Raw genomic sequence first — 57,671 nt, forward strand, 5'->3', positions numbered from 1 at the left:
ATGGCAGAAATGGTGCCGGTTGAATTTTGGAGCTACCTTAACTCGGCAATAAAAATGACTAATAAAGGCGCTTTTTTATTGGCTGAAATATATAACCCAAAACAGTATCGAAACTATATTCAGCTAGGAAAAATGGATTACCTCTACGACAAGGTCGACTTTTATGATCGCACTAAAGATATTATGCAAGGTAAAGGTAACACCGGTGACTTAGCAAATATTCAACAACGTTACAGTGATATTGAACAGCATTTATTGCACTTCTTGGAGAATCATGACGAGCAGCGTATTGCCAGTAATGACTTTGCTGGAAGTGCTGAAAAAGCTAAACCGGCCATGGTGGTTTCAACGTTGATCAGCCGCTCACCAACCATGATTTATTTTGGCCAAGAAGTGGGTGAAGATGGCAGTGAAGAAACTGGTTTTGGCGACCCAACACGTACTAGTATTTTTGACTATGCCGGTGTACCGGCCCACCAACGCTGGATGAATAACGGTAAGTTCGACGGCGGTCAGTTATCAAGTACCGAGAAAAACTTGCGTGATTTTTATCAGCGCTTATTAAATATTTCCGCCAAAAACCCTGCTATGCAAGGGCAATACTTAAGTTTGCATAACGATAATCGCCAGGCGTTAACTGAGTATAACCAGCTTCAATTTGCTTTTTCTCGCTGGTCAGAACATGAGAAATTAATTGTTGTCAGTAACTTTGATAGTGAGCAAAGCTACCAATATCAGCTGCATATTCCGGCCAGTTTAATTAAGCAATGGCAGCTGTCAGCAGGACAATATCAAGTAGAAGATTTATTGTATGGAACGACGAATTCTTTAACGGTACATTCGGATAAATCCGCGACTATTGCAGTAAATATGACGCCACTTAGTTCATTCGTTTTTCAAATTAAGGTGAATAAGTAATGATAAATTTTACTATCACACTCAATAAAAATGAACGTAAACCCCGTTCAGTTTCACTTGTTTTTAGTACGCTATGTGCTTTTTTGCTTGCCGTTTTTAACGGGCAACTATTTGCTAGTGATTATGTAAGTCATCAATTACGAGATAATCAGCTGTTAGTTACTACAACTGACGGAACGTTAGCATTAACGGCACTTAACGTGGCGGCATTTGAAGTACATTACCAAGCAAAAGGAGTAAAGCAGCTTCCATCGTTTGCCATCGATAAACAGGCACTAACGCATAATGCCAAACTAGAATTAGTGTTAGAAGAGTCACCATCGCAGCTAATAATTGCAAACAATAACCTTGTTGCATATATCAATAAGTCGCCGTTAAGAGTTAGTTATAAAAATGCCTCAGGGGAATTAATAGCCGCTGAAGAACGGGGCTATTTCAATAAACAAGACGACATAGAAAAAGCCAGTGATAATAACTTTACATTAGGCTTTCGTTTTAAGTTACAGCCGCAAGAAAAAATACTCGGTGGTGGCCAACGGGTTTTAGGTATGGATCGCCGCGGCCAAAAAATGCCGCTATACAATCGCGCGCACTATGGTTATGAAACGCAATCAAATCAAATGTATTATGGCTTATCGGCGATTATGTCCAGTAATAAGTACATCATTGTTTTTGACAACTCCGCCAGTGGCGAACTTGATATTGGCCATAGTGAAAAAGATATATTGCAATTTAGTGCCGTAGCTGGCCGTAGCTCTTATTTGATCATGACAGGTGAAACTTACCCTAATTTAATTGAAAACTTAGCCAGTGTTACCGGTAAACAACCACTTCCACCACGTTGGAGTTTAGGTAATATTGCCAGTCGCTTTGGCTACCATAGCGAACAAGAAGCACGTGCAGTGGTGAAAAAATACTTGGATGAAGACTTTCCACTAGATGCTATTGTTTTTGATTTATATTGGTTTGGTGCCGATATTAAAGGCCATATGGGCAACCTAAATTGGGATAGAAAAGCCTTTCCAAGCCCAGTTGAAATGATCAAAGATTTCAAGGCCGAAGGGGTTAATACAGTCATGATCACTGAACCATTTATATTAACCTCATCTAGTCAATGGCAAAGCGCCGTTGAAAACAGTGCCTTAATGAAAAACAAATTAGGTACACCCGAAAAATTTGATTTCTACTTTGGTAATACCGGGTTAGTAGATGTTTTTGATAGCAAAGCACAAGATTGGTTTTGGCAATATTATCAAAAACTAGCTGAGCAAGGTGTTGCTGGCTGGTGGGGAGATTTAGGTGAGCCAGAAGTACATCCAGCCAATGGTTTACATAACTTTGATGGTGTTAAAGTTACTGGTGATGAAGTGCACAATGCTTATGGGCACCAATGGGCCGAAATGTTGTATCAGCGTTTACGTAAGTTTCAACCACAAACAAGACCATTTATTTTAATGCGCTCTGGCTTTGTTGGCTCACAACGCTATGGCATGGTGCCTTGGACGGGGGATGTGAATCGCAGCTGGGGCGGTTTTAAACCACAAGTAGAATTGGCGCTACAAATGAGTTTGTTGGGATTAAGTTACACTCATTCTGACTTAGGTGGTTTTGCCGGTGATGGTCCAATTGATAAAGAGCTTTACATTCGTTGGTTACAATATGGTGTTTTTCAACCAGTTTTTCGTCCTCATGCACAAGAGCAAGCTAAGCCTGAGCCGATTTTTCACGACACCGAAACTAAAGATATTTTGCGTGAATATGTGAAATTGCGTTATCGTTTAATGCCTTATATTTATTCGTTAAGTATTGAAAATAGCCTAACGGGTATGCCAATAATGAGACCAATGTTTTTTGAAGATGAAACTAACCTAACTTTAATTGATGAAAAAGACAGTTACTTTTATGGCGATTCATTACTTGTTGCACCTGTTACTGAGCAAGGTGCACGCAGCGTTGACATAAATTTACCTAGTGGCGTATGGTTTAACTTTTGGCACGGGCAGCGATACCAAGGTGGGCAAAAAACAACAATAACGGCTCCGTTAACGCAAACACCAGTATTGGTTCGTGCCGGAGCATTTATCCCTATGGTTGATGCTGTGCAATCAACTAAAGATTATGATACTAGCCACTTAACGTTACATTATTACGCGGATGCTTCGGTTCAATCATCTTCAGCAACCATGTATAACGATGACGGTAAAGACCCGACATCACTAGCAAGTGGCAATTATGAGACGTTGCGTTTTAATGCGACGCAAAACAAAGCGCAATTAGCAGTGGAATTAAGCCAACAAGGGCAGTTTGTTAACATGCCTGAGCAGCGTCAGGCGGTGCTTGCGGTTCATAATTGGTTAGAGAGCCCCAAGCAAATTACCTATAACGGTAATGCTATTAAAGTATTGTCGGACGAACAAGAATATTTAAAAAGTGAGCAATCAGCCTGGTACGATGAAGAAAAGCAGCAATTGTCGATTAAATTTAGCTGGCAAAAGAACGGCTTGATTAATATTAACTAGCAAAGCTGTTAGCTTATTTTGATTGATATATTTACCACGCATGATGAATATTAAGTAAATTACTATTGTCAGTTTAATCTTCGAATGTAATGATGTGTTAGCACTATTTCGCAAGTAAGGAGGTGAGATTTGCAAGCACAACATGGTGAGTTTGAAATTGATATAGATAACAATGTTATCAAAGTTACCGTGCAAGGCGCCTTCAATGATGTTGGCGCAAAAGCGTTAGTAACACAATTAAAATCGTTGCTTATTTCGTTGGATAAGCAACCATTTGCTATCTTGGCCAATTTATTGGCTTTTGATGGCGGCACGCCTGAAGTTTTTATTATGTCTGATGAGTTTAATGCTTGGTTAAATGATAAAAATATGGTGGCGAAGGCATTGGTATTTACCTCGCCTGCATTAATTGCCATAGAGCAAGCTTTAGTCAAATCAAAAACCACGCAAAATATTCGTTATTTTGAAGATGAAAATACCGCTTTAGCGTGGTTAAATAACCAGTTACGAAGCGCTGAAGCTAAATCAGCTTAGGTGTTAGCCATAATTTAAATTGTTAAAAATTGTAGCAGTGCTTAGTTAATGCGATATTAACCTAAGCTGTTGTTAAGTAGTGTTTTTACTGTTTTATTTTAGTTGGTTTTTTAGTTGTTATCGTAAAAAGCGCCTTACATTAGTTCATCTTCTCTCTCAAACAGACTAGATCACTTGTGGCAATAACGTAATTCATTTACACTTTCGCTAAGTTTATTAAGTGGAAGTATCTGTGTTTAATCGCCTGTTAATTATAATGTTTGCTGTAATGTTTGCGAGTCAAACAATTGCCGCTGCGTTTGATTCTCATGGTGCTCACCAAGAAGTTGATGCTGGCCAAAACTTATCTCACCGTAGCTTAGATGAATCTCACAAATGGCATCAGGAAGGCACATTAATAGTTGCGAATAGTGATGTTGATGAAAGCTCTAATAGCCCAGAGCAAAATCAATTTGACTGCCACCATTGTTGTCATTGCCATTCACCGTCCGGTGTTTATATTGTTTGTTATCATGAGTCTACTTTATTGCGTAAAGATAATAGTAGTGTCTTAACCACTAAAACTGCCTTACTGTCACTTTGGATATCTCCAGAACACCGCCCTCCAATCGTTTAATTTTCATTAATTACTTTATTCCCAATTAGTTAAATAACTTAACTGTTGGCATTAACATATTGTAAATCTGTCGAATTTTAAATGCTTACTTAAAGTGTTTCGCACCATCATATTTGTTGTTTATACACAATGCACTCTCTGAAAGTGATTGCGTTAGATAGCAAGGGTAAATATTAATGCGACTTTATGTGAGCTTATTCGCTCGATTTATGATCTCAAATGAAAATAAGAGATTTCGAAAATGACCAAAATCAATATAAAAGAACTTAAAAGCCAGCTTTTAATTGGCTGTTTTAAAATAAAAAATTCAATTCATTATAGACACTTAGGGCTAACTTTTTTGCTCGCCATAATGTTTGCTACACCTGCCATGGCGTTAGAGAATGTTGCTCAACTGAGAGATAAAGAGCGCGAAAATCATGGTCATTCACATGAAGAAAATGCTGAACAACAAGCCACTAGCAGCGCCTTTGCAACGCAATCACAACCTGAAGAAGAGCATCAATCAGCGATAAATTTTAGTGCTGAAAAAATGCAATTAGCAGGCATTGAAGTGTCTGCGATTGCTCCTAAGGTGTTGATGAGTCATTTATATGCGCCGGGAGAAATTAAAGCTAATGGCTATAAAAGCTATGTTGTTTCGCCGCGAACTGAGTCAGTCGTGGTTTCTCGACATGTAACCTTAGGTCAACATGTTGAAAAAGGTGAAGCTTTGGTCACCTTATTTAGTGAGTCGGTCGCTGAAGCGCAAGCAAAATATCGAGTTGCCTACAATGATTGGCAACGTAATAAAAAACTAGGTAAAACAACGGTCAGTGAAAGTCAGTTATTGAACTCGCAAACCGATTATGTTTCAGCATATAGTCGACTAAAAGCCTTTGGTTTAACTGAAGCTGCCATTGCTGAAGTTGCTCAAGACCATTTAGCAACGCCTCATTTAGGTGAGTTAGGTGAATATACGTTAATTGCTCAGCGAGCAGGTGCCGTGTTGAATGATAATTTTTCGCAAGGGCAACGTGTCTCGGCTGGCGATGCAATAATGGTTCTCGCTGATGAAAGTGAGCTTTGGGTTGAAGCGAGAGTGTCGCCAAATAAACAGATAAATTTACCTAAAGGCACGCAAGCGATTATTGAAATGGCTGATCAGTCTTTTGTTGCTACGGTTATTCAAGAAGCTCACACGATAGATCCGAAAACTCGTACACGTATTGTTCGACTAGCGGTTAAGAATAGTCAAGATCGTTTGCACCCAGGTATGTTTGTTAATGTAAATTTCAATTTCTCCACCAATAAGCCAGTAATGGCAGTTCCTGAGTCGGCTTTAATGCGTTCAAGTGATGGTGACTGGATGGTTTTTGTTGAAGACCACCCAGGCGAGTTTATGGCAAAGGAAGTTGAACTAGGGCGATCGTTAGGGCAATTTCGTCAAATTTCAGGTTTAGCACCACAAACGCGAATTGTAACTAAGGGGGCATTTTTTGTTGCTTCGGAAATTGCTAAAGGCGGATTTGATCCGCATAACCATTAATTTGGCTTTAAGCGATGGCACTAGCAAATATAGGAACAAAACATGTTTAATAAAATTATAGATTTTTCTATCAATAATCGCTTGTTAGTGATGTTGATGTTAGTAACTAGCTTAGTAGGCTCTGTGTTTATTATTCCTCAATTAAACTTAGACGCTTTCCCCGATGTTACTAATGTACAAGTAGCGGTAAACACCGAAGCGCCGGGGTTAGCCGCAGAGGAAGTTGAGCAACTCATTACCTATCCAATTGAAGCCGTTATGTATGCGATGCCTGACGTTGAGCAAGTGCGCTCAATTTCAAAAACGGGTTTGTCTGGCGTTACTGTAGTGTTTAAAGAGGGCACAGATATTTACTTTGCTCGCCAATTAGTTTTTGAACGTTTACAAGCGGCAAAAGAGCTTATTCCTGCAGGAGTTGGTACACCGGAAATGGGACCTAATACTTCAGGTTTGGGGCAAGTGTTTCAGTATCTACTGATAGCGGATACGGATTCTGGTTATAACGCTATGGAGCTGCGTAGTCTCAATGACTGGATTGTGAAGTTATTAGTGATGCCTGTTGACGGTGTGACTGATGTATTGTCGTTTGGTGGTAATGTTCGCCAGTATCAGGTCAATATTGAGCCGAGTAAATTGCTGTCCTATCAATTGACGCAAAAAGATATAGTGAATGCTTTGGAAAATAACAATAGCAATGTTGGCGGTTGGTACATGAATCGTGGGCAAGAGCAACTTGTTATTCGTGGTACTGGTTGGTTCAATGGCGGTGAAGCTGGTATTGTCGATATCCAACAAGTACCCGTAAAAACAGTTGATGGTACAGTTATTACCGTTGCTGATATTGCAACTGTTGAATTAGGTAGTGAAATTCGACAAGGTGCAGTTACCATGACCCGTCGCACTGACAGTGGTGCGGTAGAAAACCTAGGTGAAGTGGTTTCGGGTATTGTCCTTAAACGTATGGGCGCAAACACTAAGTCCACCATAGATGGCATTAATGCTCGTTTACCGTTAATTGAACAAGCATTACCAACGGGGGTGCGTTTTGAACCTTTCTATGATCAATCAGATTTAATTGTTAAAGCAGTTAATACCGTGGTTGATTCACTCATTCTAGCTTTTATCTTTATATCGGTAGTACTGGCACTATTTTTGATGAACTTGCGTGCAACCTTTCTTGTACTTGTTTCTATTCCTATTGCGATAGCAATGACGCTGATGATTATGTCGTATTTCGGTTTATCAGCAAATTTGATGTCATTGGGTGGAATTGTGGTTGCCATCGGTATGTTGGTAGATGGCTCAGTAGTTATGGTAGAGAACATGTTTAAACATCTTAATAAATCTGCAAACGCCTATAACTCCACGAGACTGGAAAATAGTAGCTCAGTTGATGAGCAAGCGTCAGAAAGTTTTGAACATGCACATATTGCGCAACGCTTAAAACAAGCCGGAAAAGAAGTCGCGCGCCCGGTTTTCTTTGCGGCATCTATTATTTTAGTGGTATTTATGCCGTTATTTAGCTTTGAAGGCGTTGAAGCTAAGCTATTTCAGCCAATGGCAATAAGTATCATTTTGGCGGTTATTTCAGCCATTTTTGTTGCGCTAATTATTGTACCTGCAATGGCCACTTATATGTTTAGTAAAGGTGTAAAAGAGCGCGATAGTATCATTTTACGGCCGCTTAATGTTTGGTATCGCAAAGGTTTAATTGTCGCAATGAAACACACAAAAGTAGTGCTTGTGTCTGCAGCTATATTATTGGTGAGTGCGATTGCGCTAATACCACAAATTGGTACGGAGTTTGTACCTGAGCTTGAAGAGGGCACCATTAATTTGCGGGTGACATTAGCGCCATCATCAAGCTTGGAAACGGCACTACAAGTTGCACCAATTTTAGAACAGAAACTAATGAAATTTCCTGAGGTTGAATATACATTAAGCCGCATGGGGCGAGCTGAAATTGGCGGTGATCCTGAGCCCGTGAACAATATTGAAATATATATTGGTTTAAAGCCTGTAGCCGAATGGACTAGCGCAAAAGGCCGCTATGAATTACAACGCTTAATGGCGATAGAATTAGAACAATTCCCTGGCCTGCTACTAAACTTCTCACAGCCAATAGCAACTCGAGTGGATGAGTTACTTTCAGGGGTAAAAGCGCAGCTTGCCATTAAGTTATTTGGTCCAGATTTAACCGTGTTAGCAAGCAAAGGACAAGAGATTGAAGCGGCAATTAAAACAGTTGAAGGGGCCCGTGACGTTGCTATTGAACAAATTATAGGTGAAGCACAATTGGTAATAAAACCTAATAGGCAGCAACTTTCTCGTTTCGGTTTTTCTGTTGGCGATGTTATGGAAGTTGTTAAAGATGGTATTGGTGGTACGACAGCGGGTCAGGTCATTAATGGTAATGAGCGTTACGATATTTATGTGCGATTACAGGAAAAAAATCGCAGTAATCGTGAAGAAATTGCCGAATTACGGTTGCAATCTCCTACCGGTGCTTGGGTTCGATTAGGTGATATAGCTGAAATATCGTTAGAGTCTGGGCCTCCACAAGTTCGACGTGATGATGTACAGCGCCGAGTGGTTATTCAAGCTAATGTGCAAGATAGAGATATGGGCAGTGTTGTGGCAGATATTAATCGAGTTATTGCTAAAACCGTTGACTTACCTGCCGGTTACTCTGTTGCGATTGGCGGCCAGTTTGAAAGTCAACAACGAGCACAAGCAAGGTTAGCAATTGTATTGCCTATCTCGTTATCTCTTATTGCTTTGCTTTTGTATTTTGCTTTTGCCTCTGTGGGGCAAGCTATGTTGATTTTGCTGAATGTACCCTTGGCGGTAATTGGCGGTGTTTTCTCATTGTATATTTCTGGTCAGTATTTGTCGGTCGCTAGCTCTGTTGGCTTTATAACTTTATTTGGTGTTGCTGTACTAAACGGTGTCGTGATGGTGGAGAGTATTAATCAACGGATAAAAGATGGCTTAGAGGTATCAAAAGCGGTGTTTGAAGGGGCAACATCACGTTTACGGCCAGTGCTGATGACAGCTATAACATCGGCATTAGGCTTGATTCCAATGTTGATGTCTAGTGGGGTTGGGGCAGAAATTCAGCGCCCGTTAGCTAGTGTTATTGTAGGTGGTTTAGTCACCGCAACCTTGCTAACTCTGTTTGTATTACCTGTGCTGTTTCGTTGGTTTTCAAAAGCAAAACTTGCACAATTAACGCGCTAGGTTTGCATTAGCGTTATTTTACTATAGGGTAGAACAAGCTGATATTTGAGGCTTTACCGGTTTCGGTTAAGCCTCTTTTGTCTTTGAAATAGAAATTATCACTCATTAAGGACGGCCCATGAATGTTGAACAAGCAATTGCCAGTGTAAATAATATTTTATGGGGAGAAGGGCAAGTTCTTATTTATGTGCTGATATTTGCTGGTTTTTGGTTTACGTATAAATTGAAATTTGTGCAAATATTGAATTTTCGCCATATGTTTGCAGTCATGAAAACCAGCACCAAGGGTAGCAAAGATCAAGGTGGTGGCTCAGGTATTAGTTCATTACAGGCACTCTTTATTGGGCTGTCAGCGCGGGTGGGTACCGGAAACTTAGCTGGGGTTGCCGTGGCAATTTCGTTAGGTGGCAGTGGGGCGATATTTTGGATGTGGGTTATTGCCTTATTAGGTATGGCCACTGGCTTTGCAGAAAGTGTTCTTGGCCAACTTTATAAAGTGAATGATGATCATAAGGAATATCGAGGCGGGCCAGCTTATTATATTCAAAAAGGCTTAAACCAACGCTGGCTGGCAATTTTATTTTCTCTATGCTTATTTCTTGGTTATGGTTTTAGTTTTAGCGCCATGCAAGCCAATACGATTGCCGACTCATTAAACCATGCCTTTAATATGCCAAGTATTTATACGGGAGCTATTGTTACCTTGCTTGCTGGGGCTATCGTTTTGGGCGGGTTAAAGCGTATTGCAAAGTTTGCAGAGCTTGTTGTGCCATTTATGGGACTTGCTTTTATTCTAGTGGCGGTAATCATCACCTTAACGAATATTAGCGCAGTTCCGGCGATGCTTTATGATATTTTTCTATCGGCTTTTGGGTTGCAAGAAGCAGGGGCTGGTATGCTGGGTGCTGCGATCAAAAATGGTATTCAACGAGGCTTGTACTCCAATGAAGCAGGGGCTGGAAGCGTGCCGCACGCTGCGGCTAGCGCAAGGCCTGTGCCTAATCATCCGGTAACTCAAGGGTATGTGCAAATGCTTGGGGTATTTTTAGATACCATGGTGCTATGTACTTGTACTGCGGTGATTATTTTATTGGCGGATATTAACATTAGCGGTGAAATGGAAGGCATTCGCCTTACTCAAGATGCAATAACTTATCACTTAGGTGACATGGGGGTGTATTTTGTTTCTGCGGCAATTAGTTTATTTGCTTTTACCTCTGTTGTTGCAAATTATGCTTATGCGGAAAGTAACTTACATTTTTTTAAATTAGATAACAAAATTGGCCGGGCTGTATACACAATTATGTATCTAACTATGGTTTTTTGGGGAGCCAGTGCCTCTTTAAAACAAGTGTGGAGTATGGCTGATGTTGCCTTAGGCTTGATGACATTAGTTAACGTTATTGCCATAGTACAATTAACACCGACTATTGTGGCATTAATGAAAGACTATAATGCTAAACGTAATTTAAATAATTCTACCGAGGCCAATATGGCTTTTCGTGCAACTGACATACAGTTTCAAGGGCGTCTTCATAAGGGGATTTGGGACAAATAATTTAATATAATTAGAGAGATGTTTAGATATGTATATCTCTCTGATTACAATTCGGTAACCTTGAGTCACAAGATTACCATACTTTCTCCGTTATAAATTTGTTAATTTTGAAAAACAGCAACTAGACTAATTGCTTATAGAAAGCGTAAAAACACTTTCTATAATAATGATTACTATTAAGATTTTGGTTTTTCAGGACATAATTGATTTGCATCATGAATCAAACCATAGGGGATATGGTAGCATTTACTCAGTCTAACGATTAAGTAACCATGCCATTCGCCACACTTTGATTTGTGCACGCAGTGATATTTATTTCCGAAACAAGTATAAATTACTCTTATAAAAAGGATAAGTAGTGAAGTTTTCTGATATCTCATTTAAAAATAAAGTATTTATATTACTGGCACTGCCATTAATTGGTTTTTTGTGGTTAAGCATTTTAACGCTAAAACAAAATTATTATGTAAGTAGTGAGGTAGAAAAGTTATCTCAACTAACACAAATGTCGATTATTTATAGTGAACTTGTACACGAATTACAAAAAGAGCGTGGTGCAACTGCGGGTTTTCTAGGCTCAAAGGGTGAAAAATTTAGTAATGAGTTACAAAAGCAACGTACTGACACCGATGCTAAAAAACAAAGCCGAGCCGCTTTCTTGGCAAGTAATGATTTTGAACAAGCAGCTATTAAGCAGCTCAATCAAGAAATTGCTAAAGATTTAGAGGGTTTATCGCAAATACGTTCGCAAGTTAATAGTTTTGATATTGCTACCAAGCAAGCTATTAGTTATTACACAAGTTTAAATGCCAAGCTTTTGTCAGTATCTAGCTTAATTGCTGAGTTAAGTACTAATGCTAATATTGCCAAACAAACTATTGCTTATTATAACTTTTTGCAAGGAAAAGAGCGTGCCGGTATTGAACGTGCGGTTATGAGCAATACCTTTGCAGCAGACACTTATGCTGAAGGTATGTTTGCTAAGTTTATTGCTTTAGTGACTGAGCAGAATACCTATATGGCTAATTTTCTAACTTTTGCAACGCCTGATAATATTTCTTATTACCAAGAGCAAATTAACCACCCAGCAGTGCAAGAAGTGAAAAATCTGCGGGCGATTGCTAAAAGTAAACAATCCAATTTTGACGTTGACGCTGTATATTGGTTCCAGCAGGCGACTTTACGTATCGGACAATTGAAAAAAGTTGAAAATCAAGTTGCAAATCACTTGTTAAAATTTGCAAAAAATGAAGCTGACAATGCATTTAGTACTTTAGTTATTGATTTAGTGGTAACTATTGTTTTACTTGTGGCTGTAACCCTTATTAGTGTGCTATCGATTAAAGACCTTTCGGCACGAGTTATTGAATTAACTTATGTGATGGCAAAGGTTCGAGATGAAAATGACTTGACCGTTCGCACCACCTTACAGGGACAGAGCGAGTTAGGGCAAATATCCCAAGCGCTAAATTTGACCCTAGCGCAGTTTTCGAAAACGGTTAATGAAATATCTGCGTCAAGTCAGACCCTTTCAGCTGCAGCTGAGGAAACGTCAACCACCTGCGAATACAATGCTTCAACAATGACTGAGCAACAGCAAGGTATTGCAACTATAGCGGCGGCAGTTGAAGAGTTATCGGCAACGGTAAAAGAAGTAGCAAGTAATACACAACTAACGGCCGACTCTGCCAAGGAGGCGAACGAGCAAGCAAATAATGGCTTAGAAGTGGTGCAATTGTCCTATAGTTCAATTGAGGTTTTATCACAAGAGATAGACAGTTTAGCTAAGCAAATTAATAGCCTGCATGAAAGTAGTAGCAATATAACGAAAGTGGTTGATGTGATCAAATCTGTTGCAGAGCAAACTAACTTATTGGCCTTAAATGCCGCTATTGAAGCAGCACGAGCTGGCGAACAAGGTCGCGGCTTTGCGGTTGTTGCCGATGAAGTTCGAACTTTGGCACAAAGAACACAAGAATCAACCTTAGAAATTGAGTCATTTATTGGTTCGTTACAAGCCGACGCCAATGCCGCACACCAAGTTATTGAGGCGAGTCAAGAAAAAGCCAGCATTGCAGTTGAAAACTCAAAAAATGTTGAGCACTCACTCGAAGGGATAACTCAGGCTGTTGGACAAATATTTTCTATGTCTGAACAAGTTGCAACGGCTATTGAAGAGCAGTCTGTTGTTACCCAAGATGTTGCACAAAACATTGTTAACATTGAGCAAATGTCGGAAGAAACAACAACAGGAGCAACGCAAATAGCAACCACAGCAAGAGAGCAAGCTCAATTGGCCGTGTCGATGCAAGACTTAGCTAAACGCTTTCAAGTATAGGAGTACTAATTTATTGGCAGAGCCAATTATTTAGTCGTTAAAGAATATGGAAATAGACTTGGATGTTTACCAGCAATAAAAATAAATTAGTGCTTAGTTTTATTGCTATGCTGCTAATGGGGCTTTTAGCGTCAACTTTTGTTGCGTATTTGCATGTGAAAAGCCGTATTGAAATGGCAATTCAAACCGAAATAAAGCTTAAAGCAAGCTTTGTTGTTAGTGAAATTAATCATTGGACTGATGATATTGTTGAGCAAGTAAATAGCTTTGCCTTGTATTTACAAGAGCATGATTTAAATGTTGAACAGCATCATAGTTTTGAAGAGTTTCTAAGATGGCGGCCATATGAACATGGCTTACAGCACTTAGGATATGTATCAGACAGCGATGGCACATACAGTGTTGATCGTTGGCAGGTACCTAAAGGTTATGATGCGCGAAAAAGGTCTTGGTATATTGAAGGTAAGGCAGCGGGAAAGGCTGTATTTAGCAAACCTTATATCAGTATAGAAAACACTAAAGAAGCATGGATGGCTGTTACCTCACCGATTAGCTCGCAAGGTAAATTTATTGGTCTAGCGTCCGCCCATGTTAATTTTGATTATATGCTGACGGTATTACGCAATATTGATATGGATATGGCTGGTAATGTTTTTTTAGTTGATAGTAACGGCAATGTTATTTTATCGGAACATCAAAGTCCCAATAATATTTGGTCGCAACAAATGCAGTTGCTATTTCGAGCAAATACCGTTGAAGGCATTATTCCAATATCAGAGTCTTCACCTTATACTTTTTATGCCACAAAAGCCCTAGCAGGGCTAAATAGCCATATCATTTTTGCAATTCCTAATAGCATTATTGCGAAAGAAATCTACCAAGGAACATTAACATTATTAGCTAAGTTTTTAGTGATATTTATTCTTGTGATGATTGCTTTGTATTTTTCCAATAGGCACTTACTAGCACCACTTTTTGACTACCTTGAATTAGACAGTGTGACGTTACTGCCAAGTAAAAAGCACTTTAAGCAACAAGTTGAAAAGCAGTTTCTTGTGCCAGAAAAGCAAGGTCGTTTATTGATCATCAACATGGAAAACTTTAACCGTATTACCGCTTCTTACCCGGCAGCATATGTCAGTTTATTGCAAAACCAAATAAAAGAGCGGATACAAAAACAATTACCCTTGTCGTCGTTATTAGGTAATTTTTCTGAAAGTCGCTACATTGCATATTATCAAATAAATGAAGATACCTGTGAAGCGTTGCTAGAGCAGCTAACGTCGGCATTAGCTGAGCACTATGAAATAGCGACGGGGGAAATTTATTGTAATTTTAGAATTGGAGCCAGTGATTTTCCAGCGCATGGAAGAAATATTGAAACCTTAATTGATAATGCTTTTTCTGCACTTGGTAGTGTGAGTCGTCAACATAGTAACGCTTACAGTATTTTTACTGCGAAAATTAATCAACAATTTAGTGACGCTCAGCAAATTCATAATGCCATGAAAAAAGGTTTGAGCACCTCGAACTCTGAATTTACGATGGTTTATCAACCTCAAATTGATGCTAAAACTGGAACTTTATTTGCTGTTGAGTCTCTTGTGCGTTGGTATTCTAAATCATTAAATCGGACAGTTTCTCCTGGTGAGTTTATTCCCGTTGCCGAGAGTAATGGCTTAATGGTGTCACTAGGTGACAATATTATGCGGCAAGTATTTCGACAAGTGTCAATGTGGAATAAAACACAAATTAATGTTCCCTTAGTGAGTGTTAATATTTCTCCGCAGCAGTTGTTGGCGGCTAATTTTTATCATAACTTGATGGTTAATGTTGAATATTTCGATATATTGCCGAGTCAAATTGAGCTTGAAATTACCGAAACTTGCTTACTTGATAACCCTAAAGAAACAATTTCCTTATTATATAAAATAAGCCAACAAGGGTTTGCAATTGCAATTGATGACTTTGGTACGGGTTATTCTTCATTGCAATACTTAAATTCTATGCCGTTACATAAACTAAAAATAGATCGGACATTTATTGTCGACTTAGACAAAAAAGAGAAAAGTGCCGTGTTAGTGAAAACCATAGTCGCTATGGCTAAAAACTTAAATTTAGCGGTACTGGCAGAAGGCGTTGAAACCGATGAAGAAGTGACAACACTATTGTCACTAGGTTGTAACAACATTCAAGGCTATTTTTTTTCAAAGCCATTAACCGCTGGTGATTTAGAACAGTATATTTTAGAAAAAGAAAATAAATAGCTGATGAAGCTGTTGTTACCTATCGATTTATATACTCATTTTTTAACTAGTTAAAACACCTTAAACCCAATCAAAATCTTCGTTGCGCTTAGTTTTAAGCTTTTTTATTCTGTTCAATGAGACGACGTTTTTCTATTGCCATAGGTGTTATACCGTCATTAAGCTTCTTTTCAAATCCTAAGGCAAAATAAATCTCCGCCATCAAAAATAATGGTCCAATAATTAGTCCCATAATATCGTCAAAAAATGCTGGCTTAGCTTTTTCATAAATATGTCCGATAAACTGAATTATCCAGCCGATAACAAATGCAATGATGGCAAGCCAAAACGCATTTGGTGCTGTTGATATTAAGCTAGCTAGATAAATATTTAATACAACATAAACCGTCATCCCGAGGGCTAACTTAGCATGCAATTTAAAGTAATAAAGCAAAGTAATGGCGAAAAGCACCATAGCAGGTGTTAAATTTATAGATGAACTGGAAAATGGGATAGTGTAGGTATGTAAACTGAGTAATACCGTAATAGCCCAAACAATTAAAGGGATACCGACAAAGTGGGTTTTAATATTTTTTTTATTAAAGTGAACACTTTTATAGTTAGCTAGCTGTTCTTCGACTGTTTTCATGACAGTTCCTCATTATTATTCTGCGGTTATAATGGCAACTAATGCTATTGAAGTAAAGAGAGCAGACCAGATGATAATATTGAAAACCACGCACTTATAGAAACATTTATTCTTAGTTGAGAGATTGCAGTCGTTTTCTCTAGCTCATACAATAGCGAAATTTCGTATTATAAAAAGTTGTTGTTATGTCCTCAGATAGATTTGGTACCAGTGCTAATTATAAACGCCAAGAGCAAGGTTATCGCGATCGTGCTTTGAAATTATACCCGTGGGTGTGTGGCCGTTGTGCGCGTGCTTTTGAATATTCCAATATTAAAGAATTAACCGTTCATCATATCGATCATGATCACACTAATAATCCTAATGACGGTAGTAATTGGGAGTTGTTATGTATTTATTGTCATGACAATGAACATGCAAAATATACTGATCATGCTAATTATCAAACGGAAGTTAAAGCAGGTGATAGCAACCAAGACACTGCCACCTATAATCCATTTGCTGATTTAAAATCTATGTTGAAAAAATAGCAGTAAACTGCGGGCACGTAAAAAGGAGTTATTTGTGGCAGGTTCAAGTTTGTTAACTTTAATCGATGATATCGCAGCAATTTTAGATGATGTTGCAATACTATCAAAGGTGGCTGCTAAAAAAACAGCAGGGGTTTTAGGGGATGATTTAGCATTAAATGCTGAACAGGTTTCTGGTGTAAAAGCAGACCGGGAATTACCTGTGGTGTGGGCTGTCGCCAAGGGCTCGTTTTTTAATAAATTAATTTTGGTACCTGCTGCGTTGTTGATCAGCGCCTTTGCGCCACCACTTATTACCATACTTATGGTTATTGGCGGCCTATTTCTTTGCTTTGAAGGTTTTGAAAAGGTGTTTCATAAACTGTTGCATAGCAAAGATGAACTAGCCAAACAGCGACAAGAGTTACTAAATGCCGTATCTGATGATGAAATAGATATCGTTGCACTAGAAAAAGAGAAAATAAAAGGCGCCATTCGTACCGATTTTATATTATCCGCCGAAATTATTGTGATCGTACTTGGCTCAGTTAAGGAAGCTGCATTTGAAACGCAAGTTTTGGTGGTATCTTCTTTAGCAATTGCCATTACGGTAGGTGTCTATGGCTTAGTTGCGGCAATCGTTAAGCTTGATGACCTAGGGCTTTATTTATTACGTAAATCAGTTTCTGGTAACTTTAATGCACTGCAACGTGCTTTGGGCAGAGGCTTACTTATTTTCGCGCCGTTTTTAATGAAGTTACTTACCATTGTTGGCACTATTGCGATGTTTTTAGTTGGTGGCGGTATTATTGTTCACAGTGTGCCGTGGCTGGCAGATAAGTTTCATCAGCTTGAGCACTGGGCAAGCCAATATATTGCAAGTTTGGCCGACACTGTCTTGCCGATTCTACTTGATGGCGTCACAGGGATTATTGCTGGCGGCATAGTATTAGTTATCGTTAGCGCGTTATCTCGCTTAAAAAATAAGCAAAGTGCCAAAAGCTAAACTATTCGTAAATTGATTTAAAACAATATCTTCAATAACTAATGAAATAATTACAAATTAACCTCATTTCGCTATTGTTTTTTGTTGTCTTCGCCCTGAATATATAATTGAAGACAACAAAAAAGGTAACAATATGAAAATAATCATTTCTGGACATCACGTTGAAATCACCGAAGGTATTAGCCAGTCAGTTGAAAATAAATTTGCTAAGGTTGCTAAACATTTCCCAAGCCTAATGACATTAGATGTTATTATTACCGTTGAACCGAATGAACAAAAACTTGAAGTTTCCACTACCTATGAAGGGGCAAGCGTTTCTGTTAATGCCGCCGATAAAGAGCTGTATGCAGCTATAGCCAGTGCAGCAAGTAAGTTAGAGTCAGCATTATCGCATCGCAAAGGTATTTTATCTGCTAAGCAAAAGAAAAAGTATGAAGTTGAGCAATCTAACGCTTTTGAAAGTGCATAATTAAAGTGCTTATTTATCTTAAGAAAAAGACCGTTTTACGGTCTTTTTTACTTTGTAGAGCAAGTTAACAATAATAATTTTAAAGTCATGAATTAATGGCTATTAAGGGGATGTTCTCGTAAAATAGACAGCGACTATTATTTAAGGCCATAGCCTTAAGCGCATAGTCGCTTAATATTACTTTTAATAGCCAAGGAATCCCATGAGAAAAACATTCGAGTTAACACACCCTAAAATTAAAATGGCCAGAATGGTTGAAGCGGTGAAACACGAAGTTAAAAAATACCTAAAACGTGAACGTAATAAATCGTTACCTGAGGGTGCAGACTATTGGGACTTTGACTGTAAAATTGGCACATCAGAGCAAACTGCTGACGTTATCCACGTTGCCAGTATCAATAAAGAAATTGACGTTATGGAAGCTAATGCTGTGACAGCATTTTATTTAGAAATATTAGCTAAGCCTGCGACGCGACAATTTGAAGAAAGATAAACGCTACTAGCTGCGTTTAAAATAAAAAGAAAAGGCGAGTTAATATTACCTAACTCGCTGCTAATATAGTAAATTTAGTAGCCAATTAAACCATTAATATGTGCCACGGCGCTTCGGCCAAGAGCACTTAAAGCATATCCCCCTTCAAGAACAGACACAATTCTGCCATTGGCATGCTTATCGGCAATATCTTTTATTTGGTCTGTTACCCAGCGGTAATCTTCATCGACTAAACTGACTTGTGACATATCGTCTTCAATATGAGCATCGAAACCTGCAGAAATAAAAATAATTTGCGGTTTAAATTTATTCAGTGCCGGCAGCCAAGTATCAAGAATTGCTTGGCGAAAGTCAGCACTTTTCGCTGAGGCATCAAGTGGAGTGTTAATTATGGGGGCTTTTTTACTTTCTTGAATTTCAAAAGGATAAAACGGATATTGGTAGGTTGAACAAAATAAATAGCCTTTTTTATTTTTAACGATATCTTCAGTACCATTACCATGGTGGACATCAAAATCAACAATAGCGATGCGTTTCATTTTATATTGCTGCTTAGCATAAGCGGCGGCAACAGCAACGTTATTGAAGAAACAAAAGCCCATGCCTTTATCATACTCTGCGTGATGCCCTGGTGGACGTGTTGCACAAAACGCCGCCGTAAGCTGTTCTGACATTACCAAATCAACAGCATCTTTTGCAGCGCCTGCAGATAACAAGGCAGCATTGAGGGTGTTTGGGTTCATTACGGTATCGTCATCGACTCGATAGGTGCCTTGACTTGGTGCGTTGGCAAAAATTGAGTCTATGTATGCTTTATCATGCGCAAGATAAAGCAGTGATTTGTCAATTGGTTTGGCGTTAAACTGCCTAACGACGTAATCTAAGCCACTTCGAATAAGTTGGTCTTGAATGGCTGCCATACGCTCAGGCGCTTCTGGGTGGTGCTCTCCCATTTCGTGGGTTAAACATTGGTGGTGACTTATAACGCCAACAGTCATAATTATTTCCTTTAAATATACTTAATTTGGTAGCAGTTTCGATTAAGTAAATGAATATTTTTATTATCGCTTTTTATAGTGTAAAGGCTAGGCTAACTTCATCGTAATCATCAGAAGGTTTACGTAAAAAACCTGCATTTTCAAATACCTTGAGCATAGGTGCATTGTCTCGTCTGACACAGGCTACAAGTTGCTCTAAACCGCGTATTCTTGCGATTGCAATTAACTCGGAAAGTAATGCTTTTGCCATGCCTTTACCACGTTTACTTTCTTTAATGACAAAGGCTACTTCTGCACTATTATTGCTAGGTAAATAGTAGTAACGAGCCACCGCTTGAATAGACTCCCCCAAATGATCACGTTCAGTTAAACATAAGGCTAAATCAACATGTTGGTTAACACTGACCAAGTTACAGGACTTTTCTCTAGTCATTTGAGTTGCGTGGTGATTGTAGCGCATCATTAAGGTTTCTTTATTGTGCGAATAAAAGAACTCTTGTAGTTTACGCTCGTCAGCGGGCGCCAGCGGACGTAAAAAGTATTCGCTTTCACCAAATGTAAAACGCTTAATTTCAATTTTACCTAACTCTGGTACTGAGGTTGGGGTGTTTTCTTGATATTCAGGCACCCAATAATGTTTGCGCACTTCTTTTAATAATTGTGCGCGAAATTTTGGGTGGGCAATGCGAATGAGTTCGAGTGAACGTTCGCGAATACTTTTACCTTGCAAAGAGGCGATGCCATATTCAGTGACTACATAAGAGACATGGCCACGAGATGTGACCACGCCGCCACCTTCAGTTATATGCGGCACAATACGGGAAATTTTGCCATCTTTGGTGGTTGATGGCAGGGCAATAATAGGTTTGCCACCTTTGCTAAGTGCTGAGCCGCGAATAAAATCGACTTGGCCACCAATGCCACTATAAAAGTGGTAACCGATGGAGTCGGAAACCACTTGTCCTGTTAAATCAACCTCAATGGCGCTGTTAATAGAAACCATTTTCTCGTTTCGAGCGATATTTACCGGCGAATTAATATGTTCACTTGGATAAAACTCAACATGAGGGTTACCATCAACAAACTTGTAAAGTCGCCTAGTGCCGACACAAAAACTGACCACAGTTTTACCTTTATGGAAGGTTTTTTTGCGGTTATTAATGACGCCAGAAAGCATTAAATCAATAATGCCATCGGAAATCATTTCGCTATGTACCCCTAAGTCTTTATGGTTGGCTAAATATTGCAGTACCGCCGATGGTATATTGCCAATGCCAATTTGAATGGTTGCACCATCTTCCACTAACATGGCAACGTACTGACCAATTTGCTCGGTTGCTTGGTCCACTTCAGGCTCAGGTACTTCAGGTAAGTATTGCTTCATGGTCATGTGTGCATCAATTTGATTAATATGCACAAAACCATGGCCGTTAGTGCGTGGCATTTTGGGGTTTATTTGGGCGATAACATATTTTGCTTTTTTGATGGCGGCTGAAACTATATCAACACTAACACCGAGTGAGCAGTAACCGTACTCGTCTGGCGGACTAACCATAATAAGCGCAACATCTAAAGGCAGAATATTTTCATTAAATAACTTTGGAATTTCTGATAGAAACGACGGTGTGTAATCTGCACGACCTTCACTTATCGCTTTTCTAATTTTTTCACCGCCAATAAAAAAAGCGTTGACTTTAAATAAGTCGCGATGCTGCTCTTCCGCCCATACATTGTCAGATAAGGTGAGAATATGTACCGCTTCTATATCATGTAAACCGGCACTGTTGGAGATTAAATCGTCTATCAAGGCATTCGGCACTGCAGCATTAGAGCCAATAAATATGCGATTGCCAGACTTTAAGTATTGTGACCAGTCGATAACTGATTTTTCTTTTTTCTTTATCGGCATAGGCGTCTCTGATTACACTGTAATAACTTGAGTATGAATCAATCAATAAGTTATTTTTTGATCCGAGTCAAATTTAATGTGGTATTAGACTAAAGGTGTAGTTTAATAGATTGAAAAATAAATGTATTTCTTGCATTGTAAAATGAGTTCACTGACTAGATTTTACTATTAATTTTTCACTAAAGCCTTTATCTTGCATACATGTGAAATGTTGTTTTAGTTTAACAACAAATAAGATAAGGAACCGAGTTAATGTCGCAGTTAAATAGTGCTTTTTTTGGCAGTTTATTGAGCTTAGTTATAATGTTTATGCTAGTAGCGCCAACATTTGCTAATAGTAAACTAGCAAGGGAAGAACCACGTTGGGAGGCGGGTGCCTTGTTAGCAACTTTTCATAGCCCTTTGTACCCAGCTGCGTCGGAAACCCAAGAAAATGTATTACCTGTGCCTTTTTTAATTTATCGAGGCGAACGTTTACGCGTTGGGGAGAACGGTGTTATTAAAGCCATGGCAATTGAAAAGCCCCGTTTTAAGGTCGATTTATCATTAGGTGCGGCATTTAGTGCGAGCTCTAAAGATTCTAAGGCGCGAACGGGGATGCCCGATTTAGATTTTATTTTTGAAGTTGGGCCAGAAGTCAGCTTTATGCTCGCGGACAATAATAGCAGTGAAACTTGGCTTAATTTACACTTTCGTAAGGTGTTTTCTAGCGACTTTTCTAGTATTGAAGATAGAGGCTACATTTTTCAGCCAGAGTTGGCTTTTCAAGGGGAAAACTTTTTTAGTAAAAATAGTGCGTATAAATTTACATTTTCACCATTATTTGCCAGCAAGAAAACTCATCAGTACTTTTATCAGGTGGATGAAAAATTTAGTACCATTGAACGACCAGCTTACCAAGCAAGTGGTGGTTATTTAGGCACCGAAATGTCATTGGTTAATCGTTTTAAGATCCGCAATGACTTATTAATTTTTATAAGTACTAAATTGGCCTATTACAAAGGTGCGAGTAATGAAGATAGTCCATTGTATAAAAAAGATTTTAATTATTCGCTTGGCCTAGGCTTAAAATGGACACTATTTGCTGGTGACAAATTAACTATATTTTAGAGAAGAGTATGTCAGAAATAGCGCAAATACGTTTAATGAAAATATTCATTGTTATTGGCCTTTCCCTATTTGCCTTAGGGCATTACTTGATTTCTTATGCTGATTTGCCAACCACTATGGGCGTAAAAGGAATTATTATTTGTGCAGCTTGCATTGCTTTTGGTTTAATATTTTCTTTACCAACAAAAATGTATTTAACCTTTTTATTAGTAAAGCGTGAGCAAGCAAATAACTCTTTTAAAAAACCGGAAAAATCATAAGAAAAAAGCCCAACAATGTTGGGCTTTCTAGTATCTCGCTTTAGTGTCGATATTGATTGTTTTGACTAACCAAAAATATTACGCATTAAGGTGATGGCTTGCTCGACAGTTTTACCATCTTTAACACTGTTAACTATAGTACTACGCATATTTAAAATATATTCTGGAATATCGTCGGCTTCAAAAGCTTTATCAACAAGCGCTTCAGCAGACTCTTTACTGCGCTTAACTGCTTTTGCGACACCAATTTTAATTTTTTTCGGTTTATCGCGCATACGAATATAATTTGAGTTTGTTGCCAGCGATGTATCAGCAAATAAAAATAGGTCAATTAAAATTGCGCGATGCTTCCAAAGCTGTTGTTCTACTTTGTCCTCTGGCATGTCACTGCGCCACCATTGCGTATTGCGAATACTTGCTATCATTTCGTGCCAGTAATCATCAAAACTTTGATTGTTTAATTTAACTAAGCCTAAACCTTGTGAAAGAATGTCTAACTTATTGCTGGTTAGTGCGACAAATTGATCTGGGCGGCGCATTGCCAGTAAGCGAGTGGCAGCTGTTAATGGTGCTTTTTCGCCATCACTATGTTCAGCAAAAATAGCTTTATAGGCATGTACGAAGTTTTGATAATGATCTAAGTGTACTTCACCTTCTAACGGAATATGCGCTAGTGCCTTATCGAATGATTGTGGTGTTGCTTTTAATAGTTGCTGAAAGGTTTTAGCGCCACGTGTACTTGCAAACCATTCAACGTCAAACATGTAAACACTGATATCATGCTGTGCGGTATGTTTTCCTGCCAAGGCTAAGCGATCTTCTTCAATTAAATCGGCTAAGTTTTGGTCACGAATATTTGCAATATAATCTAGCAGCTTTAAGCGCTCTGGTAACGCGTGTAACTCCGAATTTTCTTCGATAAAGCCAGTGAACATTGGCCAAGGAATAACACGCGCCATTTTTAATTGGCAGGCACTTACACCATTAGCAAGAGTTTCTTGCAGTTTTTTTAGTGGTTTTTCTTGGTTTGGCTCTAGTAAGTCTCGATTTACATCATGAGCACAGATCCTGTGCAATTCTCGGCACCAATTAAGAAAATCTTCAGGGTGGTTTTCTACTTTTACTGCCATCAAGTTAAGGCTGATATCAGCAACAAACGATAATGCATTTTGGTAAATAGTTTGCTCAGTGTTATTGAGTGACATTGCATTAGGTGAGGTAAGTAATTTTCTCATGAAACTTGGCTTTTCCGACGGTAAAAACATAAAAATAGGGCGGCATAATACGTGTAAAATCGTCTAACGCAAGTGATAAAGTGTAATTTTAGGGAGAAAGTTTTGACTGCCGATTTAAGCATCAGGATTTGCTGAGATTATCAGCAAACCCTTCATCGTTGCACATAATTAGTAAAATATTTGAGCAATGAAATAGTCGATGTACTTATGACGCTGACACTGGTTTTGGTTTTGCAAAATACTTTACTAGACCGATTACAGATGCAGCAATCCAGAAAAGTTCAATAACAAAACTTGCCAAATTAAAGTTGTAGCACAAACTTATTAGCAGTAAAACGGCACCAGATAAATTGATCAGGTTATACGCTAAACTTTGCGGTGTTAGTTTTTCAAGTTGTAGTAAGAAAAAAGCACCAACCACTAAAAAAGTTCCCGACATACCAATGATATCGAATAAAATATCGATCATAATAAACTCCAAGCTTATGAGGGTGATCCAAAATGCTGGCCCTTTCCGTGGGTAGGATCGTTTTCTTCCGTGAAACAGCTTGTCGCTGACCGTTAATAACGTTAGTTAATTTAACTGTGGTTATCTAGGTAATTTCGCTGCTATTGTAAGCAGGCTTTGTAAAAAGGTAAAGCGATATAATATTAACATGATTTTGCTCAATGAAATAAGTCAGGTGATATGTCTAGGCAATGTATATAAATAATAATAAAGGTCTGTTTATGAAAAACTATTTTGCAAATAATATTGCTAAAACTTTGTTGGTGCTTGTTGCTGTATTTTCTAGTTATATTGTTTACGCTCATGAAAAGCATTCTACTAACGCTACTTATTTGGGCAATGCAGCTATAATGGTGCAAGGAGAGAAAAGTAAATTATTATTTGACCCTTTTTTCCATAAAGACTTTAGTATTTATCAACTAGTTCCTAAAGAAATTAGGCAGGCTATTTTTCAAGGAAAGCCTCCATATCATAATATTGACTTGCTTTTTATTAGTCATGCTCATGATGACCATTTTTCAGCGGCTGATTTATTGAAATATTTGACCTTACATCAGCAGGTGCAGGTCATTGCACCACAACAAGCTATTGATAAACTATCGGCATTAAGTGAATTTTCACTTAATGCCGATAAACTGATGCCGCGAATTCATGGTGTTGCATTAGGTTACGGTGATTTAGCTTGGTCAAAACAAATTGGTCATACAAATATTTCTGCGGTACGTATTCCTCATTCAGGGTGGCCAAGTCGGGCTAATATTGAAAATATCGTATTTCGCGTTACGCTAGCAGATGGCGATACTGTGATGCATATGGGGGATGCCGACCCTGATGACGATCACTATTTACCTTATAAAGAATATTGGAATCAGCAAGTAACAGATACTGCTTTTCCTCCATATTGGTTTTTTTACTCAGCTGAAGGTCGTGACATTTTAAATGAAATTATTAATGCCAAGCAACATATTGGCGTACATGTGCCGGTAGAAATACCTAAACGACTAATTCGCTCAAAGCAACTGTATTTTTCAAAGCCAGGGCAGTTAATGAATATACATAAGCATTAAAAATAATATTCACATTTGCCTGTTGGTGACTGTCATCAATTTTGTCTTTGTTTTGTTATATCGCTTGTTCTTTTTCAACAAAATCAGTAATCTGTTTTCATTCTGGTCTGACCAATTGCCGTTTTCTCAGCAATTGGACGACCGTTAGCTACAACGATAAGGGATGAAAGTGAATGCAACAAGAGTCAATATTTATTCAAGATGATGAGCATCAACTGCATTTGCGTCATATATGGAAGAGTCGTGGTGGTGTTCCCGTTTTTATGCTTCATGGCTCAATTGAAAATGGCCTTATCTTTTACACCGAAAAAGGAAAAGGTTTAGCCTGTTTTCTTGCTGAGCAAGGCTTTGATGTTTATGTAGGCGATTTACGTGGCAGAGGTCAGAGTAAACCAAGCATTGATGCTAATTCTTCATTTGGTCAATATGAAGCGATTACCCGCGATATTCCTCTTTTTTTAGAGAAGGTACAAAATTTAAACCCACAGAAAATTCATCTTATTGCCCATTCATGGGGAGGCGTATTATTGTCGAGCTTTCTTGTGCGTTACCCTCAATGGCTTGATAATGTGCTCAGTAAAACCTGCTTTGGCACTAAAAGAGTGGTTACGGCAAAAACCATTGAAGCATTTGTAAAGCTTAAGGTGTTGTGGCGTTATTTGGCACCTGTGTTGGTGAAGCAAAAGGGCTATCTTGATGCCAAAAAGTTTGGTATTGGCTCAGACAATGAAACTAAACAATCGCTAGCGGAAAGCTTAGCTTGGGTAACGCCGGGCAAGTGGTGTGATAGTTATGATAATTTTGATTATTTTAGTGCTGCACAAAAGGTAACGTGGCCACCTACTTGGCATTTTACTGGTATTAAGGATCATGCACTTGGCCATCGCCAGGACGTACAATTATTTATTGATGAATGCGGCAATAGTAGCGCAAAATTTTCAGTACTGTCGAAACAAGCAGGAAATTATCTAGATTATGATCACATCAATATTCTTACTAGCCCATTAGCGGTGAATGACCATTTTCCGTTGTTGGTAACTTGGTTAACTGAACATCATTGACCGTAAAAGTGAGGGGAGGGTTATTACAATGCTCTTTGCTGCTCGCCAATTTTAAAGTTAGTAAATCAAGCAAGTAAACAGCCGCCCCTGTTCATCAATAATGAATTATGTTTTAACGGCAATCACAGCACCTGTTGAAATCATAATTGTGCCGGCGGTTTTGTTAATGATATTCGTTGCATTTGGCGACTTAAAAACTTGCTTCGCTTTTACCGAAAACAGACAGTAAGCAATGTTGACACTGCCAAATGCAAGAGTTGCAGCTAACATAATTAAGCCCATATCATAAAATGAAACACCATCATTATTGATAAATGCAGGGAAAAAACCAACATAAAATAAAATGGCCTTGGGGTTACCCAGTGTGATAAATAAACCTGTTAAAAAATTAGCGATAATTGATGAGTCTTCTACTTTTGTTAACTCAACTGGCGTTGCTTTCGTTGTTATAAGTTTGTAGCCTAGCCAGAGTAAATAACTTACGCTGATATATTTGATTAATACAAATGCTGCGCCCATAAACTCGGCGATTGCGGATAAACCAAAAAGTGCAAGAATGATGAAAACATAATCCCCGATCAAGATCCCTATGGTCATGTAAATGCCTTGCATAGCACCAGAAGAAAATGATCGCGCGATTAAGGTAAAAACTGCAGGGCCGGGAATAATCGCCAAAAGTAACATAGCGCTAAATAACGCCAGTAAACTTTCAATAGACATGCGAAACCTCCAATGGTTATTTTATCTAGTTTATTTGTATATTGGGTGATAGCGTATAAAAAGGCAATTATGCGCCAATATCATGCTTATCGTAGCAATTAAGAAATTAACTATGATGAAGTTTACTTTTTACACTATAAAATATTTAACGCCATACATTTGAAAGTTGTCATTAAATATCTTCATGAGCTGCCATTGCCTCGATATTAATAATTGCTGAACGATTCAAGGTTATTTTAAAACGTTGTGCATGCTGATTATGTTGCTTATCTGTTTGCATTAAAACCAAGTTAATTTGATAGCGCCTTTCTACCGCTTGTTTAGTGATTTTACTGCCATCAAGAGAATATAGCCGGCCTTCGCCTTTTTTTAAAAATCGAATAAAAGGGGTTAAATTAAAGTAGATGCGTTGTTGTATTTCGTCGTAACCGGGTAAAAATGTTTTTGCAAAAACTTTAGTGTCACTGCGAAAATGCAATAATTGTGCTGCTTGCTTATTTTGTTGGCGACGAGTTTGAAACAGCTTATCAACTTGTTTGGGTAAGTCTTTATTACGAATATACTCAAGCCAAATAGTTTGGCTAGCAATACGACTTTTATTTACACTATTGCTGTAAATATTTTTCCATTTCGGTAAACCACGTTGAATGCGCCGCCAAATAATTCGTGTAATATCATCTTTAAAAATTTCTCGTAAGCCGTAAATAACGCCTAGCATACCAACTAAAGCAATTGTCACTTCAGTAAAATTTGCCCGCGCATTTAGCACTAACATCATTACAAAGGCCATAATAATGGCGGTTACTGTGCCTCTTACTAAACGTTTTAAATTACTATTAAGATTTTTAACATCTTTTTTTAATACTACGCCATATTCCACCAGCCGTTGTAACAAGCGCATTTTATTTGTAATTCTATTTGGGTCTGCCAAAGTGGTTTGTGAGTTGTATTGGTTGGCCTCTCGGTATTCGTTTTCATTTCGACATAAAGCAAGTAAAAAGTTTCGTTCGGCGGTGAAGTCACTACTTTTGGGGCCACGCGACAATATTTTTAAAAATGACTGCTCAACATGCCAGCTTAGGTAGTTATCTGCATTTTCAAAAAAAGGACTAAGTTTTTTATCTGGTGGCGTATAGCGTCGCAACTTTTTTAACAGGGCAATTATTTGCTCAGCCAAAACAATTGCTTGCGGGTAAAAGTCCTCACTTTCTTTTAATTTTATGGTTTGCTTGATATCTGTATCGAGTGCGATCCGAATTTGATACGAGAATAAATTCAGATTTAAGCGGTAATCACTTTGTTCACCTTTTTGTTGGCTAATAAAGCGGCTGCGTACTAAGGGTAAATGTAATTGATCTGAATAATATGCACTATGGCTTTTAATGCTGCTATGAAAGTACTGCTCTTCAGAAAGTGTTTTTGGGCTAATGCCCATTTCTACAGGTAATGAAAAATATAAATCAAGCCTTTGCTGATCGCTTGGTAATAGTTGATAACCAATTTTAATGGAAAGGTTTTCGTCTTGGATGAGTTTAATGTTATTCACTTATAAATTTTACTCCTTATATGAAAAACTTAAGTGTCTAATAGTTATTATACGCTACTATAATAATTATTATTGTTAATTCTTAGACGAATTTAATCTCAGATAATCAGGTCTTTACCTTAGTGTGAGGTTAGTTGATTGAAAGCAGGATATTGCGGTTTAGGGAGTATGACTATGAAAATGATTTATACCAATGAAAATCAATTTTTGGCTAACAATGCGAAAAATATTGTTGAATGTAGTGGTATTGCTACTTTTCTTAAAAATGAATTCGCTCAAGGTGCAGTTGGTGAAATTGCAGCATTCGATACTTGGCCGGAAGTTTGGGTTATTGATGACAATGATTACGAGAAAGCAAAAGCTATTATTGCATCGTCAGAAAGTGCAAGTCGTCGAGAAAATTGGATATGTAATCACTGCTTTGAAGAGAATGACTCATCGTTCGAAATTTGTTGGCAATGCCACCAAGATGCAGACTGATATGCTATAACAAAAGTTGTTAAGTATTTCTGAAATACAGTCGATATTTTTTAGATGAAATAGCTTAATTAGAACTAATGCTAGCGGGTTGATAAAATTGTTATAGATAATAGGCAAACAGACAATACTTTTGGCTAAGAATCAGGTAGAGTATTAATTAGACGATGGATCGTTTGCACAATAATGGATTATTGACCATGATGTATAAATTACAGGGCATAGCTGTCCGCACCAAAGTAGTAAAACTGTTATTTTTATTCTTCTTACTATCGCTTAACGTTAACGCGACAGAGCCTATAGAAAACTATCAAAAATTAAAAGATTTACAGCATTTAAATACCGATAGCAGTAGAAGTTTCGTTAATCAACTGCTATTGAAAATACCTAACAATGATTATAAGTTTTTACACGCGCCCATTTACGCTTACATTGCCAAGTTAAAAACGGCTGACGGAAATTGGCTTGAAGGTAAACATTACCTTGATTTAGCAATATCGGCATTAGCAACCACAAGCGATGACGAGCTGCTGATTGAATCTCTTGAAAGTATTAGTTGGATATTTTTTATTAGAGGTCATTATAGTGATGCCATATTTTATGTGCAAAAAATGGCAGATCTTGCCTTTGAAACAGCAAATCAACGAGGACAAGTTGTTGCATTAAACCGGTTAGCGCTAAGTTATATTGAACTAAAACTGTTTGAGCTAGCAGTTGAACCATTAGAAATTGCACTTGAGTTAGCACGGGCAACAAAAAATTATGATAGCGAGTTTTTAGCGACACTCTATTTAATTAATGCCCGCATTGAGCTTTCAGGTTTTGACCCACAAGAAACTTTTGCATTAACCTTAATTGCTGAAAGAATCCCGTCCAAGTTTAATAGTGATGATGGTTACTTACCTAGGTTAAAAGGTGTGGTGAGCTTGCAATTAAGGAACTTTCTTGCGGCGGAAAAGTGGCTAAAAGTAGCACTGGAAAAAGCGACTGAAAAACATGATGTACGTTTACTACAAATGGTGAGTAAAAGTTTATCTGAATATTATTTAGCCACAAATAAACCTTGGCTAGCGCTAGATTATGCCAGCGCAAGTTTAAATTATAATAACCAGTTGCAGCATTTAAATGACCAAGCAAGCTTACACTATTTATTAAGTAATATTTACCAGCAATTAGGCGATGAAATAAGTTCATTGAAATACTTGCGTGCCTACGCTGACTTTCAATATTCTACAAGTGATAACACAACGGTTAGCTTGTTAACAACTATGGATAAACGTATTGAAGGTATAAAGCAAAAACAAAAACTAGCAGAGCAAGAAAATTCGTTACTTGCCAATAAAGTTACTGCACAAGAATACGAAAACGAACTGCAATTTTTTGTTTTTACCATTTTAGGTTTAATGCTGCTTATCGTATCTTTTATCGTAGTTTTCGTTGTTCATCATCGTATGTTAAAAGCACAAATTACCTTGTCGATGAAAGATGAGTTAACCGGAGCTTACTGCCGAAATTATTTAAAAGGTTACTTACCGGCGGTAAAATCTCGATTTGAAAGAAATTCAGATAGAGATCATTCATTAGGGGCACTGATAATAGACTGTGATGATTTTAAGTTTATTAATGATACTTTTGGTCATGCAGGAGGCGATAAGGCCTTAAAAGAAATCGTAGATACGCTGTCCAAACATATTAGAGAGCAAGATCTGTTATTACGTTGGGGGGGAGATGAATTTGTTATAGTATGTGAGTCGGTAAATCAGCTACAAATTCGCGAATTAGCAAAACGTATTACTGCCAGTATCAGCGACATGCAGATACAGTACGACGATATTACACTAACAGTGACAGTTTCTATTGGTTATGCCTTACATAGTAAGGCTGAGAACTTTAATTTTGATGGTTTAATTAAAGCCGCCGATGAATTTTTAATGGCAACAAAAAAATCGGGCAAAAATAGCTGTTTAGGTGAAAACTTTAATGAAATGAGTATTGATGGATTCTCTGCTAATTTTTCTAAGGGTGATTTTTAATAACGGGGAGTTAGCCAAAAACACATGCGTAAGTCAGATAAAAAAATAGACAATAATATTCGTAAAGCGCTCACTAACGTATGTCAATCGGCTTTAGAAGATATTGAAGGCTTTCAGTGGTTAACGCACTCGGTTAACTTTTCATCTTTTCCTGAAAGCTTGTTAATTACTTGTGTGTTTGACAGCAATATCAATTTGAAAAACTATTTAACATCCTCGCAGGATAACTATTTAGTATGTGCGATTGAAAGTGAGCTCGCCACAATTGGTATTAAACTGAAAAATAAAAGTAAACAAATTTTGCTAGATAGTGAGGAAAGCTGCGCCGAGTTTCAACAAGGAAATTGGCGCAAAAGATTGTCCTAACTCGTTTATAGGGTGTTAAATAAAGACAGGGCAATTGCGCACATAATCAAGCCGACAATAATATCTATACTTCGTTTTACTTTCGCCTGACTTAGCCAAGGCGACATTTTTGCAGCGGCTCCGGCGAGACTATAAAACCAAATAATTGATGCCAGCATAGTGCCAATAGCAAAGGCAAGTTTTTCATTTCCTTCAAACTGACCGCCAACGCTGCCTAGAATCATAACTGTATCTAAGTACACATGGGGATTTAATAGTGTTACCGCTAAAGTCGAAACCGTCACTATCCAAGCACGCTTATTGTTACCCTCGGTTTTAGACTTTTCATGCTGGTAATTATTTAACCATGCTTGGCGAAATGATAAGCCAGCATAGCTAAATAAAAATATGATACCGCCCCAGGAAATAACGAGGACTAAGCTTGGTGATGCTGCAATAAGTTTGGCACCTCCAAAAACACCTAAGCCGATTAGGACGATATCACAAAACATACAAATAGTGGCTGCAAGAAAGTGATGGTTCTTTTTAATACCGTGATTAAGCACATGAGAATTTTGCGCGCCAATGGGAATGATCATACTAGCGCCCAAGAAAACCCCTTGTATTAGCGGTGTAAACATAGTTAATCCAAATTAAAATCTGTGTTGAGTAACTAAGTACACTGTAAGTTAATTTTTTATATAAATATAATTAATATATTTTATCCTTGATTAGTTTTGCTAATATTGATGAGTGCGATTTTTCATCGTACTTATATCGCGTTAATTATTGAGACGTAACATTATGCTAGATTATAAATTGCTACATGCTTTTAGCGTGGTCGTGGACCAGCAAAATTTTGACAAAGCGGCGTCAATATTGGCGATTACCCAATCTGCAGTTTCTCAACGCATAAAAGCGTTGGAACAAGCTATAGGTCAGCCGGTTCTTGTGCGTACTCAGCCATTAGTGGCGACGGTTATTGGCAAAAAGTTATTGGCGCACTATCAACAAGTAAAATTACTTGAGCAAGATATTTTACCGGATATTTCTGCAAATAATAGACAAGAAACCATACAGGCTAATATTGCCAGTAATGCTGATAGTTTGGCTACGTGGTTAATTGGTGCAATTGGTGACGTATGTCATCAATATAATGTGGCGGTAAATTTTCGTTTAGCCGATGAAAATCGAACGATTAATTATCTAAAAGATGGAGAGGTTTTTGGTGCTATTAGCACCTATTCGCATGCATTGCCCGGCTGTACTTTTGAAAAACTTGGAGATATGCAATACATTTTAGTTGCTGCGCCCAGCTTTGCACAAAGGTACTTTGCAAAAGGAATTAATGAACAAGCGTTACAAAGGGCACCTGCAGTTGCCTATGATCAAAAAGATGACATGCATATAAAATATATAGAGCAAACATTTAATTTAAAAGGTGGTTCATACCCTTGCCATACTGTGCGTTCATCAGAAGCATTTGTAGGTTTTGCGAAACAAGGTTTAGCCTATTGCCTGATCCCAAAACTGCAAATAAAAGCAGACCTAGAGACTGGTGCACTGATTGACCTTATGCCGGAAAATTCAATTACACGTACACTCTACTGGCACCATTGGGTATTACTGAAAGGGGTTTTTAAAGCGATGTCAAAAGCGATTGTGTATCGTGCGCAAAGTGCACTAAAGCATCAATAAATGACTAGGCATTTATTGATGCGATTTAATATAAAACAGAGGAAACTATGAGTGAATTAATTGTTAGAGCGGCGTCCATTGATGATATTGGCAGTTTATTTAAATTTATTAAAGACTTAGCCATTTATGAAAAAGCTGAACATGAAGTACTCGCCACCGAGCAATCTTTAAAAGAAAGCATTTTTTCTGACAATAGCCATGTATTCGCGCTTATTTGTGAGTTAGATGGTATGGCTATTGGTTCAGCCATCTATTTTTTTAATTACTCCACTTGGCTGGCAAAACCTGGACTCTATTTGGAAGACTTATATGTTATGCCAGAATATCGTGGTAAAGGGGCAGGGATAAAACTACTTAAGACAATGGCTAAAATTGCTGAAAATAAAGGTTGTGCAAGGTTTGAGTGGAGCTGCTTAGACTGGAATACTCCATCACGAGAGTTTTACCATTCCATAGGTGCTCAAGCACAAGAAGAATGGGTTAGTTATCGTATGACGGGGAAAACCCTTAGTGATTTTGCAGCTGATCAGACTCCATAATATCTATACTTTGCAGTGGCTTATCGGCAAATGCAAGCATAGCTGTGGCGACTTTTTCAGCTTGAATTGCGCGATATTTTTTGGCAATAAATATCGCAAATACTTTCATAAATGCTGAGCCTAATTGCTCTGCTAATCTAAACTCTTGTCTATGCCCCAACAGCATTGAAGGGCGAAAAATACCTAAATACTGATAGTTAATAGAGGCTATGCTCTGTTCAACTTCTCCTTTTACGCGATTATAAAATACACGCGAGTTTTTATTTGCGCCAACGGCAGAAACTAGCGCGAATAAACTTGCTCCATGTTGATGAAAATATTTGGCAATGGCTAATGGGTAATCATGATCAACTTGATAAAATGCGTGCCTAGATCCTGCTTTATTGATGGTTGAGCCTAATGTACAAAAAACATGCTTGACTGATTTTATACCCGTGTTGTTAGCATGCTTTAATAATTCATCGTCGAGCTGAGCAAAGTTGATAATTAACGCTTCAAGCTTATGGTGCGTAATATTTAGCGGTCGCCGGGTTAACGCAACTACCTTAATGTAGTTAGGTGAGGCTAATAGTTGCTGAAGTAAATGCTTGCCTATCAAGCCTGTGGCGCCAACAATCAAAGCTGTTTGTTGTTCTTTTGGTGAATTTATTAATTGGCTAGTATTTGAAGCGAGCTGTTTATTCATATATTTGAGCTATTGTACTCGGTAGAGAGTGCCGTTGTTGTTGATCAATTGGCTAATATTGTCAGTTATCTTTTGCGCTAAAGCTAGCTCTTCAGGTGAAAGGTATTTAGATGATCGCTCAATATACCATTGATAACGACGATAAAGCTTGTTGCTGTCGGTAAAATTTAAGATAACTTGGTTATATGCGTGGGCTTTTACGCGACCTTTTGCTCCATAGTTTTGTGAATGATACATATTGGAAAGAGTCACCATAGCTTTTAGGCTACCATGTTCTGATGCTTTGATTAAAAAATCCAGTTTTGTCTTTATAAAGTTGTCACGAGTCGCAATATATTCATCGCGCGCTAATGCATGGTATTGCTGAGAAGTCATGAAAAATTCAGCGGTAATTTGGGAAAACTGCTCTTGAGCGGCCACTAAGCCTTGCTCGGCTGAAGCATGCAAATAATGATAAAATTGCTGCGTTTGGCTCGGTTCAATGCCCTGACATTTATCGAATTTGGCCGTTAAATTATCAATAAATTGTATTGATTCATTGCTACTTTGTGCTAATTCAAGCTGCTGATCATATGCTTGCTGAGACAATGGTGCATTCAAACAATACTTAAGGTTCATTGCTAAGCTATAACCTGCATTAAGATCGCCTTGAGTAAAGAGCGATGCTAGTCTTTCAATTTGTTGATTGAGCTTACCTTTTATTTGCCATTTGCTGTGCTGTTTAAATGATGGCGATGTCTGCTTATTTATAGCTGGCAACTTAAATGACGTTTCTTCAAGTTTTTGCGATGTTTTCGTGCTAATTTTATCGTTTAAAAGGCTAGTATTGTTTTCTATACTTGAATCTTTATTACTCGCAAGAGAGCTGTTGTTACCAACGTTATTATTAAAAAAATAACTATTAGTAAAATAGCTAACTGCAGATATGAGCAATATTATAAGGGCTGTTAGCCATAGTTTAGGTCGCTTTATATTCATCCTTGGTACCCGTTAAATTAGCAATTAATACTACAGTATTGATACTTGCCCTGTTTCAGAGTCATAGACGAAACCCAAATTGTCTCGCTCTGTTAGCTTATAAGAACAGTCGCCGTTGCCTTCATAATTTACAATAAACTCTGCAGAATTATCCACCGCGGCACTGTTATCGCCATTTTCAATTAAAGCCTGCCAAAGTGATAAACAGTCGTCGTCATTATTCGCTGATATAACAACGTCACTACCAGGGTAACTTTGTGCAGGATATCCTTGCGGGTTTATGTCGATTTGTCCTGAAGTATCGTTACCGTACAGTTGAATATTATCACGTTGGTTAAATGCACTTGGCGAGCCTAAAGCGCGCCATTTCATGTTTGCTAAATTAACGCTTGAACGTAGAGCACCAGCATTAGCTGAAACTTTTGCTTTTAAGGCATCGTCGGTTAAATTAATGAACTTCGGTAGTGCGATTGCGGCTAATATACCAAGCATTACAATAATGACAACTAACTCTATTAAGGTAAAACCTAGTGATTTTTTCATTGGTGTTTTAATAACTTAATTTTTTTGAATAATGTATACCAAGCGTACATAAATCACAACGAAAACAGCATTAGGTAAACGTGTACAGCAAGTTAAGTTTTAGCGATATATTCTATTTGCCCAGCGCGTTAACCCTGCGGTGACGCTGCCAAAGTGATCACCAATAACGATAGGTGTTTGCGTAAATTGTTGTTGCAAGAACTGATAAATGACCGGTGATTTAGCAGTTCCTCCGGTAACGAATACCACGTCAGGCTTAGTGTTTGCTTGGTTTATTGCTTCTGTCATAAGTTTTGCAATACTATTGAGCTCGCGTTGACAGGCGATGGAAAAACTGGCTCTATCGACTGGTATTATTAGGTTTTCTACAATATCTTCTAATTCAATGTTATGGCATGTGGTATCGGTTAAGGCTATTTTGCTTTGCTCCGCGGCATTCACGACTTTGTAGCTCATTTTTTGCTCTTGAACGGTTAATAATCGTCTGACTAATTCTGGCTGCTCAGCATCGCGTATCAATTGTTGTAAAAAACGTCCATTGGCAGCGCTATAAAATTCGGTTTGCTCGTTAATGTTGTTTATTGCAACTGCCTGCCAATAACTATTTGATGGCATAGGCTTTCCAGACTTTAACTGCGAGTCTAAGCCAAAGCTTGGCATTATGCCTTTGAGGGCCATAGCAATATCAAAGTCATTACCACCGACGCGTTCACCGCTATGGCTTAACAAATCTTGTTGACGGTTCGTATGACTTGCCTGCTCAGGCCCCATGAGTAACATTGAACAATCTGTTGTGCCACCGCCGATATCCACCACAAGTACTTTAGTTTCTTGTTGTAATGACGCTTCATATTCAAAGCCTGCCGCAACTGGCTCAAACTGAAACTCAACATCGTTAAAGCCAACTCGTTTTGCTGCCTTGGTTAAAACTTGTAGCGCTTGCTGGTTGCTTTCTTCGCCACGTAAGCCTTGAAAATTAATAGGGCGGCCAATGACGGTTTGGCTGATGCTTCGACCTAGCTGAGCTTCAGCTAAAGATTTTACATTACTCATCATAGCGGCAACGATATCTTCAAATAATTCAATTTGTTGCGGTAATAGTCCACTTGCACCAAGAAAGGATTTTGGTGACTTGATGTAATAGCCTTCGTCTGGCTCTTGCAAATAATGATTTAATGCTTGCTGTCCAAAAGATAACTCTGTTGGATAACCATCTAGTGTTAACTCCCTTAGCGTGTTTTGCCCTTTTTGTAGTTGTTGTTTACGTTGGTGCTGAAAGTTTTTTTGCTCGGCTAAGGTCAAGTGTTTGTGCAGCCAATTTGCAATAATATCTCGACTAGGTGCATATAAGGTCGAAGAGATATAACGGCCATGATCGCCTAGTGATAAAAGTTCTGGGGTGTTGTTATGCATAACGCCAACAGCACAGTTTGAAGTGCCGTAATCAAATCCGATCATGATGAAGTCCGTTAAAAAAAGGCCGCGTAGAATACTGATATAAGTGGTGCTAAGCAAGTTCTTTTAGCAAACTTATGTAATTTAGTATGGGGTTACATTCTCCGCCTAAGTTACCGAATCAATAACAATAATTAACTAATTTTCAGGAATCCATAATGTGCTTTTCACTCAAAAAATTTACGTCAATTGCCTATTTATCAGTAATATTCTCTTTAATTTTCATTAGTGCCAATTTAACCGCGGCAGAAACTAGAGAAAGTTATGCAGAAAAAACCAAAGAAAGTATGGAAAAAATGCAAAAGAAAAGAACGACATGGACAGAGGCTGATAGAGCTATTATGAAGGCAGCAAGTGATAAATTAGCCAATGAATTACCAAACCCTGGTTTAAAAGCTGGACATAAAGCACCAAACTTTCGTTTGAAAAACGCCTTTGGTAATACTATTGAATTAAGCCAAGAGCTTGAGAAAGGCCCGGTAGTGTTAGTTTTTTATCGTGGTGCTTGGTGTCCGTATTGTAATGTACACTTACATGCATTGAAAAAAGCACTACCAGAGTTTGAAAAATACAATGCACAGGTTATTGCCATTTCCCCCCAATCACCAGATAAATCAGCTGAGCAAGTAAAGAAAGATGGTTTTCCATTTCAAGTATTGAGTGATAGTAATGCTAAGGTGATGAAAGATTATAAACTTTACTTTGAATTACCAGCAGATTTAATGCGGGTTTATAAAGAACATGGTTTAGATATTGAGGAATTTAACGGTGAAGGGCGTAATGGTTTACCAACCCCGGGCGCTTTTATTATTGATAAAAACGGCTTTATTCGAGCGATGCAAGCGGAAGTTGATTATAAGTCGCGTATGGCACCAGAAGATATTGCTATAGCGCTAGCGCAATTATCAGAATAACCGTATTTTTGGCTCAGCTGAAAGTGACAAATAAAACTGACGATATAGCGCGTTATATGGTCAGTTTTTACTATTAATCATGTTGCCAGTCATGATATTCATCCTGAAATAATTGCTGAATTTCTTCAATATCAGCTCTGCTGTGATCTAAGGCATGAACTAAATCGAATTCTATTTTATCTGCTGAGATTTTATAAAGTTCATCAAATGCTTGTTGGTTTGTCCAAGCTGTCTTATATGGACGATTACTGGTTAAGGCATCGAATATATCAGCAACAGCAACTATTTTTGCTTCAACGGGGATTTCGTTGCCTTTAAGTCCTTCTGGATAACCACCGCCATTGATTTGTTCATGATGATGAAAAACAATATTTTTTAATATATTGATATAAGGCATGTTTGATAGTTGGTATATGTCGATTAATTGCTCAACAAGCACTTTACCATTTACCGTATGTTGTTTCATTTGCTCAAACTCATCAGGAGTAAGTTTGCCTGGTTTTAATAAAATGGCATCGGGTACCATTAATTTCCCCAAATCATGCAATGGTGCATATAAAAACAAATGCTCAATAAATTCGTCAGAAAGTTGATATTTTTGTGCAACTTTTCTAGCAATTAACAAAGAATAATAGGCCATACGCTTTAAGTGTTCACCTGTTTCAGGGTCACGGTATTGGCTGATCAATTTCATAGAATCAATGGTAGATTTAAGTAAATTAATATCACTTAAGTCTTGCTGTAAAACCAAAGATATCATGATGGAAATATAGTTTAATGTATCAACAAGCTCTGAATGTAGAGCATGTTTTTCTTGCGAATTTACAAAGAAAAAACCAAGTAATTTATCGTCATAAAATAATGGCATGGTAAAGCTTGATTGATAGCCTGCCATTCCTATTTTCTTGGTATGAATTTTATTACCGGCAAATATCGACATGTCATTAATGATACGTGCGGTTTTGCTTTCTGCCACTGCCAGTAAAGACTGGCACTGAGCATAATCGACCTCATAATTAGAAAACTCGCTACTTTGTTTTTCATCTAAAACGTAAGTTTGTAGCGTATTTCTTTCCTCGTGATAGATGACAATTGAAATTCGATCAACGTTTTTATACTTAAGATTAAGGTGATGGCGTATAAGCTTAACTTTATCAGCGATTGCTATACGTTTGCTTAAGAATGTAAAATTTTCCGCTGTGTTCAAGGCGAATCCTTATTAATTAAAAGATTTATGGGAGTATATAAATGTCCTTATTAATAACGTTTTTGAGCGACAGCCTTCATTTATAAAAGGCACCTGAGAATTATATAATGGATGAACAACATGTAAATCTATGATCAAATTGAAGCATGATCTAGATCACAATTTTCTTGCTTAAAATTGTACGCTTGTGCGACATTTTGTATTAAGGTGTTATGAACTGTAATCGCAGTGTAATATGTCTACTTATTTGGCACTTACTAGCAATTTCAGCTAGCTATGATGTGTAAAAGTGTTGAAAAGTACGAGTATTGCTTAGATACAATATTACTAATAGGGATTTTCAATTGCATCTAAGCTTTTGTTATTTAAATAATTAAAATAAATAAGGCGATATTACCTAATACTATCGCCTTATTGCTTCATTTTAGGTGATATAAGTCACTAGCCTGAAGGCATAGCTAAAATGGTTTTAACATCTAGGGTTTCCTGATATTGCACTAAAGCTGTTGCTTGTTTCATTCGAGCTAATACCGCCATGCGATCAGAAAGCTCATTACCTTCAATATTAGCGTGGCCTTTTACATGGCTAATGATTAAGTTTGCTTTTAATTGTTGATACAAAGAGAAACATTGCTTAATTACTTCAAGGTTTTTAATTTCTTCACCTTTTCCTCTTGTCCAACCTTTGGCTTGCCAGCCTTTTGCCCATTTAGTAATACAGTCAATTGAGTATTTTGAATCTGACAATACTTGCACCGTTTTACCTTGCTTAATTTGCACTTGTGCGTATCTAAAGGCTGCTAACATACCGTTAAGCTCAGCAGTATTATTGGTGCCCATTGGAAGATATAAACCATACCAAAGCTCAATTAACTTTTGTTGTTGATATATCGCCATACCCGTACCTGATTTCCCAGGATTTGGTGAGCAAGCACCGTCACAATAAATACTAATATCGGCTGCTTGCTTAGTCACTGAAGGTGTACTGGCCGTTTTAACATATGCAGCTGGTTTAGCGCCGTTACTTTTGCTCAGTGAGCGCTTCGTTAGTGCTTTTGTGTAACTTGACTGAAATGCAAGCTCGGCTTCTGCTTTTGACGGAAAGCCCATATATTGCGCATCTGCTCGACCTTGCGTATGATTTTTAACATCATTCCAATTATCAAAAACACCTGTTTTTGCACCTTTCCATACTACATAGAACTTTTTACTCATAAATTGTTAACCATCACTCGTTTTATATTGCTGTTATTGCGCTTTCTTTGCTGACCATATGACTAATATAATACCAGCGATGAAAAATGGAATACTTAGCATCTGTCCTGCTGTAAGGCTAATGTCTGCTGCATAAGCGGCTTGTTTTTCTTTTAACATTTCAATTAAGAATCGAGCGGTAAAAATTAATATTAAGAATATGCCTAGGATGGAGCCTTGTGGCGTTTTGTCTTTTTTCTGTTTATAAATAAATGTTAGCACTATGAAAATAGCAAGGTAGGCTATTGCTTCATAGAGCTGAGAAGGGTGACGTGCAATATTATCGATTCGAGCAAAAACTACTGCCCATGCGACATTACTTGGTGTGCCCAGTATTTCTGAATTGACAAAATTAGCACTGCGAACAAAGAAACCAAATAGCGCGGTACAAATCGCAAGCCTATCAAGCAACCACATAAAGTTCATTTGATGCTTTCTACTGTAGATGCCTGCAGCGATAATTGCGCCTAAGCCGCCACCATGACTAGCAAGTCCACCTTCCCAAATGGCAAGTATTTTCATTGGGTTGGCAAAATAATAACTTGGGTCGTAAAAAAAGCAATGCCCTAAACGCGCACCAACAATTACCCCAATAACGATGTAAATCAGTAGATTATCAAGTGCGGCTAAGTTTTGATTTTCGGTTTTAAATATCCATTTCATTACCTGAAGACCAGAAAGAATGGCGGTGGCAAATAACACTCCGTACCAATGAACGGTTAGGGGGCCAATGGAGAAAAATACCGGATCAATATCCCAAATTAAATGTTGCAAAGTAAAACCCTTATTATACAAAGTATGTGTTTTGAGGCGGTTTTCAGCCCAAGTTTTTAATATTCTATCAAGCTACATCTTGCTGTGGCGAATTAATTTGTGCGAAAGTATTAATGAATTCATTTGGTTGTTCAACATTGAGTAGAATCTGTTCAAATGATTCTACAAAAGCGCCCATCATGCCCCAATACTTAATTGGCTGCTTGAAAGTGATTTTTATATTGTGCTGTTTGGCATGGCCAACTTTTAATAAATTATTTGTTTTTGTTATTTTAATTTTGTTATTAACGACATCATTTAAAGTAACTGATTTAATCTCAGCTAATGGTATTGGCATGAAATTAAAAATAGAGTTGTTAATGATCAAGGTTTCACTTTGTATATAAATGGAATAATGACGTGATAAACGATAGTTAGCCGTCATTAAAATAAAACCATATAGAATAAATGTTGCGGCTATGGTTGCCACAAGCTCACTCCAATTAACTAGCAACTTGTAGCTGATGGTTGCGGCAATAATTAGCGTTATTGTTATTGTCAAAAAATGCCAAGCTTTACCTGATAATAAGGTGATTTTATTAAGCGCCTTAATATGATTTTTTGACAAGTTTGGAATGGCGTAATACCAGCTTGCTGGCTCAGTGGCAAAGGTTAATGCTAAGCCTTGCTTTTTTTCGTCATCATATTTTTCTATGGCGCCAATACGCGGGTCGCCAGAAAGGTTTCGTGCCTGCCATAAACCTTTGACAATAACAAACATCAGATAGAATTCGATGATAAGCAACACGGCAATAATGGGGTATCTAAGCCAAAGAATAAAATCGAAATATTGAGCGACATCTTCTGGGAAACTGTAACGAGCAATCACACTGGAAAGGCTGAAAATAATCAACAATTTCCAAGGTTTTTGTTTACCAGCTTTAATAATTAGAAACCAGTACAGCACTGGTAATAGCAAAAAGTAAGTGAAACTAGCAGTGATAACAGGAGCCAAACCTAATGCCGAGGTGGTTGTGTCTGGGATAAATGTAAAGCCGAGGCAATAACAGCTCATCGCAATAGCTAAAAAACTCAGTCGATATTTCACAGTGGTTCTCACAAGCAATCCTTTTCTTATTTTATTTTTTGCTGACAGGGAGTATAAGGTAGTTTGCAAAGTGCTTGAAGTTGTAATTTTAATTCGAGTTATTTGTCATAACGATTAACATAAATACAAAAAAACCAGGCAAGCTTACCTGGCTTTTGTCATTATATTTGAGTTCTACTACTACTACTTAATTTAGCGCTTTAAATCGAATAGCAGCACCACCACTTGTTGCTAATGCTAAGCTGATTTCATCGCTAGATTTAACATTTTTATTTTCAATAATTAAATCGTATGGGTTATTCACCCATTCGGCGTTTTCTCCATCACGATAAATTTGTGCCTGATAAGTTTTTCCTGCTACTAAAAAGTCTAACTTTAGCGTAATTTCACGGGCATTCTCGTCTGTTAGAGCACCTATAAACCAGTCGTTACCATCACGCTCTTGTCGAGCAAATACGACATAATCACCCACTTCACCAGCAATGGCGATACTCTCATGCCAGTCAGTTGGTACATCTTTAATAAATTGAAATGCTGGCATATTTGCTTGATAATTTTTGGGTAAGTCAGCTGCCATTTGAATTGGGCTGTAAAGCACAACGTAAAGGGCAAGTTGCTTAGCCAAAGTGGTTTGCGGTCGGTTACTTTCACTGCCTAATCCATTAAAACCCATATCAAAAATACCCGGCGTAAAGTCCATTGGCCCTGCCAGTAAACGAGTAAAGGGCAAAATTGCGGTATGCTCCGGTGGATTTGGTGGTGAACCCCAAGCGTTAAACTCTTGGCCACGAGCACCTTCGCGTGCTATCCAGTTTGGGTAAGTTCTGCGTAGTCCGGTCGCTTTTATTGGTTCATGGGTATTAATACTAATTTTATGCTTAGCTGCCTCAGTTACACTGTGTAGATATTCATTAACCATAAATTGGCCGTCATGCCATTCTTTTTTGACAATACCGTTTTCGTCAATGCGTTTAATGTTACCGCCATCGGCCACATAGCCTGTTTTCACTTGCCTAACACCGTGTTTTTGATACAGCGCATAGGCATCAGCCATTTGGTTGCGATAATTAGTAACACTGCCTGATGTTTCATGGTGACCAATTAAACGAACGCCTTTTTCAGCACCATATTCACTTACTTTGGCAATATCAAAATCATCATAAGGTTTAACAAAATTAAAAACATCGCCATTGTTGAACCATTCACCATCCCAGCCTATATTCCAACCTTCGACCAAAACACCCGAAAAGCCATGCTCTGCTGCAAAGTCCATATAGCGCATGGTTTCACTTGTTGTGGCGCCGTGTTTTTCACCACTACCCCAAGTATTGGCATTTATATGCATGCCCCACCAAATACCCAGGTATTTACCCGGTTCAACCCAAGAAACATCGCCAAGTTTGTTTGGCTCATTTAAGTTGAGAATTAAATTAGAATTTAACAAGCCAACCGCATCTTTACTGATTTGTACCGTTCGCCATGGTGATTTAAAGTCAGTTTTAGTTTTAACTAAGCTGCCATCAGACCATGGTGTTAAGTCGGCTTTTAGCGTACCTGGACGTTGTTGATTAATGGTCATAGCGGCATAGTCAACTAGAGCCGCTTCATGGATACTGACATGCGTGCCAGATGGGAGTTTAAAAGTAAATGGTGTATGGGCTCTATCAACACTTTCAACACTGGTGGTGTTATAAACGTATTCGTAACGGTTCCAGCCGCGTGCTGGGATCCACCAGGCTGTTGATTGTTTTGCATTCGCTAGGTTAAATTCGGTTAACTCATTGGTAATTTCTACTTGTGTTAGACCTTTTTGCTTAGGTACTTCGTAACGAAAACCTATACCGTCATTGAAGGCGCGAAATCGCACCTTATATTGATTAGCACTATCGCGCTCGGTTGTAAAAGTCAGTAATAATTCATTATGATTATCAACAACATTTTTACGCTCCCCCCAAGGCAATTGCCAGCTTGAGTTGGTACTTGCTTTACTGATAGAGGTAATTTTAAAGCCATCACTAAAACCATGTGCTTTTTTAAATAACATGCCTAAAGCTGACGGGGAAATCACCGATTCGCCATCAAATGAAACTTGGTAATTAGGTTGGTTGTCATCATTAACACTGATGGTTATTTTGCTATCAGGAGAGCTTACACTGACTGTTTTTGCCATAACTTCCATATTTGAAAATAGGCTAATAAATAGTGTAGATAAAGGGAGTATGATCTTTTTCATTATTGCACTGGTTGTTGAATAGTCGTAGTTCAAGCATAAAGCGCTAGCTAAGAAAATACATTATGCTGCATACGTATTCACGCAACTGGTTAACCATTTGCAGCTATTGGTATAGCCAAATTTAAATAGTAAACATATTATTAATAATGTGCAGCTATTGCTGGGTTGATGACAAGTCTAGCCATAATTCCTGACGCGTAAGTGGCGTTTTTGCTGAAATAAGCGGATTATTTAGTTTAAAAATATGTCGTTTATTCGTTTGTAGTGCTTGCACGGTATTACCAAAATGCTCGTTAAATAATTGCTCAAAACGACCATCTTTTAATGCTAACTCTAGGCCTGTTTTTATTTTCTCAGCTAAAGCTACGTTGTGCTTAGCAACATAAAAGTAAACTGCTTTTGGATACCAAATTAATGCATATTCATCTTTTACTATATTAAGATGTTGGTGTCGTGCAAGGTCAGCATCAATTTCTAATACTGAACGAGGAAAATAATCGGCGCGCTTTTTATCAAGCATTTGATATAGGCCTTCAACATCAGAGCCTTTAATGAGATTAATATTGTTATAAGTTAATATTTCACTGTCAGACCAGGTGTGAAACTGCAGTGCAGAAAGTGCTTTTAGTTGATATAAATGTGTAATATTTTTTAAAAGTGACGCATTATCTTTATTAACAAGGGCAATGCGCCAACCATATAGCCCCTTCATAATTGGAAAACGAATAGGGCGAGCTAATTTTTCCCGCTCAATAGTAGCTCCGCCAATAAGGACATCTAGGCCATTGTCATTGTTAAGTTCATTAAATGCGCGCATTTTCGGCATATCTTGACCAAATGCTGCTAAGGTGAATTGGGTTTGAGTGTCATAACTTAATGCCAGCCTAAGTAACTTTATTGGGTAATCATCCCTTTCTTTGCCAACATAGGTTACAACCTCACTACCTACATTTTCTGCTGCATGTAATGGCAGCAGGTAAATGCCAAATACAAGCACTAAGATAGTGATAACAGTGTTTTGGTATAAAGTTTGGATAGATGAAAGCCATTAATTTACATAACAATATTTAGCAATAAATATTGTTAAAAATCCATCGCTAATGCAAGTGTTATTCAAAATACTTGTTTAATTTTCTTATTAATCAATCGACTGTCGCATCTCTGCTAATTTTTGACGGAATTTTACTAGTAAAAATAACTCAATATTTCATTGTGTAGATATCAGTAACTAGCACTATCTGCTAGCTGGTGGCGATAGTTTAGTTCGTGGTAAAGCTGAACAAATATCGTAAAGATAAGAATAATAATCACACATTTAATGCCTGAAATATTGGTGAATAGGGTGAAATTAATGAAAACATTTTTAAAAGCAATTATTACAACCGTGGCGATAATTTCAATGCAAGCAACGGCTGCTAAACCACCACTTGATGTTGATTTGACCGTTGTTAAAAGCGGTAGTGGTGATGTCAATGCGACGTTAACCATTACGAATAATGGTAATGGTCAGCAAAAGCTTCTGGGGTGGTATACAGATCTTGATGAAGAGCACATTTTTGACGTTAAACGTGATGGCGTAGAAGTGGCATTTTACGGACCTCACTATAAGCGTCATGCGCCCGTTGAAAAAGACTTTATTAAGCTGAAGTCTGGTGAGTCATTAACCAAAACGTTTGAGTTAAGTGGCTTATATGACATGAGTGAAGCAGGTAGCTATGAAATTAGTTACGATGTTAAGTCATTGCACTTATATAGCAATAAAGGCCAGCAGAAAAAAGCACAGCGCTTAATGTCGGCACCAGTTACATTATGGATTGACGGTATTGCTGCTAAAGGTACGGCAAATAAAGGTAAACCAGGCGGTGGCGGTTCATCTGACTGTATTGATGGCACGTGCTTTACAGGCCGCTGTTCAAATAGTCAAAAAACAGAAATTATAAGTGCATTGGATGCGGCTGATCAAATAACAAATAATTCAGTAGCCTACTTAAATTCACATTCAGCCAATAATACTTCTGCTCGTTATAATACATGGTTTGGCGCTGCAACCTCATCACGTTATAACACTGCTGTGGCTAATTTTAACGCCATTAATGATGCAATTGATAATAAGCCACTAGAATTTGATTGTAGTTGTAAAAAGTCTTACTTTGCTTATGTTTACCCAACACAGCCATATAAAGTTTACTTATGTAGAGCGTTTTGGAATGCTAATGAACTAGGCACAGATTCACGTGCTGGTACAATAGTACATGAATTAAGTCATTTTAATGCTGTCGCAGGCACGGATGATGTAGTTTATGGCCAGTCGGGTGCGCAAAGTTTAGCAAATTCAGACCCTGATCAAGCATTAAATAATGCTGATAGCCATGAGTACTTTGCTGAGAATACACCTAATCAAAATTAATCATTTGTTTGCTATACAGGAAGTTGATTCCTGTTAAAGAGTAAAAAACCGAATCAAGCTATCTTGTTTCGGTTTTTTTATAGCTAAATTGAAAATAAAGCTTTTTGGGAAAAATGAGAAATTCATGTGATGTTTTTGCAAAAGAGTGCTTTACTTAAAAGGTAAAAGGAATTTACAAGTGATCATTACCACTGCAAATAGTTGTGTAAGGTATAGATATTGAATTATATAAAATACTCTAGTTTATTTGTTGGTGTCTTGATTATGTTGTTAGTTAGCTTTAGCAAGGAGCACAGAGCTATGGAAGGATTTATGCCGACCGAATCAAATCAAAGTCTTGTTGAGATTGAACAACCACCACTAAGTTGTAAGCTTAATATTCGCGCTGAGCAACATATTATTAATGGTGTCTTCATTGATTTTGTATTACTTAACCAAAGTAATACAGACTTGTCCGTGTTAACTTGGTATACGCCGCTTGAAGGTTTTCTATCAAATTTATTTATAATTTCTGATAGATACGGGGATAATATTTCTTATCAGGGCCCTATGGTTAAACGTGCTAAGCCAACGTCTTTAGATTATCAACTTATCCGAGCAAAAGGGAATGTGGCAACTATGCTCGATTTGAGTTTAGTGTATAGCCTTATCCCAGGTGAATATACGCTACAGTTAAACAAAAAAACATTGCAGGTAATAGAAAATGATATGCCGGTCAGTGTTTATCAGTGCCAAACGGATACTTTAACTTTTAGTGTGCAATAAAGTGTTAAAAATTAGCTAGATTGTCGAATTTACAAATTGATTGCATACGTATTCAGTGTGTTGGATTTTGTAATTAAATGTATTGAAATTTAGATTGAACTAATAGCGTTAATCTAGAGCTAATCCGTAACTATGCTACATTTGGGTAGATAATTAAAAAACAAACCTCCTAATCTTTCATGTTTTTTCAATAAAACAGGGATATTTGAATACGTATGCATACACTGTGCATATAAAAATTAGCCTTCTATATTTAATCAGCTATGAAACTCATAGCCATGAATTAATAAAAGCAAAAATTAAAATTCAAGGACGATATAGAGGGAAATCCATTATGATTAAATCTAAGCCCAATAAGCTGACATTGGCGATGATTTCTTGTGGCTTATTAACTTTGTCGGGAGCTAGTTACGCTCAACAAGTTGATGAAAAAGAAGAAAGTGCCGCTGATAAAGAAATTGAAGTTATTGAAGTTACAGGCTTTCGTCGTTCATTGATTGATTCTATCAATCAAAAGCGCTTTGCCGATACCGTATCAGAACAAATTACTGCTGATGACTTAGGAGCATTGCCTGACGTTTCAATGGCTGATGCCTTAACTCGTCTGCCAGGCATTTCTGCTGTTCGAACTGGCGGTCAAGCCGCTGAAATAAATATCCGCGGTATGTCGGGTGGCTTCATCTCAACCACTTTGAATGGTCGAGAGCAAGTATCGACCAGTGGCCAGCGTGGTGTTGAATTTGATCAGTATCCGTCTGAACTTATTTCAAATGCAGCCGTTTATAAGTCGCCGAAGGTATCAATGATAGAGGGTGGTGTTGCAGGTTCAGTTGAAATGGCTACTGCAAACCCACTAAAAAATGATGACGTGCATAAGTTTACTGTAAATGCTCGTGGCATGTATAACGATTTAGCTAGTGATATTCCAGACGCTACTTCAAGTGGTCATCGCTTTAGTGTTTCATACCAAGGTAAATTTATGGATGATACGGTAGGTGTCGCTTTAGGTTATGCTCGCTTGTTTCAGCCGAGTGCTACGCAACAATTTATCGGTCTAGCCTATGATAAAGCAAGAGATGTAGATAATGTTGAAGGGGATACTGGTGGCACAGTGGCCTGTCCAGAGTGTGAATTCATCAGTGAAGGTTTTGAATTACAACATAAAGGCGGTGAGGAAACTCGTAATGGTTATGTCACAACTATCGAATGGCAACCAACAGATAATTTTAACTTAAAATTCGATGGCTTTTATTCAAAGTTTGATTCAGAAGAGTTTGCTAGGGGCTATCGCGTAAAACTAGATGGCAGCCAAGCGGCTATTAGTAACCCTATTTACCACGAAAATTCAATTATTGGCGGTACGTTCAATCGAACATCTAACAGTGCAACGCGCATTGAAGTCGTCAATGACGATAATACCGATCATGACGAAGTGAAAAGCTTAGGATTAAATGCTGATTGGAATATCACTGAACGTTTGCGTCTTAATATTGATCTTTCTTACTCGTCGGCAGAAAGTAACTTTAGAAACGGTTTAATTTGGTCATTGGTGTCAACAGACGCTACTGCAGAAACACCAGAATTTGATAATAACGTTTCTATAAGTTATGGATTAAATGGCTTGAACTTACCAAATGTTGGCTTTAACCAAGCTGATGCCTTAATCGACCTAAATAGAGTTATGGTGACTAAATACGGCATTTATCCGTATGAAAACAAAGATGAAGTCAGTGCAGTTCGATTTGATTTTACTTATGAGCTTGATAATGACTATATAGCTTCTATCGAATTTGGAGCCCGTTATTCTGAACGTGAATATGAAAATAAACGTTCAGTATTCGAATATGGTAGCGACAGCAGCTTTAATTCTCCTGAAGCACCGTTAAATATTACCTCTGATATGGCAACTGTGGTGAATTGGACAGGAGATTTTTCATATTTTCCTAGCTATTTAGCATTAGATCAAGACGCCGTACTTAATGCATGGTTCCCAAATGGGGTTCCTCAACCCGTGCAAACATGGGGCTTTTCTGGCGAAGCTGCCAATGGTGAAAACCCATATCTAAATAATTATGATTGGACATTAAAAGAAAGTGGTACTGTCTTTGAAGATATTGTTGCAGCTTATATTATGGCCAATATTGATACCGAAATAGCAGGTATACCGGTAACGGGTAATATTGGTGTTCGAGTGATTGATACCAAACAAGCGGCAACTTCATTGCAAGATGTTGGCGGTGATGTGTCATTAGGCGCGCAGTACATTACTGATGAAGTAGGCTTAGTGAATGACAGGTATTTTCCAACGAAAATAAGTAATAGTTATACCGATTACTTACCACAAATGAACTTGAACTTTAAATTAACGGATAGCGACCAAATTCGTTTTGCTGCCGCTAAAGTAATGAGTAGGCCAAATATCGATCGATTAGCATCAAATAGTAGTACAAATTTAACGCGAATTTCGACTGAAACTGAAACCTACTTTGAAATTAGTGGGCAAGCTAAAAATAGCCCACATTTGAAGCCGTTTTATGCCAATCAATATGATTTATCTTATGAAAAGTACTTTGAAGAAGGAGATGGCTCACTTATAGCTGCGATTTTCTACAAAGATATTGAGTCAACCGGTATTGTTACACAAACGATTAGTGAGTATGACTTTGCTGCCAATGGCTTAGCCGTGCCTGATAGAATGGTAGACCCGATTAGTGGCGTACCTTTAGAAATTAGAAATGGCTCATTTGAAACCGCATTTAATGATGATAAAGGCGGTTATATTCGTGGTATTGAGTTTACTTATACACAAATATTTTCATTCTTACCTGATTTTTGGTCTGGTTTAGGGCTACAGGCGAGTTATTCATACACTGAAAGTGAAATTCAGCAAATATCTAAATTAGGTCAACAAGACTTACCTATATCACTACCGGGTTTATCAGAAAATGTATTTCAAACCACTTTGTTTTGGGAGTATGAAGGTTTTGAAACCCGCGCTAGTATTCGTTATCGCGATGAATTTGTCTCTGAGCAAGTTGCCGTAGAAGCGCAAACCGTAAATTACGATGGCGAAACTATTATCGACTACCAAGCTTCATATCAAATCAACGATAATTTAAATGCTGTATTTCAAATCAATAACCTCACTGATGAGCCGACGAAAAGTTATTTTGGCGTGAAAGCACAAACCGGAACCATTCAATATTTTGGTCGTCAGTTCTTTTTGGGTATGACTTATTCGTTATAAGTGCCTAACTATTGGAGTAAAATTTATGTTTAATAAAAACTCAATGTTACGGCTAATTGCTATAACATTTATATCTCTTATTCTGTCTGCCTGTGGCGGTTCAGATTCAACAAAACCAGGTACAACATTGCTTACTTGTGATGTGCCTATGGTGCCAGATGCAGCGGGAGCAACCTGTGTTGCACCAGAGCCAATTCAATGTCCTGTGCCAACAGTGCCAGATGCGCTGAATGAAAGCTGTGTTGTTGGTGTTGATCCAGATGCGCCCGCCCCAGAATTTTTTCCAAACGACACTCAAGCGGTGCTTTACTATAACCGCGCAGATGGCGAATATGATGAATACAAACTACACAACTGGAATGATGTAACTTGTAATGCTTATGCCGATGACTCGCTAGCGCCTAGTTGGGATAATGGTTTAGCTCATACCGGAGTTGATCCTAATTATGGTGCTTACTGGGTACTTAACCTAGTTGATGACTTTAATGAATGTGGTAACTTCATTATTCATAAAGGTACTGATGATGCCGGTAAAGAATTTGGCGGTGGTGATTGGAAAATGCCACTTAAACAAGAAGATGAAACTTATCAGCGAATGAACTTTACCTTTTCAGGTGTCGCATCAATCTTTGAATATCCTATTGTTTCTCTGGGTGAACAGCCATTACAAATTGCAGATTACGCAGCGCACTGGATCGATGTTAACACTTTTGTTTGGAATGTTGATGATGAGGTAGCAGAGGTTCGCGTTCATCATTCAGCAAGTGCCGGTATCGAAGCTGATGACAATGATAATGTTAGCGGTACAGCAATTACTTTATCGGCTGTCGATTTATCTGATGAGCAAAAAGCTAATGCCCCGCAAGTTAACACTTGGCGTGCATTTTCAGGTGATTGGTCGGTAGAGGAAGCGAAAGCTATTCTGAAAAATCAGCAGGTTTTAGTCGCTTATAACAGTGAAGGCAAAGCGATTGCAGCTACCTATGTACAAACTGCAAAAGCTCTAGATGATATCTACACTAAAGGTGAAGCTGACGCAGATGAAGCTGACCTTGGTGTTACCTATAATGCTGACGGTGTTAACGTTGCTGTTTGGGCGCCAACTGCGCAAAGTGTCACGCTAAAAGTATATGATGCCGATAAAAAAGAAACGTCAAGTCATGTCATGACTGAAAATACCAATTCAGGTGTTTGGTCATATCAAGGTGATGCCAATTTAGATCGTCAATTTTATCGTTTTGAATTATCAGTTTATCATTATCAAAGTAAACAATTAGAAACCTTATTGACCTCTGATCCATACTCTGTGGGGCTTTCTACCAATGGTGATTATTCTCAGTTTGTTAATTTAACCGATACCGACTTAATGCCTGAGGGATGGCAAGGACATGAAGTTGTTGCCGCAGGCAACTATGAAGATGCGGTTATTTATGAAGGGCATATCCGTGACTTTAGTGCCTTGGATGAAAGTACTGATGCTGCAAATCGCGGTAAATACTTAGCCTTTACAGAAACTAATGCTTTACCTGTACAACATTTGCAAAAATTGGTCGACAATGGTTTAAGTTATTTTCATATCTTGCCTGCCAATGATATTGCATCTATTAATGAAGACCCTACAAGTATTGTCAATTTGGATAATACGGTAGCGGAGCTTTGCGCAATTAAAGCAGAAGCACCGGTTTGTGGTGTTGAAAGTGCAGATGCTACCTTACGCTCGGTATTTGAAAGTTATAATAGCTACTCAAATGATGCTGCAGCGCTAATGAATGTATTGCGGGAAGTGGATAGCTTTAACTGGGGTTATGATCCGCAACATTTTAACGTACCAGACGGTATTTATGCTTCTAATGCAGATGGTGTCGCTCGTATTACTGAAATGAGAGCGATGATCAAAGCTTTGCATGATTTAGGCTTACGTGTGGTTTTAGATGTTGTTTACAACCATACCAGCTCTGCTGGTTTATCAGATAACTCAGTATTAGATATGGTAGTGCCAGGGTATTACCATAGTCGAAATATTGAAACTGGTGCGGTTATTCAGTCAACTTGTTGTAATGATACCGCACTTGAACATCGCATGATGAATAAAGTGATGGTGGACTCGCTGAAAGTTTGGACCCAGCATTACAGCTTTGACGGTTTCCGTTTTGATATTATGAGTCATGGTTCGAAAGAGCAAATGCTTGCTGCTAGAGATACTATTCAATCGATTGATAGCGATACCCATTTTTATGGTGAAGGCTGGACTCGTGATGATCGTGGCTTTGAACAAGCAAACCAATTTAATATGGCCGGTAGCGAAATTGGCACTTTTAATGATCGTCTACGTGATGGTATTAGAAAGGGGAAATTCTTTAGTAATGATGCCAACGATAATGACGTGTATAAGCAGCAAGATATTATTAAACTTGGTTTAGCTGGCTCACTTGCCGACTATGTATTGAAAAGTTCTAATGGTGTTAGCAGCTTAGGCAGTGCTTTCTCACCTAATATGTATGCGAAAGACCCAGCAGATGTCATTAACTATATTTCAAAACATGACAATGAAACCTTATGGGATCAATTGCAGTTTGTACTTGCACCTACTATGGATATGCAAGCACGAGTTAGAGCTCAGAATGTTTCACATTCAATCGTATTACTTTCTCAAGGTATTCCATTCTTACAAATGGGCGGTGATTTTTTACGCTCTAAGTCGTTAGATCGTAACACCTATGATGCGGGTGATTGGTACAATTTTGTTGATTTTACCTTTGACAGTAATAACTGGAATAAAGGATTACCTCTCGATAAAGGTGGCAAAAGTGATGAAGAGTTATTACGTATTGCACTTAATGCCGATAGTAATGTCGGAGTCGGTGAAATTTCATTTGCGTCAAATGTGTTTAATGAATTCTTAAAAATTCGTACCACCAGCCCATTATTTAGTTTAACAACAGCGCAAGATATTATTGATCGTGTTGGTTTTCATAATATTGGTAAAAACCAAACCCAAGGCTTAATTGTGATGAGCATTGATGACGGCAGTGGTTTAGAAGATTTAGATCCTGCTAATGATGCCGTTGTGGTTGTTGTTAACGGTTCGAGCAATGAGCTTTCGCATACTATATCAACAGCACAAGGTTTTAGCTTGCATAGCGTACAAGCCGGCTCTGTTGATAGTACCGTATCTAGCGCTAGCTTTAGCCAAGGAGAAGGTGAAGGTACATTTACAGTTCCTGCATTAACGACGGCGGTATTTGTAAAAGTACAAGGTGAGCAACAAGGAGCAGGTTTATCTGCTATCGCCACAGCAGGTGCGCCTGATGTTGTCCCTTATGGTGACACAACGGTTTACGTGCGTGGTGGTATGAATGGTTGGGGTGAGGTTGATAACTTTACTTATCTTGGTGATGGTATCTATCAAGTTGCTATCGAACTTGAAGCGAATGATTATGAGTTTAAAGTTGCATCAGGTGATTGGTCGACTGTTAATTTAGGTGCGCCAGAATCAGGCAATGTTGTAGAGGAAGGTGTTGATTTCACTTTAACTCAAGATGGTGGAAATCTCGCCCTATCAATCGTTAATGCCTCTACATATATGTTTACACTTGACGCATCAAATATAGATGCACCTGTTTTGACTGTAAGAAACGAAGAGCCTTTCGTTGGCACAACAGTTTATATTCGTGGTGATATGAATAGCTGGGGTGAAACAAACCCATTAACCTACATTGGTGGTGGTAAGTATTCGGCAACATTTACTGTCGCAGCTAATACATTTAACTTTAAAGTGGCTTCCGCAGACTGGTCAACAGTCAATATGGGGGCTCCAGCGGATGATACGGAAGTGATGTTGGGCGAAGAGCAATCATTAGTGTCAGGAAGTAATGATAACTTAATGATGACGTTTGATACTGAACAGGAATATACCTTTATTTTTGATGCTTCAGATATTGATGCGCCAATATTATCTGTGTTTAAGTCTGAAATGTTTGCTGGTACCAGCGTATTCATTCGTGGTGAAATGAATAGCTGGGGACAAGTTGATGAGGTCACCTATCAAGGTAATGCAAGTTACTCTGTTGAGATCGATTTAGACGCAACGAGTTATGGATTTAAAGTCGCTTCAGGTGACTGGTCTACATTCAATTTAGGTGCTGGTGATGCAGGTAATGTTGTGAATTTAAATGAGCCATTAACCTTATCGCAAGGCTCAAATGATAATTTATCTTTTACCGCTGATGAAGCTGCGACATACCTCTTTACAGTAACAGGGCCTGATCCGAGCGCGCCAACGATTACCATTTCGAAAAAATAACAATGATGCAAGTAAAATGAATGCTCTATAACTGTTATTCTTTTATAAAAACGCTCTAGCTTGCTAGGGCGTTTTTTATTTTGTGAAAAACGCTAATTCGAGATAACTTTACTTGTTTATACTACATACGTATTCAACGATTATCACAACCGGAAAATATGCGTTTTGTTAGCTGAAATAAAAAACTTGTTAATGAATGTAAACAGTAAGTTTGTTTTTGTGAAAATTGACTAACTCTATTTATTGTCTATTGTATTTTATAGGTTTTTTTGTATTTGAATGAAAAGCAACATTAAGTAGCTTACTTATTATTATCAGCTTTTTTAGAAAGCATTTTTATTTTTATAGAAAAGTTATTGATATTTCATTTATATCTTTCAACTCATGAATACGTATGCAGCTAGTGTTCATCGTGTAGCGCCCACACTATATTAGGATTGACTGCAAAAAAGGCAGCGAAAAGCAAATACAAATTAGTTACATCAGTGTCGGAACGCTGAATAATAATGAATGCAGGGATGTATAGGGGAGTTTATCAATGTTAAGTTTTAAACCAAGTCGAGTTACCTTGGCTTTGCTATCAAGCGGTTTTATGGCACTAAGTTTACCCGCTCTTGCTGAAGAAGCAGTAGATGAAAAAGCAAAAGAGAAAGAGGTTGAAGTCATAACTGTCACCGGTATACGCGGTAGTTTACAACGCGCTCAAGCCATTAAAATGAGCTCTAACTCGATTGTAGAAGTACTATCGGCAGAAGATATAGGTAAGCTTCCTGATACAAGTGTAGCGGAATCATTGGCACGTTTACCAGGTGTTACAGGTGAACGAAGAAATGGTCGTACTAGTGGTTTGTCTGTTCGTGGTTTTAATGAGAACTATGTTGGCACTTCTCTTAATGGTCGCGAATTATTGGGTATGGGTGACAACCGAGGTGTTGAGTATGACTTATATCCAACGGAAATCGTCTCTAATGTGGTGGTATATAAAACCCCAGAAGCCGGTTTAGTATCGCAAGGTATTGGTGGCACTGTTGATTTACAAACAGTAAGTCCATTGAACTCAGAGCCTGTGATGGCATTTAATGCCAACTTTGAACAGAATGAAAAAGACTCTGCTAACCCAGATTACGATAATGATGGCCACCGTTTTTCTTTTAACTATGTCGATAAGTTTATGGACGATACCTTAGGTGTGGCTTTAGTACTGTCATCTTTAGAAACTCCTCGTCAAGAAGAAAACTTCCGTGCTTGGGGATATGCTGATGTTGGCTATGAATCGTGCGATGAGAATGGCGAAAACTGCGTTAAGCGTCAAGATGTAAATGGTAACGAGATTGATCCATCAACAAAAATTTTGGGCGGCCACGACTCCTTTGCTCGTTCAGCGCTACTTGAACGTGATTCAATCGCTGCCATTATTGAATATGCGCCAACTGATGCATTAAAAATTCAATTTGATGCCCTTTATATTGATTTCAATGAAAATGACGTACGTCGAGGTTTAGAGGAAGGTGGTCCTGTATGGGGTGGAGCAAACTTCACTGCATCAGGAATTGAAAATGGTCTTGTAACATCAGGTGTTTGGGATGGCTTTCACTCAGTCGTTCGAAATGATGCGCGTACGCAAGAATCAGAATTAACGACCTTTGGCTTAAATGTTGAATATGCGTTAAATGATGATTGGACTGTTGAG

46 protein-coding genes (2 of these 46 running past the window's edge) are annotated in these 57,671 nt (G+C 38.1%); 28 read left to right on the plus strand and 18 right to left on the minus strand.

The genetic code is table 11. The annotated features are described in order from the left end of the window. From AC27HL_RS10295 to AC27HL_RS10335, 9 genes are all read left to right on the plus strand, one after another. On the plus strand, window positions 1–918 hold the final stretch of the coding sequence (locus AC27HL_RS10295) for an alpha-amylase family glycosyl hydrolase (RefSeq protein WP_487080899.1). Its footprint begins 1,056 nt before the window's first position; 918 of the gene's 1,974 nt are visible here — the last part of the coding sequence; the start codon falls outside the window, past its left edge; the stop codon is at window positions 916–918. Continuing rightward, complete coding sequence (locus tag AC27HL_RS10300; RefSeq protein ID WP_487080900.1) at window positions 918–3,437, plus strand: glycoside hydrolase family 31 protein; 2,520 nt, start codon at window positions 918–920, stop codon at window positions 3,435–3,437. The genes AC27HL_RS10295 and AC27HL_RS10300 overlap by 1 nt, the downstream gene beginning before the upstream one ends. Before the next feature lie 129 nt (window positions 3,438–3,566). Next, complete coding sequence (locus AC27HL_RS10305) at window positions 3,567–3,971, plus strand: STAS/SEC14 domain-containing protein (protein ID WP_487080901.1); 405 nt, start codon at window positions 3,567–3,569, stop codon at window positions 3,969–3,971. Window positions 3,972–4,203: 232 nt separating this feature from the next. Continuing rightward, window positions 4,204–4,587 (plus strand): hypothetical protein, encoded by a 384-nt coding sequence (locus tag AC27HL_RS10310; RefSeq protein WP_487080902.1) that lies wholly within the window; start codon window positions 4,204–4,206, stop codon window positions 4,585–4,587. 352 nt (window positions 4,588–4,939) lie between these two features. Further along, a complete protein-coding gene (locus AC27HL_RS10315) occupies window positions 4,940–6,115 on the plus strand; it encodes an efflux RND transporter periplasmic adaptor subunit (RefSeq protein ID WP_487081216.1) in 1,176 nt (391 codons plus the stop codon). Window positions 6,116–6,157: 42 nt separating this feature from the next. After that, complete coding sequence (locus tag AC27HL_RS10320; protein ID WP_487080903.1) at window positions 6,158–9,355, plus strand: efflux RND transporter permease subunit; 3,198 nt, start codon at window positions 6,158–6,160, stop codon at window positions 9,353–9,355. A gap of 118 nt (window positions 9,356–9,473) precedes the next feature. Next, on the plus strand, window positions 9,474–10,913 hold the full coding sequence (locus tag AC27HL_RS10325; protein WP_487080904.1) for an alanine/glycine:cation symporter family protein: 1,440 nt from the start codon (window positions 9,474–9,476) through the stop codon (window positions 10,911–10,913). A 358-nt stretch (window positions 10,914–11,271) separates the two neighbouring features. Further along, window positions 11,272–13,251 carry a methyl-accepting chemotaxis protein gene (locus tag AC27HL_RS10330; protein WP_487080905.1) on the plus strand — a complete coding sequence of 660 codons (1,980 nt, stop codon included), beginning with the start codon at window positions 11,272–11,274 and terminating at the stop codon, window positions 13,249–13,251. A 62-nt stretch (window positions 13,252–13,313) separates the two neighbouring features. Continuing rightward, window positions 13,314–15,518, plus strand: coding sequence for an EAL domain-containing protein (locus tag AC27HL_RS10335; RefSeq protein ID WP_487080906.1), 2,205 nt, complete (start codon window positions 13,314–13,316; stop codon window positions 15,516–15,518). 94 nt (window positions 15,519–15,612) lie between these two features. Here the strand turns inward: AC27HL_RS10335 and AC27HL_RS10340 are convergent, their stop codons facing one another. Then, on the minus strand, window positions 15,613–16,146 hold the full coding sequence (locus tag AC27HL_RS10340) for an Mpo1 family 2-hydroxy fatty acid dioxygenase (RefSeq protein ID WP_487080907.1): 534 nt from the start codon (window positions 16,144–16,146) through the stop codon (window positions 15,613–15,615). Window positions 16,147–16,331: 185 nt separating this feature from the next. Here AC27HL_RS10340 and AC27HL_RS10345 point away from each other — a divergent pair, with 185 nt between their 5' ends. The 4 genes from AC27HL_RS10345 (at window position 16,332) to AC27HL_RS10360 (ending at window position 18,623) form a co-directional block, all read left to right on the plus strand. After that, window positions 16,332–16,676: a YajD family HNH nuclease gene (locus AC27HL_RS10345; protein WP_487080908.1), complete on the plus strand. Its 345-nt coding sequence runs from the start codon at window positions 16,332–16,334 to the stop codon at window positions 16,674–16,676. Window positions 16,677–16,710: 34 nt separating this feature from the next. Continuing rightward, a complete protein-coding gene (locus tag AC27HL_RS10350; protein WP_487080909.1) occupies window positions 16,711–17,661 on the plus strand; it encodes a DUF808 domain-containing protein in 951 nt (316 codons plus the stop codon). Between the two features lie 133 nt (window positions 17,662–17,794). Further along, on the plus strand, window positions 17,795–18,130 hold the full coding sequence (gene hpf, locus AC27HL_RS10355; RefSeq protein ID WP_487080910.1) for a ribosome hibernation-promoting factor, HPF/YfiA family: 336 nt from the start codon (window positions 17,795–17,797) through the stop codon (window positions 18,128–18,130). A 202-nt stretch (window positions 18,131–18,332) separates the two neighbouring features. Next, window positions 18,333–18,623: a DUF6172 family protein gene (locus AC27HL_RS10360; RefSeq protein ID WP_487080911.1), complete on the plus strand. Its 291-nt coding sequence runs from the start codon at window positions 18,333–18,335 to the stop codon at window positions 18,621–18,623. 74 nt (window positions 18,624–18,697) lie between these two features. Here AC27HL_RS10360 and AC27HL_RS10365 read toward each other — a convergent pair whose 3' ends face one another. Together AC27HL_RS10365 and AC27HL_RS10370 are read right to left on the minus strand one after the other, a co-directional pair. Then, the gene (locus tag AC27HL_RS10365; RefSeq protein ID WP_487080912.1) at window positions 18,698–19,621 is read right to left on the minus strand and encodes a histone deacetylase family protein; all 924 of its coding nucleotides are present in this window, start codon (window positions 19,619–19,621) and stop codon (window positions 18,698–18,700) included. A gap of 73 nt (window positions 19,622–19,694) precedes the next feature. Then, on the minus strand, window positions 19,695–21,530 hold the full coding sequence (locus tag AC27HL_RS10370; RefSeq protein WP_487080913.1) for a GNAT family N-acetyltransferase: 1,836 nt from the start codon (window positions 21,528–21,530) through the stop codon (window positions 19,695–19,697). 252 nt (window positions 21,531–21,782) lie between these two features. Between AC27HL_RS10370 and AC27HL_RS10375 the strand changes: the two genes are divergently transcribed. Together AC27HL_RS10375 and AC27HL_RS10380 are read left to right on the plus strand one after the other, a co-directional pair. Beyond that, window positions 21,783–22,640 (plus strand): MipA/OmpV family protein, encoded by an 858-nt coding sequence (locus AC27HL_RS10375; protein ID WP_487080914.1) that lies wholly within the window; start codon window positions 21,783–21,785, stop codon window positions 22,638–22,640. 8 nt (window positions 22,641–22,648) lie between these two features. Continuing rightward, the gene (locus AC27HL_RS10380) at window positions 22,649–22,900 is read left to right on the plus strand and encodes a hypothetical protein (RefSeq protein ID WP_487080915.1); all 252 of its coding nucleotides are present in this window, start codon (window positions 22,649–22,651) and stop codon (window positions 22,898–22,900) included. 65 nt (window positions 22,901–22,965) lie between these two features. Here the strand turns inward: AC27HL_RS10380 and AC27HL_RS10385 are convergent, their stop codons facing one another. Together AC27HL_RS10385 and AC27HL_RS10390 are read right to left on the minus strand one after the other, a co-directional pair. Then, window positions 22,966–24,135 (minus strand): hypothetical protein, encoded by a 1,170-nt coding sequence (locus AC27HL_RS10385; protein ID WP_487080916.1) that lies wholly within the window; start codon window positions 24,133–24,135, stop codon window positions 22,966–22,968. A gap of 205 nt (window positions 24,136–24,340) precedes the next feature. After that, window positions 24,341–24,604 carry a CBU_0592 family membrane protein gene (locus tag AC27HL_RS10390; protein WP_487080917.1) on the minus strand — a complete coding sequence of 88 codons (264 nt, stop codon included), beginning with the start codon at window positions 24,602–24,604 and terminating at the stop codon, window positions 24,341–24,343. Window positions 24,605–24,864: 260 nt separating this feature from the next. On the opposite strand from AC27HL_RS10390, the gene AC27HL_RS10395 reads away from it, so the two are divergent. Continuing rightward, the gene (locus tag AC27HL_RS10395) at window positions 24,865–25,710 is read left to right on the plus strand and encodes an MBL fold metallo-hydrolase (RefSeq protein WP_487080918.1); all 846 of its coding nucleotides are present in this window, start codon (window positions 24,865–24,867) and stop codon (window positions 25,708–25,710) included. Between the two features lie 173 nt (window positions 25,711–25,883). Continuing rightward, complete coding sequence (locus AC27HL_RS10400) at window positions 25,884–26,771, plus strand: alpha/beta fold hydrolase (RefSeq protein WP_487080919.1); 888 nt, start codon at window positions 25,884–25,886, stop codon at window positions 26,769–26,771. A 105-nt stretch (window positions 26,772–26,876) separates the two neighbouring features. On the opposite strand, the gene AC27HL_RS10405 is transcribed toward AC27HL_RS10400, so the two are convergent. Both AC27HL_RS10405 and AC27HL_RS10410 read right to left on the minus strand, forming a co-directional pair. Then, a complete protein-coding gene (locus AC27HL_RS10405) occupies window positions 26,877–27,491 on the minus strand; it encodes a LysE family translocator (protein WP_487080920.1) in 615 nt (204 codons plus the stop codon). A 172-nt stretch (window positions 27,492–27,663) separates the two neighbouring features. After that, the gene (locus AC27HL_RS10410; RefSeq protein ID WP_487080921.1) at window positions 27,664–29,037 is read right to left on the minus strand and encodes a hypothetical protein; all 1,374 of its coding nucleotides are present in this window, start codon (window positions 29,035–29,037) and stop codon (window positions 27,664–27,666) included. A gap of 174 nt (window positions 29,038–29,211) precedes the next feature. Between AC27HL_RS10410 and AC27HL_RS10415 the strand changes: the two genes are divergently transcribed. From AC27HL_RS10415 to AC27HL_RS10425, 3 genes are all read left to right on the plus strand, one after another. Continuing rightward, window positions 29,212–29,517, plus strand: coding sequence for a putative signal transducing protein (locus AC27HL_RS10415; protein WP_487080922.1), 306 nt, complete (start codon window positions 29,212–29,214; stop codon window positions 29,515–29,517). A 197-nt stretch (window positions 29,518–29,714) separates the two neighbouring features. After that, window positions 29,715–31,547, plus strand: a complete 1,833-nt coding sequence (locus tag AC27HL_RS10420; RefSeq protein ID WP_487080923.1) for a tetratricopeptide repeat-containing diguanylate cyclase — start codon at window positions 29,715–29,717, stop codon at window positions 31,545–31,547. Window positions 31,548–31,571: 24 nt separating this feature from the next. Then, on the plus strand, window positions 31,572–31,913 hold the full coding sequence (locus AC27HL_RS10425) for a Fis family transcriptional regulator (protein WP_487080924.1): 342 nt from the start codon (window positions 31,572–31,574) through the stop codon (window positions 31,911–31,913). A 5-nt stretch (window positions 31,914–31,918) separates the two neighbouring features. On the opposite strand, the gene AC27HL_RS10430 is transcribed toward AC27HL_RS10425, so the two are convergent. Continuing rightward, window positions 31,919–32,533: a LysE/ArgO family amino acid transporter gene (locus tag AC27HL_RS10430; RefSeq protein WP_487080925.1), complete on the minus strand. Its 615-nt coding sequence runs from the start codon at window positions 32,531–32,533 to the stop codon at window positions 31,919–31,921. A 163-nt stretch (window positions 32,534–32,696) separates the two neighbouring features. On the opposite strand from AC27HL_RS10430, the gene AC27HL_RS10435 reads away from it, so the two are divergent. Next, the gene (locus AC27HL_RS10435; protein ID WP_487080926.1) at window positions 32,697–33,590 is read left to right on the plus strand and encodes a LysR family transcriptional regulator ArgP; all 894 of its coding nucleotides are present in this window, start codon (window positions 32,697–32,699) and stop codon (window positions 33,588–33,590) included. Window positions 33,591–33,637: 47 nt separating this feature from the next. Further along, window positions 33,638–34,129: a GNAT family N-acetyltransferase gene (locus AC27HL_RS10440; RefSeq protein ID WP_487080927.1), complete on the plus strand. Its 492-nt coding sequence runs from the start codon at window positions 33,638–33,640 to the stop codon at window positions 34,127–34,129. Here AC27HL_RS10440 and AC27HL_RS10445 read toward each other — a convergent pair. From AC27HL_RS10445 to yegD, 4 genes are all read right to left on the minus strand, one after another. Further along, complete coding sequence (locus tag AC27HL_RS10445) at window positions 34,098–34,814, minus strand: oxidoreductase (protein ID WP_487080928.1); 717 nt, start codon at window positions 34,812–34,814, stop codon at window positions 34,098–34,100. The two genes, AC27HL_RS10440 and AC27HL_RS10445, sit on opposite strands and share 32 nt — an antisense overlap. 9 nt (window positions 34,815–34,823) lie before the next feature. Beyond that, the gene (locus AC27HL_RS10450) at window positions 34,824–35,792 is read right to left on the minus strand and encodes a hypothetical protein (protein WP_487080929.1); all 969 of its coding nucleotides are present in this window, start codon (window positions 35,790–35,792) and stop codon (window positions 34,824–34,826) included. Window positions 35,793–35,822: 30 nt separating this feature from the next. After that, complete coding sequence (locus AC27HL_RS10455; RefSeq protein ID WP_487080930.1) at window positions 35,823–36,335, minus strand: pilus assembly FimT family protein; 513 nt, start codon at window positions 36,333–36,335, stop codon at window positions 35,823–35,825. 99 nt (window positions 36,336–36,434) lie between these two features. Continuing rightward, on the minus strand, window positions 36,435–37,793 hold the full coding sequence (gene yegD, locus AC27HL_RS10460) for a molecular chaperone (RefSeq protein WP_487080931.1): 1,359 nt from the start codon (window positions 37,791–37,793) through the stop codon (window positions 36,435–36,437). A 155-nt stretch (window positions 37,794–37,948) separates the two neighbouring features. Between yegD and AC27HL_RS10465 the strand changes: the two genes are divergently transcribed. After that, complete coding sequence (locus AC27HL_RS10465; RefSeq protein WP_487080932.1) at window positions 37,949–38,704, plus strand: peroxiredoxin-like family protein; 756 nt, start codon at window positions 37,949–37,951, stop codon at window positions 38,702–38,704. Between the two features lie 73 nt (window positions 38,705–38,777). On the opposite strand, the gene AC27HL_RS10470 is transcribed toward AC27HL_RS10465, so the two are convergent. From AC27HL_RS10470 to AC27HL_RS10495, 6 genes are all read right to left on the minus strand, one after another. Next, window positions 38,778–39,911 carry an HD domain-containing phosphohydrolase gene (locus AC27HL_RS10470; protein ID WP_487080933.1) on the minus strand — a complete coding sequence of 378 codons (1,134 nt, stop codon included), beginning with the start codon at window positions 39,909–39,911 and terminating at the stop codon, window positions 38,778–38,780. Window positions 39,912–40,352: 441 nt separating this feature from the next. After that, on the minus strand, window positions 40,353–41,126 hold the full coding sequence (locus tag AC27HL_RS10475; RefSeq protein WP_487080934.1) for a ribonuclease H family protein: 774 nt from the start codon (window positions 41,124–41,126) through the stop codon (window positions 40,353–40,355). 33 nt (window positions 41,127–41,159) lie between these two features. Further along, window positions 41,160–41,939, minus strand: a complete 780-nt coding sequence (gene lgt / locus AC27HL_RS10480) for a prolipoprotein diacylglyceryl transferase (protein ID WP_487080935.1) — start codon at window positions 41,937–41,939, stop codon at window positions 41,160–41,162. A gap of 67 nt (window positions 41,940–42,006) precedes the next feature. Then, window positions 42,007–43,038, minus strand: a complete 1,032-nt coding sequence (locus AC27HL_RS10485; protein WP_487080936.1) for a hypothetical protein — start codon at window positions 43,036–43,038, stop codon at window positions 42,007–42,009. A 175-nt stretch (window positions 43,039–43,213) separates the two neighbouring features. Next, entirely contained in the window at window positions 43,214–45,205 is a 1,992-nt protein-coding gene (locus tag AC27HL_RS10490) for a glycoside hydrolase family 97 protein (RefSeq protein WP_487081217.1), read from the minus strand. 208 nt (window positions 45,206–45,413) lie between these two features. Further along, window positions 45,414–46,256: a substrate-binding periplasmic protein gene (locus tag AC27HL_RS10495; RefSeq protein ID WP_487080937.1), complete on the minus strand. Its 843-nt coding sequence runs from the start codon at window positions 46,254–46,256 to the stop codon at window positions 45,414–45,416. Between the two features lie 354 nt (window positions 46,257–46,610). On the opposite strand from AC27HL_RS10495, the gene AC27HL_RS10500 reads away from it, so the two are divergent. The 5 genes from AC27HL_RS10500 to AC27HL_RS10520 all read left to right on the plus strand — a co-directional run. Next, on the plus strand, window positions 46,611–47,666 hold the full coding sequence (locus tag AC27HL_RS10500; protein ID WP_487080938.1) for a M35 family metalloendopeptidase: 1,056 nt from the start codon (window positions 46,611–46,613) through the stop codon (window positions 47,664–47,666). Window positions 47,667–47,885: 219 nt separating this feature from the next. Continuing rightward, the gene (locus AC27HL_RS10505) at window positions 47,886–48,431 is read left to right on the plus strand and encodes a hypothetical protein (protein ID WP_487080939.1); all 546 of its coding nucleotides are present in this window, start codon (window positions 47,886–47,888) and stop codon (window positions 48,429–48,431) included. Between the two features lie 334 nt (window positions 48,432–48,765). Beyond that, the gene (locus tag AC27HL_RS10510) at window positions 48,766–51,678 is read left to right on the plus strand and encodes a TonB-dependent receptor (protein WP_487080940.1); all 2,913 of its coding nucleotides are present in this window, start codon (window positions 48,766–48,768) and stop codon (window positions 51,676–51,678) included. 25 nt (window positions 51,679–51,703) lie between these two features. Next, window positions 51,704–55,981 carry an alpha-1,6-glucosidase domain-containing protein gene (locus AC27HL_RS10515; RefSeq protein ID WP_487080941.1) on the plus strand — a complete coding sequence of 1,426 codons (4,278 nt, stop codon included), beginning with the start codon at window positions 51,704–51,706 and terminating at the stop codon, window positions 55,979–55,981. A gap of 538 nt (window positions 55,982–56,519) precedes the next feature. After that, on the plus strand, window positions 56,520–57,671 hold the start of the coding sequence (locus AC27HL_RS10520; protein WP_487080942.1) for a TonB-dependent receptor. The gene runs 1,746 nt beyond the window's last position; only the first 1,152 of its 2,898 coding nucleotides appear in the window; its start codon is at window positions 56,520–56,522; its stop codon lies off the right edge, out of view.

Source organism: Colwellia aquaemaris, assembly GCF_057548755.1.

Bases quoted from the DNA above. Each gene is read 5' to 3' on its own strand.
- AC27HL_RS10360 (WP_487080911.1), top strand. From the start codon at position 18,333: ATGAGAAAAACATTCGAGTTAACACACCCTAAAATTAAAATGGCCAGA.
- AC27HL_RS10335 (WP_487080906.1), top strand. From the start codon at position 13,314: ATGTTTACCAGCAATAAAAATAAATTAGTGCTTAGTTTTATTGCTATG.
- AC27HL_RS10395 (WP_487080918.1), top strand. From the start codon at position 24,865: ATGAAAAACTATTTTGCAAATAATATTGCTAAAACTTTGTTGGTGCTT.
- AC27HL_RS10435 (WP_487080926.1), top strand. From the start codon at position 32,697: ATGCTAGATTATAAATTGCTACATGCTTTTAGCGTGGTCGTGGACCAG.
- AC27HL_RS10440 (WP_487080927.1), top strand. From the start codon at position 33,638: ATGAGTGAATTAATTGTTAGAGCGGCGTCCATTGATGATATTGGCAGT.
- AC27HL_RS10405 (WP_487080920.1), bottom strand. From the start codon at position 27,491: ATGTCTATTGAAAGTTTACTGGCGTTATTTAGCGCTATGTTACTTTTG.
- AC27HL_RS10455 (WP_487080930.1), bottom strand. From the start codon at position 36,335: ATGAAAAAATCACTAGGTTTTACCTTAATAGAGTTAGTTGTCATTATT.
- yegD (WP_487080931.1), bottom strand. From the start codon at position 37,793: ATGATCGGATTTGATTACGGCACTTCAAACTGTGCTGTTGGCGTTATG.
- AC27HL_RS10390 (WP_487080917.1), bottom strand. From the start codon at position 24,604: ATGATCGATATTTTATTCGATATCATTGGTATGTCGGGAACTTTTTTA.
- AC27HL_RS10475 (WP_487080934.1), bottom strand. From the start codon at position 41,126: ATGAGTAAAAAGTTCTATGTAGTATGGAAAGGTGCAAAAACAGGTGTT.
- AC27HL_RS10400 (WP_487080919.1), top strand. From the start codon at position 25,884: ATGCAACAAGAGTCAATATTTATTCAAGATGATGAGCATCAACTGCAT.
- AC27HL_RS10345 (WP_487080908.1), top strand. From the start codon at position 16,332: ATGTCCTCAGATAGATTTGGTACCAGTGCTAATTATAAACGCCAAGAG.
- hpf (WP_487080910.1), top strand. From the start codon at position 17,795: ATGAAAATAATCATTTCTGGACATCACGTTGAAATCACCGAAGGTATT.
- AC27HL_RS10325 (WP_487080904.1), top strand. From the start codon at position 9,474: ATGAATGTTGAACAAGCAATTGCCAGTGTAAATAATATTTTATGGGGA.
- AC27HL_RS10415 (WP_487080922.1), top strand. From the start codon at position 29,212: ATGAAAATGATTTATACCAATGAAAATCAATTTTTGGCTAACAATGCG.
- AC27HL_RS10315 (WP_487081216.1), top strand. From the start codon at position 4,940: ATGTTTGCTACACCTGCCATGGCGTTAGAGAATGTTGCTCAACTGAGA.
- AC27HL_RS10300 (WP_487080900.1), top strand. From the start codon at position 918: ATGATAAATTTTACTATCACACTCAATAAAAATGAACGTAAACCCCGT.
- AC27HL_RS10420 (WP_487080923.1), top strand. From the start codon at position 29,715: ATGATGTATAAATTACAGGGCATAGCTGTCCGCACCAAAGTAGTAAAA.
- AC27HL_RS10450 (WP_487080929.1), bottom strand. From the start codon at position 35,792: ATGAATATAAAGCGACCTAAACTATGGCTAACAGCCCTTATAATATTG.
- AC27HL_RS10465 (WP_487080932.1), top strand. From the start codon at position 37,949: ATGTGCTTTTCACTCAAAAAATTTACGTCAATTGCCTATTTATCAGTA.
- AC27HL_RS10380 (WP_487080915.1), top strand. From the start codon at position 22,649: ATGTCAGAAATAGCGCAAATACGTTTAATGAAAATATTCATTGTTATT.
- AC27HL_RS10375 (WP_487080914.1), top strand. From the start codon at position 21,783: ATGTCGCAGTTAAATAGTGCTTTTTTTGGCAGTTTATTGAGCTTAGTT.
- AC27HL_RS10370 (WP_487080913.1), bottom strand. From the start codon at position 21,530: ATGCCGATAAAGAAAAAAGAAAAATCAGTTATCGACTGGTCACAATAC.
- AC27HL_RS10385 (WP_487080916.1), bottom strand. From the start codon at position 24,135: ATGAGAAAATTACTTACCTCACCTAATGCAATGTCACTCAATAACACT.
- AC27HL_RS10500 (WP_487080938.1), top strand. From the start codon at position 46,611: ATGAAAACATTTTTAAAAGCAATTATTACAACCGTGGCGATAATTTCA.
- AC27HL_RS10430 (WP_487080925.1), bottom strand. From the start codon at position 32,533: ATGTTTACACCGCTAATACAAGGGGTTTTCTTGGGCGCTAGTATGATC.
- AC27HL_RS10340 (WP_487080907.1), bottom strand. From the start codon at position 16,146: ATGAAAACAGTCGAAGAACAGCTAGCTAACTATAAAAGTGTTCACTTT.
- AC27HL_RS10515 (WP_487080941.1), top strand. From the start codon at position 51,704: ATGTTTAATAAAAACTCAATGTTACGGCTAATTGCTATAACATTTATA.
- AC27HL_RS10510 (WP_487080940.1), top strand. From the start codon at position 48,766: ATGATTAAATCTAAGCCCAATAAGCTGACATTGGCGATGATTTCTTGT.
- AC27HL_RS10490 (WP_487081217.1), bottom strand. From the start codon at position 45,205: ATGGAAGTTATGGCAAAAACAGTCAGTGTAAGCTCTCCTGATAGCAAA.
- AC27HL_RS10365 (WP_487080912.1), bottom strand. From the start codon at position 19,621: ATGACTGTTGGCGTTATAAGTCACCACCAATGTTTAACCCACGAAATG.
- AC27HL_RS10320 (WP_487080903.1), top strand. From the start codon at position 6,158: ATGTTTAATAAAATTATAGATTTTTCTATCAATAATCGCTTGTTAGTG.
- AC27HL_RS10445 (WP_487080928.1), bottom strand. From the start codon at position 34,814: ATGAATAAACAGCTCGCTTCAAATACTAGCCAATTAATAAATTCACCA.
- AC27HL_RS10425 (WP_487080924.1), top strand. From the start codon at position 31,572: ATGCGTAAGTCAGATAAAAAAATAGACAATAATATTCGTAAAGCGCTC.